A 57671-nucleotide genomic window follows, 5' to 3' on the forward strand; every position below is an offset into this window, starting at 1 on the left:
TTTGGGGAGGGCTGGTGCCTCACCGCGGCCCCGCGACAGCCCATCACCATGCTTACCCAGATGGGCGCCGATCGGCCCCGCCCACTGGCCAACGCCCTCGACCAGCTCACGCAACGTCTGATCGAAGAACTCGACTACACCACCCCCACGGTCCTGCTCCTGGCACGGGCCGCCACCGCCCAGTGGAGCATCGCGCTGGAACTGGAGGGCACCGCAGGATGGATCGGTGCGCGAGCCCACGTGATGAGCCGACTCTCAGCCGCAGGCGGGACCGTGTGCACCATCTGCCGCGACCCCAACCAGTTCCAGGTCCTCTTCGCCCACGACGGACAGCCTGACGGCACCATCGACCCGCTCACCGCCGAGCGGTGAGGGACCCTCACCTCACACGTCAGCGCCGCACTAGACGACATCGGCTTCCCCCACGACGGCGACAACCCGGACAGCATCGACGCCAAACTCGATCACTACAGCCCCTGCCAGTGGTCCGTCCGGATCCTCTACGCCATAACCGGCATCCAACTGGACAACAGCCTCCTCAACGGCCCGTGGCACGGCGCACTCGTCACAGATGCCCCCCACTCCTCATCCTGATGGTTTGGTAGGTGCGAGCTGGCAACGTTTCTCCCACGCTGTCGATGGTGAAGATGACGCGGCCACCGCCGGCCGGGACGGTGCCGGTCGCCTCCTGCTTGGAGGAGTGCCGGGGAAGGCCGAAGCTCACCAGCAGCAGGATCGTGGTCAACATCGCCACGCCGAGCCACACGAAGTACACCGACAACGGAGAGTTCACCGGCCAGCGCATACGCAAGAATCGCGCGCTCCGATCAGCGCCCCGGGGCCTTCACGCGGGTCGGGGTGTCCTCGGTTGCCCCAGCAGGAGTCCTCCCGCTCATCAGGTACGACCATGTCCGGCCCTTCTCGAGGGTCTGGCCGGCCACGGCGGCGTGCGGGACCTGGCCGTCGTGGAGGCGGGCAGCGGCCGGCGGCCCGGCGCTTGGCTGCGGCCTGCGTGTCCGCGGCGCAGGGGGCCGCACTCGTGCGCGCCGCACAGGATCAGAGCCGGACGAAGGCGTCCGGTGGTTCCGGGACCCGTCCCGGACCGGTGGCGGTATACCTCGGCTACCGACGCACCATCCGAGTGAAAGGGAGTCTAATGAGCAGACTATTCGGTGCTCTGGCGCTTTCCGGCGTGACGCTGGCCGCTTTGGCGGTGGCCCCGTCTGCCTCCGCGCAGGACGACGGTCAGGCCAAGCGGTCCGCGGCCACCTGCTACGCGCAATCCTGCCACGGGCAGGACCCGCAAACGACCGGGTGTGCTGCCGATGCCTTCTCCCCTCACACCACGTACATCGACGGCAGGAAGCTCGAACTGCGGTACAGCCCGACCTGCCGGGCGGCGTGGGGGCGTATCAGCGGCGGCGGCCGAGACTACGTGTCCATCCACAGCAGCTCGGGGGCGGAGTTCTGGAACAGCCCCGTCTATCACTCGTACACGGCCATGGTCAACGACGCAGGCCTGTTCGCCTACGCCTGCACGACGGTCGGAAACGACACGTGCACGCGCACCTATTAGCGGAAGGCAGCGGCGTGATCGGGCGGCGCGCTGGGGTCCTGGCACTCCTGGCCGCAGCGTGACCGCCTGATCTGCGCTGACCGGCCCGCCCACGACGCTGGAGCAGCAGTGAGCGGGCCGGGACGACCCGGTACAGGGTGCGGCGCCCGCCCGTGGGTCAGCGGCGGGGGGCGGTGTACCGGCCGGTCGCGGCCGCGGCGCCCGGCCAGGAGGTGTCGACAGGACGGGTGTCTCCGTCGGCGCTGGACAGCGTCCCCTGCTGCCGCCCGGGCGATCGGGCACTGGGTCGTATGGGGTTTCCCGTTGGCCTGTCTGACGCAGATAGCAGCGGTGCGCGACCTTGCGCAGCCACGCCCGCGGTTCCCGAATACTGTCCCATTTCTCGATGGCCACGGTGAAGTACCCCTGCCTGGGTTCGCGTCCTCGATCGCTCAGTAATCGCGAACTCAGGCGCTTTCCCCGGCGGGTATGTCGGCGAGTCCACGAGCAGGGAGATCGCGTATGCCCACGCCACCGGAAAGCCGATCTCGTTCACCGATCCCGTCTAACCAGTGATCTGCTGCGCGGTGAACCGATTGGGTCGGTTCTCGGCGGCCGAAGGCCGCCGAGAACCGCCGTGGTGGTGACCTGAGTGCCCTGAGGGTGTCAGCCTCGGGGCTGAGCTGGGAACGCGACGATGGTGCCCGCTGCCTCTTGCTCAGCGCGGAGCATCTGATTGTCGTGGTGGAGCGAGGCGATGACCGTGGTGGCGGCGGTCAGCCTCCGGTTGAGTTCGGTGATCTCCCGCTTGGCCGCGGCGAGTTGTCGGCGGAGGTCGTCGATGTCGGCGTCCCGGCGGGCCTCGCCGGGGGTGAGGCTGCCGTGGTTGTCGATGTGGGCGTCCCAGTCGGCCAGGACGGCCTTCGCGCGGAACATCGTGGCGGGGCTGACGCCCGCTTCCAGGGCGAGGTTGTTCTTCGTGAGCCGGCCGTCGCTGTGCTGCGGCTTGCCCACCAGAAGCCGGTCCATGGCCGCGCGGAGCTTGTGCTCGGTCTTGGCCGAGACGCTCGTGTCGGTCATCGTCCGACCTTCCGCAGAACGGCCTGCGCCTCGGATCGCTGCTGTTCCAGGGCCGCGCGATGGCCGGGGGCCAGGCGGCGGATTTCCAGGAGCCTGGTGAGGGACCGTTCCTCGCTGTCCCAGATCTCGACGTGCTGGGGGCCGATCATGCTGTTGCCGCAGCGGTCCGGGCGGCAGCGGTCTTGCAGGGGGCCGGTATGGCCGGGTGGGATCACGGTGTTCTCCAGGCAGACGGCGCCGGCCGGGTTGGCGGCGTCGAACAGGCAGTGGTTCAGGGTTCCGAAGCGGATGGAGACGCGGGCCTGCTTCAGCAGGGCGTGTTCGACCGTCACGTCACCGCGCTGGGCGGCGACGGTGTCGCGGATCTTGTCGAAGGTCCTGGTCAGCTGCTCGACGCCGGGGCCGAAGCCGATCGGCTGGCTCGCCTTGTGGGCGTCGAACAGGTCCCGCAGGCCGCGGAACCGGGCAACTTCGATTGCCGCGTCCAGGTGCTGGGCCCAGGACGTCGCAGAGGCGGCATAGCCCTGGGTGGTGCGGTTAGCCAAGGCCCGCGAGGCGACGTGCTTCAGCTGGATGCCCAGGGCGATCTCGGAGCCGGGGAACTGGTCGGTCAGCATGGCCATGGTCCGGCGGAACATGTGCGGGGCGACCCGCTCGGACGGGATGGGCTCCAGCCCGTTGACGTCGGTCCTGGCGTTCACGTGCTCGACGAACGCCTTGATCCCTTCGTTCGCCGTGAACCGTTCCGCGTTCCGGGCCTCTCCGGCGACGCCGGTGAATAGCCGCTCAGGGTGCGGGGTGATCTCCTCGGCCAGGGCGAGGGCTCGGGCGACCGGTTCGATGATCCACCAGTGCTTGCGGGGGAAGTCCTCCTCGCCCTTGACCTCCGTCGAGACCACGGCCGGCGCCCCGAAGTACTCGACCACCGAGCCCTTGACGATCTCCTGGACCTCGGAGTCGCGCATCATGCTCAACGCGGTGACGAAGATGTAGCAGGCGATCCGGAGGATCTCGATCTCCCGGTTCAGACTGCGGGGTGCCAGTCCCCGGTTCCAGCCGCCGGTGGAGCCATCCATGCGCCTGACTTGCGCATACTCTGGAAGGACGCTGGCGCTCGCGCACTGGCCCCGGTCGACCGCCTCGCTCACGATCTCCCGCAAGCCGCGGTGCTCGTTGAAGATGCGGGCCCGCTTGTCGATGCCGATCAGGAACGGCAGCAGGCCCCAGTGGACCTGTCCCGCGTCCGTGATCCGCGGCGGCAGGTGCTCGTCGTGCAGCGGGACGAGGTTGTTCGGGTCGGCCAGCCAAACCCGCAGCAGAGCCTCCGCGCCCGCTGACGACCGCTTCGCCTCCGCCTGGAGCTGTCGCCAGCGCTCCTGGGCTCGCAGAATGTCCGGAGCGAAGGTGTCGATGTAGGTCCAGGCGGCCCGGACCAGCGGGAACCACACCTGCGGAGGGATCACCGGGGTCGACAGCGTCCGGCTGCCGCTCGGCGACATCCCCAAGGCCACCCGCGAGGACATGCCGAGCCAGGGGTCTCGGGGCAGGCCGCCGCCGGTCAGCAGCAGCCCGTAGCGGTGGAGCTCACGGATGACCGTGATGTGGCCGACCACGGTGGAAGCGGCCCTGCCCTCTTTCAGCCCAGCGACGCGGACGTGCAGCTGATGCTCGGGCCAGGCCCCCAGATCCTGCGGCAGGCCCCGTTCCTCAGCCCATGCGGCCAGCGCCCGCAAGGGCCCGAGCCTCTGGATGACCGTCTTCGGCTGAACCGGACGGCGCCGAGTGGTGGTCCCGGCCAGCACCTTGGGGTGCCGTGGGTTCAGCAGGATCATGGCCAGCTCGCGGGCCCGGAGGTTCCAGACGTCGGTGAAGGCGTCGAACTTCAGCTTCCACTCGGCCGGATGGAGATTCGCCGGACGCCGCAGCACTCCGTTCAGGTTCCACTCATCGCACTGCCCGAACAAGGGGCTGACCCCGTCCGGCAGCAGGGTGCGCGAGGTCAGGACCGGTTCGTCGGCGGCGAAGGTCGCGTGTGCCGGCAGGTTGGGGGCGATGCTGTTCATGCGTCGAACTCCGCTCGTGCGGTGAGGGGAAGCTGCAAGGTGGCAGCGCCTTCGGCGATGTGACGGCGGGCGGCGGCGGTCTCCGCCTCGGTCCGTTCCGCGAGGACCGCCGCGAGGTTGGCCGCGGTCTGGCCCCAGCGGGTGTGGAAGTGGGCCGGGCTCAGCCGGGTGCGCAACCTGTCCAGGTGATCCGCGAAGAGCAAGAGCTGAGGCAGGTGGGAGGGCAGAATCCAGGCATTGCGGCATTCCAGGCAGCGCAATGGTGCGACCGCGCAGAGATCACCAGGGCGGGAGAACGGCGAGTCGAACGGATCGCGGCAGCTGGTGACGCCCATCTCCAAGGCCCCGCTTCGCAGGTCCTCGACCTGCTCGGCACTAAGCCCCAGCCCGGCCAGAGCCGGTGCGGCCTCCTCCAGCGCCGTCTCGGCCGCTGCGTCCAGGACGACCGGGCCGGTGGTGGCTTTGTCGAACCAGGACTGCTGGGCGGTGGTGATCACCCGCCCGGAGACCATCCGCAGGGTGGTGCCCTGCGCGTAGTGGCCGCGGAACGTCTCCTGGTGGTGGTCGTCGGCGATGTCCGTGATCCGGCCGCCGAAGGCGACGGCCTTCTCGACCTTCACCGACTTCCGCAGCCGCCGGATGTCGATCCGGCCCTCCAGGTCGAGCTCCATCTCCTTGACCCACTGTCCGAACAGCCGCAACCGGCCCCGGCCGACGGTGAACTCGAAGGACGGCGGCAGCGTTCCTTGCAGGAACAGCGGCGCTGGACGCTCGCTGTGGAGGGCGCGCAACGATGCGGTCACGTCCATCAGCTGCCGGACGATCGCCGAGACTTCCAGGCGGGGCCGGTCCGCGTACTCGTGAACGTGCTCAACCGTGTTCACCGCGTCGATGCGGGTGAAGGCCCGGCGGTGGATTCTGCGGGCCCGGTTCTTGATCATGGTCAGCCGGACCCCGCCCTCGGTGAACTCCACCGCCTCCTCCATCAGCCCGGTGACCTCCTCGGGGGAATGGCCGGTCGCGGCGACCAGCAGCACCCGAAAGGCGTGCATGTCACGCTGGTTGGGATAGAGCTGGTTGAGCAGGCCGCAGACCAGGAAGTAGCCGCGCAACCCGCAGCTTTGTCCCTCGGTCCGGACGTTGTCCGGGATCAGCGCCGCCAGCTCCGGCGCCAGCGGGAACGGGACGGTCTTGGCCATCTCCCGAGGTGACACCGCCCTGTGAGCCAGGGCCCAGAGCAGATCCGGCATCCTCGACCAGCCGTGCTCGGCCGGATGCCCGCCGGCCTCGACCATCTCCCACCCGGCCTTGAGCCGCTTGCGGAGCCGGGCGACGTCGTCCCAGGCCGCCTTAACCAGTGCGGCCTTGTCCTTGCGGGAGAACTCGTCCAGCTCCTTCGTGACGCCCCAGGCCAGGCTGTGGTCCTGGCCCGCGATCTGCGTCAGCCGCGGAGCGAGGTCCCGGTCGGGGTGCCGCTGACGCCGGTTGACCAGGATGCGGATGTTCGCCGCGAGGGCCCCAGGCCGTGTCGACCCGCGCGGCCACCGGGCCGGCAGAGACTGTTCCCAGGCCAGCAGCACCATGGACAGGTCCGGGTCCGCCCTGGCCAGGGACGCCTCCGGTGCCCTGCCGGCCAGTTGCTCGTCCACGAACGCGCAGAACAGACGCAGCCCCTGGCGGTGGCTGCTGGCCGTGCCCGTCCTGCGGCTCGTCACCTCGATGTACTCGACCCACTCGTCCGCGAGCTCGGCCGCCAGCGTCCGGCAGGCGAACTGCGACGGGTCGAACTGCAGGACCCGCTTCTTGCCCCGGGAGTCCGGCGTGACGACCTGCCGGACGCCGATCCTCACCGGCCTCAGGTCAGGGTCCTCGTGCCGGAAGTCCCGGCGGCGTTCACCGCGTCGCGGCATGACCGGCCTCCTCGACCCGCAAAGCCCGAAGCGCGATGTCCGCATAGGTGTCCCCGTCCCCGGCCGCCCACTGAGCGAACGCGGCGTCGACGTAGGACATCGGGTCCTCCAGGTAGCGCAGGTACTCGTAGGTCACGGCCGGACTCGCGTGCCCGAGCCGGCGGCTGACGATCAGCAGCGGGTTGAAGGCGATGTGCTCGGCAAGCGCCGCCGTGCCGACTCTCGACGCCGTGTGCTCGCGCTCGGCGGCCCGCCGCATCAAGAAGTCCAACAGCCGCAGGGCGAACGTGTGCCGCAGATCGTGGAACCGCCAGCGCTTCTGGGGAAGTTGAGGGGCCCGCTCGTCGCCGCGGACCGCCGTCATGCGGTCCCATGCCTGGTAACGGACGCGGTCCCAGGACGACGAGGTGAGCATCAGGCTGCCGTGGCCGATGAACACCGCCAGCGGCTCCAGCCCGGCCGGCCCCTCATGGACGGTGATCCGCCGCAGCTTCGGCCCCATCGCCGACCAGGCGAACTCGCGGTCCCGGCCCTGCCAGCGTCCCCGCAGCCGACGGCGTGCATAGTCGATCTCGGCGACGACAAACAGCTCGCGGTGGCGACGCTCCAGCGCGCGGGCCATGGACCCGGCCATCTCCGGCCGCTCGATCAGCACGAACCGGTCCACCGACGTCAGCGCGTCCGGCGGAACGTAGGCGATCCGGTGCTTCTTGTATTTCGCGCACTCCTGGAGGTCGAACTCCGTCCCCTCGCCGGGCCGCCGCATCCCGACTGCGAGTTCCGGCAGCAGCACCGTGGACCACTCCTGCGGTCGCATCCCCGACGTCAGGGCCAGGTCGGCCGCCGCCCGGCTCCGGTTCGGCGCCTGGCCCCGGAAGGCCCGGTCCACCTCGCCGTCGAGACTCTGCCCGCCCAGCCCGACGTCCCGGAAAAACACGTACTGCCTCAGCGTCAGGTGCCGGATGTCTATGTCCCGGCTCATCCCGGTGGACAGCAGGTTCGTCGCGCCGACCGCCCGCAGCGGCGACGCCCGGCGCAGGCCCTGCCCGACCATCCAGTCCAGCAGCGTGTTGATCACCGACGCCTCGCGGTCCCAGACCGTCCCGCCCACCGGCGAGTCCTGCAACTCGGTCCGCGACCGCCGGTAGGCCACCAGATCGGACTCCGCCGCCGTGCCCAGGTCACGGCCCCGCTCCGCCAGGAACTCCATCAGCCGCAGCACGATGTAGGCGTAGTGCCGCAGCGTGTCCTCCGGGTCCCGCCCCAGATAGGCCAGGTGACGGAACCACGAACAGGCCGGCTCGACCGGCCGCATCTGATCGTCCACGAGCACCGGCAGACGATCCGGCAAGGCCCGGAAGTCCAGCCGCCATACGGCTTCCTCCCCGACCCTGCCGAACAGTGCAGGCCGTTCCTGTACACGGGCCCGGCTGATGAAGAACAGATCCACTTACCCCTCCGGTTGAGAGATCCCACAACCGTCGGAGGTAACGAGGAACCCAGCACACAGTGCCGGGCGGCCCCTGCGGGGCCGCCCTTCGATGAGAGTGCCTGGAACTATCGGGAGAACAGCTGCTGGCGCAGATGCAGCGGCACCGCCTCCCAGATCGGGTCGGCCGCCCCCGGCAGCAGTCGGCCCTGGGCGGCCCCCGACGCTGCGGCGGGGGACTGATCGCCAGCCGGGGCGCCGGCGGTGCAGGTGCCGGCGTGGGCGCCCGACGGCCCGACGTACGCGCACCCGGGGCAGCGCACCCAGCCTGCCTCCTGGATAGCCGCCTCGACCACCGAGCGCTCCGGGCCGAAACCTGCCTCCATCAGCCGGTGCGGCAGCCACAGTGTCTCCACAGCGCGCAGGGCTGCGAGCGCGGTGACGGCATGGTCCTGCGCGAACCACCCGTCGACCTCCGCCTCCTTGCCACACCCGCAGAAACAGCCTCTCGTCGACTGATTTGTCCTCGTCTCCGTCACGATCCGGGACCCTAGCGGCTCCAGCAGCCCCAGATCGGCCAGGCCACGCCAACTCGCCCCTATGAGGGGGGTGCCCAACCAGCACACCGGTGTGTAACCAACGTTCCGAGAGCTAGTTTGTGAGCGGATCAAGCGCTCTTGGGCCACGGTCCGTTGCTGACGCTGCGGACGCGTTCCGGCAGGCCCTCGTTGCAGGGCGTGTGAGGCTGGCGCTTGATGACCTGGGAACCTATGGCGCCAGCCCCACGTGAGTCATTGGTTCGAGCGCGGGTGGGCGAGGGTGAGGAGGCCGCATCCGTATGCCTTGGCGGAGCCGATGCCAGTGATGAGGGCGCGGGCGAGTTCGACAGGGTCGGTGACGCGGAGGGTGCCGGCGAAGCTGGCGGTGGTGACGGTGACCTTGGTGGTGCCGGTCTTTGCTCCGCCGGGGCCGGTGAGGGTCTTGTTGAAGACGAGTCGGTCGCGGGCCATCACGCGGACGTCCAGGAGCGGATCAGCTCCTGAGGTGTCGGTGTTGGGCAGGGGCAGGATTCCGGGGGCGGGGTCTTGAGTGTTGGGCAGGGTGAGGAGTTCGAAGCCGTGTTTGTGGACTCGGCTGGTGAACCAGGCGAGTTGGTGGTGTGTGGTGCGGTGGCCGAGCCGATGTGAGGGTGCCCGTTCCTTCGTTGATGCGGCGGTGCGGGCAGCCTGGTCCGGGGTTGGCTTTTGTGGGGTTCGGGTGTTCTGGACCGGGGAGGCGGTGAGCCGGAAGGCGTAGGTCTGTCCGGCTTCGAGGTTGGCGAGGAGGGGTTTGTAATCGGCGACGGTGGGTTTGGCGTGTGGGTTGTCGACGGCCCATCCGGCTTGTTCGACTAGGGCTGTGAAGTCGGGTTCGACTTGGGTGACCGTGTACAGGTGTGGGCGGTGGGGGTTGTCGGCATCGAGCCGCCAGAGGGTGCGGCCGGGGTCGGGGTGGTAGGCGACGCCGCCGAGGATGGCGGCGTGCATGGCCTGGGGAGAGTTGAGGAGTTTGCGGGTGCCGGTGCGCAGCGGGGCGAGGGGGATGCGGGAGAGGTAGGGCATGGGGGTCACCATCCGAGGAGGGCGAGGGGGTCGTGGTCCTCGCCGGCGGGGGTGTCGGGGCTCTGGGGGAAGCCGGTGGCCAGGGTGATCAGGTGGTGGCTCACCTGGCGTGTGGTGTGCCGCGGTCCGGTCAGGGCGTAGCTGATGGGTTGGTCGTGCAGGGTGGTGCCACCGTCCGGGTCGTCGATGGTGGCGGGGACGTCGATGGTGGCGGGGGTGGCTCCGTTGTGCTGGCGCCGCCATACGTCCCGGGCCTGCTGGGTGGCGAGCCATTCCTGCGAGCTCAGCGCGTCGAGGAGGGGCTGGCTGGTGAGGCCGAGCACCAGGGGGAACGTCGGGGGGCAGGAACTGCGGCCCAGGCCCAGCAGCCCGACGGGTGCCTTCACGGCGGTGTGCAGGCGTTCCACCACTTCGGTGGGACCGTGGACGACGACGAGGAAGGCGGCGTCCTGGAGGTAGAACCGCTCGGTGGTCACGGTGTGCCGGGGAGGACTGGTGCGTTTTTGCCGGCCCGCGGGGTTGGTGTTGGCCGACGGGAGCGGGGTGCCGCGGTAGTCGCTGACGGTGTGGTAGTCGCGCAGCAGGGTGCCGGGGAGGTCGGTGCGTACGCCGATGGTGAGGTCGGCGAGGGGGCCGAGGGGCTGGTCGCGTTCGTGGCCGAGGGCGGCGGCGAGCAGGCCGATGACGCCGGATTTGGTGGGCTGGGCGCTGGTGTGCCGAGTGTCGATCACGGCCCTGTGGTCGCCCCATGCCTGCAGTGGCGCGGCCAGGCGCAGCAGGAGGGTGCGGTTCTCGGTCATCGGGTCAGCTCCGCGGTGAGGGCGTCGAGGAGCGCGGGGAAGGTGCGGGCGGGGCCGAAGGCGTCGTCCAGGGCCTTGCCGGTGGTGTCGGTGAAGGCGTGGGTGGCGCCGGTCCAGGCGGCGGGGGCGCCCCACTGCTGGGCGAGGGTGGTCTGCTCGGCGGCCAGGACGGTCGCGGAGGGGGCGGCGTAGCCGGTGGCGCCGTAGGCGGTGACCGGCTTTTCGAAGGCGGTGACGAGGTTGACCGGCTGGTCGTCGCGGACGGCGAGAGCGACGAGCTGGGGCATGGTGCGGTGGGCGAAGCTGTTGCCATACCCGGTGGGCATGGACCGTACGAAGGCGGAGACGAACGCCACGGCGGCGTCGACGGCGGCGGCCGGGTCGGACAGGTTGGCTTCCAGCTGGTGCAGGGAGACAGCGCCGTAGCGGTAGAAGGTGGCCGAGTTGAAGCCGATCCGGCCGATCATGCCGGCACCCTTGCTGTCCGGGCCCTGACGGTCGTCGACGGCGGTGTAGTAGTCGAATTCGAGCTCGGCGCCATGGGTGGCGATGGCGTGCGCGACCTGGCAGGCGGCGTGGACGTTGATACCGGCGACGTTGGCGACCATCCGGCCGAACAGGGCGACATCGATGGGGTGCCCGGTCGTCAGCGCCGTACGCACCTCGTCGCCGGCGATCTCCTCGCCGAGCTGCTTGTCGCTCAGGCCGTTGAGTTCGGTGGCACGGGCGGCGACCAGGTCGACGAGCTGCTCGATCTGCCGGTGTCCGTAGAAGAGGAGGTAGGCGGTCTCCTCTCCCTTGTTCTTACTGGCCTTGATACCGAGCGGGGCGATGACGGCGGCGGCCAGGCGGGCGGCCGGCTCCGGCTCCAGGCCGGTGCGCACGGCGATGCGCTCTGCGAGGTGGTCGGCGATCTGCTTAGTGCGGGTGCCGAGCTGGTCCTCGCCGATCCCCAGGGCCGCGAACGCGAGCCGGGTGGCGCGCTTCCACGCCTGGGACGAGGCACGCGGCCGGCGTACCCCGCCGTAGGTGCACTCCTTCGGAGCACCGGCGTCGTCGCGGTTGAGGTTGGACGGGGGCACGGTCTGCAGGATGTGGATGTCGATGAACCGGCGGCGGGTGGCGGAGGCGGACATGCGAGAAATCCTTGCTGAGATAAGGGCGTTGATCGAAATGAACTGGTGAGAGGACTCAGTTGTCGGCCGTGGGGCCGTTCCACGGCTGGTAGGAGGCGCCCCAGCTGCGGATGGTGCGGGTCCGGGATTCCGGGAACGGCCAGGACCGCAAGTCGGCCAGAAGCCGGCTGTAGTCCAGCGGCTGCCCGATCGCGGAGAGCTGGGAGACCAGCCCGCGCAGGTGGAAGAAGACCGCGCCCATACTGCGCGCCTGAGTGGCGGCCTGCATGGAGCCGTCCACGCCGTCCTTGCTGTAGCGCTCGTGCAGCGCCCGCACAGCAGCGCCGAACCGCACGCCGGGCGCGTGCATCAGACGGCCCTGGCTCTGCTGGTGCATGGCGAACAGCGCGAGCGCCATGTGCTCGGCAACCAGCCGGTCGGGCACCAGACCACGGGCGGCAAGCTCGTCGTCGACCCTGGAACGGTAGAAACGCCACATCGGCTGCGCCCTGCCCGCCTCCACGGTCAGCCCGAGCACAAGCGCGGCCAGATCAGCCCCGGACGGCATCTGGCCGGCCCTCTCCCTACCCGGCTCGTACTGGGCCCAGTACCACGGGTCCTTGGACGCAGTCTCGGAGGAGTTCGTGCGGGGGGTGGTCATGCGGTGCTCTCCTCCACCACCGTGGCCACGGCCACGGGCTCGGTCGGGTACAGGTACGTGAGGGTCTTGCGGACGGTCCCGTGGAAGATCCGCTCGGCGTCGGCCTGCCGGTAGATGCGGGTCGTCTTCGTCGCCCCGTTCTTCTCCTCCACCGTTCGCCCGGTGAACGCCGAGCCCGGCAGCCGCTGCAGCAGCTCATCAGCCGCAGCCCGTGTCGCCCGCTCGGCCATCTGCTCAAAAGCCCGGTGAGCGCGGTCGAGTTCGCCAGGATCAGGGTTGCGTTGACAGCCGGCCAGGAACCGGCGCACCAACGGGTCCAGCACGTACAGGAGTTTGGTCCCCGGCGGCTGGCCCTTCCCGGGCGGAACAGGCTCCCCGCCCACCGCGCGGGCCAGGTGCGCCACCAGACGGTCGAGCGCACGGGCGAGCGTCTCGGCCTGCTCACACACCCTCACCACCGATTCCCGCACAGTGAGATCGGCGCGCAACGCGGCCACAGGCAGGGGGAGTTCGTCGGCCAGGACATCCGCAACGATGGAGTCCTTATTGCCGTAGACCGTGCCGCAGGTGGCTACGCGCAGCGGGTAGTCGGGCGGCAGGTCCCCCATCAGTGAAGCCGTGGCTGTCTGCATCAGCAGCCGCGACGTTTCGAAGCCCGCCGTGTTCCGCTCGATCGTCAGCAGCGCCTCAAGTCCACGCCAGCCAGCCCGTCCCGGCAGATGCCGGCGCGGGTAGCGCAGGCTGCCCTTGGCCTTGTCCTCCTTCAGCGTCCAGCAGGTATGCGGCTCGTCCTCCGGGAGCGCCGCGAGACGATCCCCGGCAGACAGGACCACCCACTTCACCCGCACCCCGTCCGGCGTCTCCTCCGGAATCAGCCGGATCCGACGCCCCTGCCAGGTGAACAGATCCAGCACCCCGTCGGCCGCCCGCACCGTCCACGCCGGCTGCTGCGGGACACGGTCCCACTGCGGAACATCGCCTGAAGCCCGCTCGCCCTGCGGCAGGTTCAAAACGATCGTCTCGAACAGCGTGCGGCCCAGCAGCGTGACCACGCCCAGCCGCCCCAGCAGCCCGGTGTGGTTCCCGCTGGTCTTCCCGGCCTTGACCGCCGGATCACCCACCGCCCCGGTCTTGATGGCGGCGGTGTCCCAGCACTGGGTGTGCAGCATCCACCGCACCGCCGCCCCCACCGGCAGCGGCACCGGATCCGCCGTACTCCGGCCATCCCGCAACGGCGTGTTGTTCCCCGTCGCCACGTGCGGCATCAGCACCGACACCGGCTTCACCGCCCCGCCCGGATGAGCCAGCCCCGCGACCTGACCGAACGGCGCCTCCTCGTCGAAGACCCGGAAACGATCCCGGCGCTTGTCCAGGTACCGGCCGATCGCCTCCCGCTGCCCAGGCGTGAAGGCGCCCGCAGCCATCAACTCCGCCCACTGCCCAGCATCCAGCGGCCCCAACGCATCGAGCACCACCGGCAACAACACCTGCCGCAACACGGCCGGCGCCATCGTCGGCAACTCCACCGACAGCGCCTCGAAGGCATGCGCCTCCAACAACGCCTCCCGCAACGGCACTTCCCGCACCGTGCCTCCCACGACCACCGGAACCCAGCCGAGGTCATCAAGCAGGCATAACCCCTCTCCCAACAAAGCCTCTCCTCCTCGCATCCGCGCCAGAACAGCCTTCAGCAGAGGTCACTCCCGACCGGAGAACCCCACACGCCATACATACAAGACGGCACTGACAATTCGGACTCACGATCGAATTCAATGCCTGGCGCAGCCTTGAATCCCGGACTCACCATTCCGGCCGCACCAGCGGAACCTCGCCCCAACGCCCAAGCAAACGGCGCATCTGCGGCAGGACTCAGCCGAACACGATCATTCCCCGTGGGCGTTCGGGTCGACCGCTCCTACGCAGCGTCGGTGGTGAACGACCTGGAGCTATCCCACGAGTGCGGGGCCGACGACGACGTGCTGATCGACTGCCCGCCGTCGCTGGAGCTATCCCCATGGGCGTGGGGCCGACGCGGCTCGGGTGAGGCCGCGCTCCATGGCCAGGGGGCTATCCCCACGTGCGCGGGGCCGACTTGACGATCATCTTCCACTGGTTAGCGTTGAAGGAGCTATCCCCGCGCGCACAGGGCATACGCCGGGCGAGCCGGAGGTGCCCCTGGCCACGGGCCGACAGCGGCTTCTCCCGGGCGTCGAGGAGCTCGTCGGAGCTATCCCCGCTGGGCGGGGCCGACTACGCCCTCAGCCATCAGGTGAGCGACAGCCTTGGAGTTATCCCCGCGTGCGCGGGGCCGACTCCCGCAGACAGTGCAGAAGTCCGCCGAGAGCGGAGTTATCCCCGCGTGCGCGGGGCCGACGGGATTGACGACAAGATCACCCGGCAGGCCCTGGAGTTATCCCGGCATGCGCGGGGCCGACCAGTCGAGCCCGCAGGCCACGAACTCGGTGTGGGAGCGATCCCCACGGGCGTGGGGCCGACGTCGTCCAGGGGAGCGAAGCCGAAGTCGAGCTGGAGCTATCCCCGTGTGCACGGGGCCGACGCCGGGTTCGGCGCGATCCGGGACCCCGCCAAGGAGTTATCCCCGCGTGCGCGGGGCCGACATCGACGCGCTTCCCGCCACCGCCGCGGCGATGGAGCTATCCCCGCGTGCGCAGGGCCGACGCCCAGCAGTCGGCCAGCACGATCGTCTTGCCGGAGCTATCCCTGCGTGAGCGGGGCCGACGACTCGCCGTAGTACCAGCGGTTGCCGTGCTTGGAGCTATCCCTGCTTGCGCGGGACCGACGACGGATTCGCATCGGTGTTCACCAACGGCGGGGAGCTATCCCTGCGTGCGCGGGGCCGACACCTTCCTACCCGCCGCGCTCGCGCTGGGCATGGAGCCATCCTCGTGAACGCGGGCGCAATTCCTCCCATACTCAATTCGCAAGCATGGCCCGGGAGTTATCCCCTGCACGGGGCCGAATTCGCGGGGTCTACCACGAAGTGGTCCTCGATGGAGCTATCCCGCGGGTGCGGGGCCGACGCCTTGCCGTACACGGCCCAGGTGGGGCACGTGAAGCTATCCCTGCAGGTGCGGGACCGACCTCCACTCTCCCTCAGCCGCGGTCATCGGCATGGAGCTACCCCCGCTTGTATGGGGCCTACTCTGCACCACCAGCGATGTTAGTGCCTTGGCGGTTGGGTGCGGAGCTGTTTGTCAGTGTGGTGCTCTACGTTTCCTCGCATGCTGCGCATCTGTACACAACTGGGTTTGTCCGCTGACGAGGTCGGCCGGCTGGGTGCTCTGTGGGGGAAGTCTGCGGAGATTGGCGGCGGGCGTACGAACCTGCTGATCTCCCACATGATCGACACGGCGGCCGTTGCCGAGTACATGTGGGATCACTTTCTCGCGCCGGCGACGCAGTCGATGCTGGATCGTGTCTCTGGCGGCAGTGGTCGGCTTTTCTTCGCCTGGCTGTGTGGGATTCACGACTGCGGAAAAGCCTGTCCCGCGTTCCAACGCAAGTCCCGTGCGGAGGCGGCAATGCTGGCCGGTGTAGGGCTGGGATGGCGTGAGGCCCTGGTGACCGGGGAGACCTCCAGGCAGTGGCCTCACGACAAAGCGGGCGGGTTCCTTCTGCGCCAGGTCCTCCGGCGTGCCGGCGGCTGGGAGCGGCGGCAGGTGGACTGGGTGTGCCCGATGGTGTCCGGGCATCACGGCACGCTGCGTGGTGCGACGGCCAAAGATGTCGCGCACGCCCATGGTGAGGCGCACGGACGAAGTCCGGAGTGGCAGGGGGCCCAGGAGCACGTGGTGGAGGTGTTCACCCGGGCCATGGGGTACGGGACGCTGGCGGAGGCGCAGCCGGTCGAGGCGCCAACGCGTTCGGAGCAGCTCGCGCTGCTGGGCTTGGTCATCATGGCCGACTGGATCGCCTCCGATTCCACCCACTTCCCCGGGATTCCCGATCTCGCCCGGGTCAGTGTCGCCGGAGCGCGCCGCAGGGCCGCCGCTGCGTGGAAGGACCGGCGCCTCGGCGGAGGGCTGAGGAATCTTCAGCCGACGAACGGCACCGACTTGATCAAGGACCGCTTCGGGCACGACGCGCGCGCTTCGCAGAGCCTGGCGCTGGATGTCGTACGGGCGATGACCGCGCCCGGGCTGGTGTTCATCGAGGCGCCGATGGGCGAGGGCAAGACGAAGACGGCGCTTGCCGCGGCGGAGGTGCTGGCCGAACGATTTGGCCTGTCGGGGGTGTTCGTCGGTATGCCGACCCAGGCCACGTCCGATCCCATGTTCACCACGGTCCGCTCCTGGGCGTCCTCGGCCGAGCCCGGAGCCGAGGACGATGTGGTGCTCCTGCACGGCAAGCGCGCCTTCAACCCCGAGTGGAAGGCGATGCTGGCCGGCGACTGGGCGACCGCCGATGCCCGCTTCCGCTCCGTCCAGGAAGACGCCCCCGACTGCTGCATGGCCAACCGACAAGGCCCGGCCGACTGGTACCTGGGACCGAAACGCGGCCTGCTCGCTCACCTCACCGTCGGCACCATCGACCAGCTGCTGTACGCGGCCACCCGGACTCGGCACGTCATGCTGCGCACCGCCGGCCTGGCCGGCAAGGTCGTGATCCTCGACGAGGTCCACGCCTGCGACGTCTACATGTCCCAGTTCCTCAAGGAGGCCCTGTTCTGGCTCGGCCAGGCCCGCGTCCCGGTCCTGCTGCTGTCCGCCACTCTGCCGCCGGCGCAGCGCGCGGAGCTCGCCAACACATACATGGCCGGCGCCGCCAGCGCCCCCGGCCACACCGTCGACCTGCCCGCCCCGGGCGGCTACCCCAACGTCACCGCCGTCTGGCCCGGCATGCCCGCCCCTGTCTGCAGTCACGCCCCCACATGGCGTGACGATCTCCCCGTCCGGGTGCGGGTGCTGCCCGAGCCGCGCCCCGGCAAACACACCGACCGTGACCTCGAACAGCCCCTCATCGACCTGTTGAAGGAGAAACTCGCCGCCGGCGGGTGCGCCCTGATCATCCGCAACACCGTCCGCCGCGCCCAGCGCACCTACCGCGAACTCGCCGATGCCTTCGGCGGCGACCGGGTCATCCTGCACGGCCAGCTCACCACCACCAACCGCGCGGACCGCACCGAAGAACTCCTCGATCAACTCGGTCCCAGCGACACCCCCCGCCCCGACCGGCTCATCCTCGTCGCCACCCAGGTCGCCGAGCAGTCCTTCGACATCGACGCCGACCTCCTCATCACCGACCTCGCCCCCATCGACCTGCTGCTGCAGCGCATCGGCCGCCTCCACCGCCACCAAAAAACCCACCGGCCAGCAGACTTGCAGGAGCCGACCGTGTACGTCACCGCCCTCGACCCCAGCCAGGACAATGCCGTCGCACCCTTCGTCGACGGCGGCACCGAATACATCTACGGCCGCCACCTGCTGCTGCGCACTGCCGCACAAGTCCTCGCCGCGGGCGCCACTGACGGCTGGAACATCCCTGCCCAGGTACCGGAACTCGTTGCCTCCGCCTACGGGACCGCCCCGCTGACGCCCACGGCCTGGGCTGGCGATGCAGAACAGGCCCTAATCGACTGGGAAACTGCCCAACAGGCCCGCCGCACAGCTGCCGCGCCATTCCTACTCACGCGCCCCGGTGAACACACGGCCGAAGTCCTCGAAGGTCTCCACTACGCGGCGACTGAAGCAACAACCGAGGACCACCTCGCCGCCACCGTACGGGACGGCACGATGTCCATCGAGGTCATCCTTGTCATCCGGGACGACGCCGGATACCAAACCCTCGACGGCCAGCGTCTCGCCGCCGACGGGAGCGTTCCCGACGGCCTCCTCGATGATGTGGTCGGTGACATGATGCGCCTCCCTCAACGCCTCACCCCCGAGGCGGTCGAGCACCTTGCACCACTGCCCGGATGGAAGGCGAATCCGTGGCTCCGCAACACCCGCGCCCTGCAACTGGACGCCGCCCGAACGGCCACGCTCGGGGACTACACCCTTACCTACAACGAGCACACCGGTCTGGCCTACACTCGCGGCAAGTGAAGGAAAACCAGCACACACGGCCACATCACCGCAGGTGACGCAGGGTCGGCCCCACGCCCGTGGGGATAGCTCCGACCTCACCCTCACCGTGACCGGATCCACGTCGTCGGCCCCACGCCCGTGGGGATAGCTCCCAGCCGGTGTAGTGCGCCCACCGGGGGCCGCGGTCGGCCCCACGCCCGTGGGGATAGCTCCGACGCGACGCTTGAGGACCGCATCGCCGCCCTGTCGGCCCCACGCCCGTGGGGATAGCTCCAAGATGATGTCGGACGAGAAGGAAGACGGCCGGTCGGCCCCATGCGCGTGGGGACAACTCCGGTGGCGCCACATGTCCCGAGGGTTCGTTGTCCTGTCGAGGTGGAGTTGGCAGGTCGCGGTTCGCTGACCTGCGGAGGCGTCAACTGGATTGAGAACACCGGCGGCCCTCGTTCTCAAACAACGTGGCCTTCGCGGAAGGCTCGTTCACGGTGGGCAGAAGCGCCAGGGCCATGAGCAACGACACGCCCCCAGGAGGAAGCAAACGCTGCCCCTCAACACGTGACGCCATGAGAATCCGCCAGTACGAACGAGAACGGGTGAGAATCCGACAGCCTGAATGCGTCAGGACACCAGGTGATCTCAGATTCGTGGCCGATCGGCCATCGATTGGCCATCGGCCGTGAGATTTGGCCATGGGATTTGAGATCCCACAATGTCGGCGGACAGCAGTTGTCCTTCGACAACGAACCCAGGCGACACCGGTCCTTGCCATCCAACCCAGTCGCTCCAGGTCAGCGGCTCCCACCTGCCGCACCTCGGCGCTGCGGGCCTTGACAGTCAACCCAGTCGTCGCAGGTCAGGAACTTTCAGCCGGACTGAGTTGGCTGTTGTAGGTTCTCGTCGCTCATGTCCCACGGCGAGGCTGTGACCTGTGGCTTCTCGCAGTATCTCACGCTATGTCCAGCCGCTCATTCTCACGGCTGTGTCCAAATCCTCGGCCTTTGCTGCCGAGGGCACGTCTGTCCTGTCGCAGCGCATCTGTCAGATGATGAGCTTCCGGCCTGCGGAGTCGCCATGTCGTTTGAGAAATTTGATGACTCGCGTTCTCAAACGACATGGCTTGCGCGGGAGTCGCGTTCGCGGTGTCGGCAGAAGCGCCGGTACAGAGGGTTCTGGGGTCGTCACGTATCCAGATCCGACCCGACGAAGAACGTGCGTCGCGCGGTGTGGTCTCTGATGCCCTTACGCCAGTCGAGTTCGAGTTTCTTGGACGGACGCGCGAAGAGCTGAATAAGGAGGTTGGTTGGTTTGCCCAGGTCAATCCTGTAGTCGAACAAACCCAGGATGTCGACGATCTGCACAGCAGCCGGCAGAGCGACAGGCACGCCGTACCGCTGGGCCACGGCGGGCTGAACGAAGGTACGTTCCTCCACCAGGACGATGGCATCGCCGGGAGCGAGGCTATGAGCGAAGCGGGGTTGAGCCCCCTCCCCGGGATATCGATCCTCCGGGTCCCCCGCAAGCCGGTAGCGGCAGCGGATCCGGACGTTCTCCACCACGGCCATGTTCGGACCGACGTTGCGCACGACGCAAGCGACCTCGCCGACCGCCTGCGACGGACCCCGGTGGAGCAACGCGAACTCGACGTCGAACTCGACACATGGGAGCAGCGACCGCTTGAGCACGAACTGGACGTAGCCGCCGCAAACGGCGAACAGCGCCACAACCGCGGCGATGACCGTCGCGACCTCGCCCACAAACACTCACCGCACCGTCAGGAGAAACGCCTGGTAGGTCACGCTACTCGAAATCGCCCCTTGTCTGCCTAGGTTCGCGCGCACCGCCCACGTCATTGATCCTGTCCCGTCTCCCATCCATGGAACGACCATCAGGGGCCTGGTCCGACAAGCCTTATCATGTGATCATTAACCAGGTGTAACGGTTAAAACCGGGCACGTCGCGCAATGAGAATCCGACAGCACGAACGAGAACGAGTGAGAATCCGACAGCTTCAATGCGACAGGAGACTCTGATTGACTGTCCGTCAGTCGGGTAGGGAGGGGCGGCACATGGACCGGTTCCGGCGCGGGAAACGGTACGAACGGGCCCAAGCTGCCGCAGCGGCCGCCCGGGCGGCGGAGTGGGGCGGCGGCCCGGAGGGGGAGGCGCTGGCCGACCTCCACACCTTCCGGGACGAGGTCCTGGCGCTCACCGCCCTCCCCCCGGACGTCGAAATCCTGCTGTCGGACCTGGCCGTCGGCTGGGAGGACGTCACGCCGGAGCGCCCCGCCCTGACCGTCCTGCCGATGATGGAACGCCGGGGACTCGTCGCCCTGCCCCGGGGCGGCGACGGACTGCGGCGGATCACGTTCCCCGGACGGCTGCACGCCCTCATCTCCTCCCACCGCCCCCCGGAGGAAATCCGCGCCGGGCACCGCCGCGTCCTCGCCCGGGCCGTCACCCTGCCGCCGGAGGGCGGCCACTGGTGGCAGCTGCCGGTCGCCGAGACCTACCTCTGGCACCACCTGCCCTGGCACATCGCCGCCCACGACCACGCCGCCGCCGGACGACTGGTCCAAAACCCCCGCTGGCAGGCCGCGAAGGTCAGGGTCTGCGGCGTGGCCGCACTCCGCGCGGACCTGGCGATGTTCGACACCCCCGAGATCGACGCGGCCCGCCGGGCCGTGGACCGCGTCGCCCACCGCCTGGAGCGCCGCGCCTGCCCGGACCCGGTTCTCCGGGCCGAGCTGCTGCTCGACGCCCTGGCCGGCGAGGCCGTCCTGCGGGCGGAGGCCGACCACCTCCGGCAGGAGCTGCGGGAGGAGGCCCCGGGTCGCGTCGCCACCGACCTGACGTCAGCCCTGGTGGGCGTGCTGCCGTCCCCGTCGTACGTCAAGGACGTCGCCCTGGCGACGGACGGCAGCTGGCTGGTGACGGCCTCGGGCCACAAGGCCAGCCGGATCCACGACGTCGCCGACCGGAGCGTGCGCCACGTCCTGGGCCCGACCGAGGGGATCCACGAGGTGTGCGCGATCACGCCGGACGGCAGCCGGGTCATCACCGGGGACTACGACGCCGCCCGCTGGTGGGACGCCGCCACAGGCCGGCACCTGCGGTCGGTCGACGGCTGGACCACCCAACTCGCCCTCGACCCAGGCGGTACCTGGGTCGCCACCGACACCTCGCCCCGCCCCGCGGTCATCGACAGCACGACCTACGCGATCAGACGGCTCGGGAAGAAGTCGGACCCCCGCGCCCCCGTCAGCGCCATGGCCTGCTCCCCGGACGGCCGGACCGTCGCCGTCAGCGACCTGAACGGGCGGATCCGGCTGTGGGACCCCGTCTCCGGCAAACTGCAGGCCGAACTCCCCACGTCACCGGGGACCGTCTACCGCCTGGCCTTCGCCCCCGACGGCAGCTGGCTGGCCACCGTCACCCTGGACGGGGTCCGGATCCTGGGTCTGCCCGGCGGCCGGGAGCGCCTGCACATCCCGGGCTCGCACCGGTTCGCCGTCGGCGACGGCGGCCGCTGGCTCGCCGTCCCGGAGGACACCGTCCGCATCCACCGGACCGACACCGGCGAACTGCTCGGCGAGTTCACCCCGGACCACCGCGGCAGGGCCCACCACGTGCGGACCTCGCCCGACGGCCGGTACCTGGCCACCTGGCACCTGAGCAGCGCCTCCATCCTTGTCTGGGACGCCCGACGGCTCGTCCGCTGACACACACCGTTGAGATCCGCATCCTGCAGCTCTTCCAGAATCTTGGAGCTGAACAGCCAATCCCTGCGGTAGCCCGCCAGGAACCGAATGTTCTCCAGCTCCGTGGCCGGAGGCTCACTCCAGACCTCGTAATTCCATCCCCGCGATTCCACCACCCTCCGGGTCCAGCTGAAGGTGAACGCCACCTCCGGTTTGGACATTCGGTGCAACGGCTTGGCGTCGACAACCACCGGCACCTGCCCGGTGAGCAGGAGATAGTCCGGGATGTGCCGACGCACCTTCCCCTCCAGCACGGTCTGCAGCAGGAAGGGCTGAGCCACGATGGCGCGTACGGACGGATTAAAATCGGCGAAGAGAAGGCGCGACAGCTCAAGCCGTGACTCGTAGATCACGTGGTCGCGCATCGTCGCCGACCAGTAGGTGCCCGAGTAGTGCGTCTGGTCCCTGTACCAGCGGAACGTCCGCCACGGATGAGCCGTCTGCAGCAACGCTGGTGCCACTGACGCCCAGGAAAACTCTTCAACCCCGCCACCGTGCCCACGAAAGCTGACCGTCGCTTCCATCCCCACTCCCGGGTTGGAGTTGCCCTCGGCACCACGATGCTCCCGTCCAACACGCCGACGGGAGCACACCAGCAACGCTTTCACCCGAACGAGGTACGGCAGCGACCTGCGAATCTCAGCTCGGTGTCGGATCCGACTTCAACCCGACATCGACCGTGAGATTCCGACACGAAATTTGAGACCCTAGTGCGACGCGAGGTGGCAACCAACTAGTGGCCGGCCACGAAGGAGAGGAGAAGCCGGCCCTGGCCAGTGACCGAAGGCCAGTCCCCACCTCTGGGTGCGCTGTCGGTAACGGCGGGGTGCTAAGCCAGGGGGGTCAAGCCCAAGAGCGAGCGGAGCCATCGCAAGCAACAGGCGAAGGGGAATCCCTGAAGGACGAACGGAAGTGAACCCTCGTAATTAAGACTCGTTACAGATACACCGCGTCTATGGCCAGGAAATCGGCGGTGGAAATCCCTGACGTTGGAATCGCGTCACACGGCACTGTCTCACTTGGGTGGGGACACGAGCGAACCAGCTCGCGTGTAGGTCACCGTGGGGATCGGGTCAGAGAGGGCGTCCTCCCAGGGAGCAACTAGTAGTTGCGGAACGCGGAAACCCCGTGTGGGTCCGGCCTTGTCGTCGGTAAGCCAGAGGTAACGATGGCCCAAATCCCCCACGGGAACAGGAAAGTCCAAGAAGCGAAAGCCGCTGGGGCGAAAGCCCAGGGGAAAGGCCGGACACAGGGAACTCTCTCCCTCCGGCTATAACCCGGCGGATACCGGGCAATGCTCGGCACGGAAACGTGTGCAGACGTGGACTTGGTAGGCCATGTAGTGAACACGGGCAAAATCCCGCACCCTTGATGCAAGTTAGACGGAAGGGCAAGGCAATGGTCATGGTGGACAGCGCTACGGCCCTGACGAACGGAGTCGGGGACAGCGACTTCTGGCACAGCATCGACTGGGGCCAAGAAGAGGGCGCTGTAAGGAAATTGCGCCAGAGGATCTACAAGGCATCGCGAGACGGAAACCTGAAGCAGGTACGTAACCTGCAAAAGCTCATGCTGCGGTCACGGGCTAACACGCTCACGAGCGTCCGGCGCGTAACGCAGCGGAGCACCGGAAAGAAGACAGCAGGAATCGACGGACAGACGGCACTTACCCCGGAACGTCGGGGCAAGTTAGCCAGGACGCTACTGGCCGAGCCTGCGTCCGCAGCCAAGCCTGTCAAACGTGTATACATCCCTAAAGCCAACGGAAAGAAGCGGCCTCTTGGTATCCCGGTCATCGCTGACCGGGTGCAGCAGGCCAGGGCGAAAAATGCCCTGGAGCCGGAGTGGGAAGCACGATTCGAGGCCCGAAGCTACGGCTTCCGTCCCGGTCGTGGCTGCCACGACGCCATCGACAGCATCTTCAAGATTGCCTCCCTGAAGCGGGCGAAAAGATTGTGGGTGTTGGACGCGGACCTGTCGGCCGCCTTCGACCGCATCAACCACGACGCACTGATGGGCAGGTTGGGAAACTTCCCGGCCAGACAGCAGGTGCGCGAGTGGTTGAAGGCAGGTGTTATGGAGCGAGGGACATACTCCCGCACGGAGGAAGGCACCCCACAAGGGGGAGTCATCAGCCCGTTGCTCCTAAATATTGCTCTGCATGGGATGGGAGACGCCATCGGAGCCAACTTACCCCGGAGCATGCGGGTAAAGATGGCAGGCGCTCCAGCCTTAGTTCGGTACGCCGACGACTTGGTGATCTTCTGTCGCACGGAGGACGAAGCATGGCAGCTCAAGGAAAAACTATCGGTATGGCTCTCCCCGAGAGGTCTGTCCTTTAACGATGAGAAGACCCGCGTGGTCCATGTCGACGAAGGATTCGACTTCTTGGGTTGCACCGTCCGGAAGTTCAACGGAAAGCTGATCATCACGCCGAGCAAGGAAGCCGTACAACGACTGAAGGCAAAGTTGCGCACCATCGTCAAGGAATCACAGGGAGGATCAGCAGAAATGCTGATCACTCGCCTCAACCCCTTGATCCGAGGATGGGCAACGTACTACCAACCAGTCGTTTCCAAGAAGACCTTTGCCGACCTGGACAACTACATGTTCACGATCCTGCGGCGATGGGCCCTCAAGAGCCATCGCCGTAAATCCTGGGCATGGGTTGCTTACCACTACTGGGGGAAGCGCCAAACAGGTCGGAACGACAGATGGGTGTTCGGAACCTCAGAACGCCATCTGACCAAGTTCTCTTGGACGAAGATTGTTCGCCACACCATCGTCAAGGGGGACTCCTCCAAAGACGATGCGACACTGGCAAGCTACTGGGCCGCCAGATCCCGAAAGCGGCTGCCGCAGACAGAATCCAAAAGGATTCTCAACCTGGCAGCCCGCCAAAAGGGACTATGCCCGGGGTGTGGCCTCGACTTGATCGAAGGCGCGGGGTACGACCCAGACGATGTTAACGACTGGGCGAAGTGGTTTACGGCGAACCTTCGGGGGATCCATATTCACCACAAGACGTACCGACGTGACGGAGGTACAGACGAAACCACCAATCTGGAGGTGCGGCACACGTTGTGTCATCAGCAACTCCATGCTGAGGACCACCGAAAAGGAATCTAGATCGCGAGCCGCGGCCCGCCTGAGCCGGATGCGCTGTGAGGTGCACGTCCGGTTCTGAGGGGGGTGCGGCGCAGTAATGCGCCGCACCTACCCGACCAGCTGTCTGTAGGGTCTCGCAGCTGGTGTCCCCCAGTGGGGCTGGGACCTGCGGCTTCTCACGGTGTCTCACACAGGGTCAGGCCCGTCAGTCTCACGCTCGTGTCCGAATCCTCGGGATCGTCGCCAGGCTGCTGGGCTTGTTGTCCCCGGATGCCGTCGGGGTGCGGCGTGGCGCGTGCCGAGAGGCACGGGCGCGCCTGTGGTGATCAGCGAGTTGGCCGAGGCGGTAACCGTCCAAGAGCACGACACTGTCTGCCATCGCGAAGGCAAGGCCGATCGTCTGGGGTTGGAGGCCATCGGGCTGTCGTGCGCTGCGTCCGGTAGTTGGGTCACCGGTCCATGTCAGATCCTCGGTCTCCAACACGCTGTCTACGGCACGCCAGCAGCGGCACGTGGTTCTGGCCACGGCCACGGTTGGGCCAGAGTGCCGTCTGGTTCAAGACCATAGCGCTGATACGTGTCCTTCGGTTCTTTCCGTATATGTGCCAGCCCCCACAGGGCGTCGCGGTATCCGGCGTCGGCGGCGGTGCGGCAAAGCCGTTCAGCAGCTTCCGGGTGCCCAGCCTCTTCCCACTCTTCCGCCAGAGCTCCCACGCTGTCAGGGATAGGGTGGGGGAGAGCGCGGCACAGGTGCTCGATAGTTTCCTGGTCCCCGGCCTCCTCTCGCATCCACACCAGATTCCACCAGGCGCCTGCGTATCCGGCGCCAGCAGCGGCACGGTACAGCAGTTCGGCGTCTTCTCGGTTTCCGGCCGTTTCGCGCATCTGCGCCAACGCTACTAGGGCGGTGGGGTGTCCGGCGTGGGCGGCCTGATGGGCGAGCCGTTCGGCGTCTTCTCGGTTCCCGGCCGTTTCGCGCATCTGCGCCAACACTTCTAGGGCGGTGGGGTGTCCGGCGTGGGCGGCCTGATGGGCGAGCCGTTCGGCGTCTTCTCGGTTCCCGGCCGTTTCGTGCATCTGCGCCAGCCATCCCACGGAGTCGGCGTCTCCGGCGTGGGCGGCGGCATGGTAGAGCCGTTCGGCGTCCTCTTGGTCTCCCGCCCTTTCTCGCATCTGGGCCAGATTCCCCAGGGTGTGGATGTATCCGGCGTGGGCGGCCTGATGGGCGAGCCGTTCGGCCTCCTCCCGGTCACCCGCAGTCTCCCGCCGCAGCGCGAGATTCCGCAGGGCGGAAGCATCTCCTGCGTCAGCGGCGGCATGGTAGAGCCGTTCGGCGTCCTCTTGGTCTCCCGCCCATTCTCGCATCTGGGCCAGATTCCCCAGGGCGCGGTCGTGTCCGGCCTGGGCCGCCTGATAGGTGAGCCGTTCGGCATCTTCCCGGCGTCCTGCCTCTTCCCTCATCCTCGCGAGAGCCCACAGAACGTTGGGTTCCCCAGAAAGGGCGGCTCGATGGGCAAGCCGTTCGGCGTGCTCCCGGTCCCCAGCGTTCTCCCGCATCTGCGCTAGACGGTGGAGGGCCTCGGCGTGTCCGGCGTGGGCGGCTCGATGGACGAGTCGTTCGGCGTGCTCCCGGTCCCCAGCGTTCTCCCGCATCTGCGCTAGACGGTGGAGGGCCTCGGCGTGTCCGGCGTGGGCGGCTCCATGGATGAGCCGTTCGGCGTGCTCCCGGTCTCCCGCTCTCTCCCGCATCTGAGCCAGCCCCCATAGGGCGTCGGGGAATCCAGCGTCGGCGGCGGCACAGTACAGCGATGCGGCGTGGCGGTACCGGTGTCGCGCGCGAGCGGCGCCAGCGAGGTGGTTGAGGTCGGACGCCATGGTGAGGTGTTCGGCCGCGGCGTTCCAGAAAGAGGCGGGCGGGCACAGGACCTGGCGAGTGCGACGGCCGTATTGCCGGAGGTAGTCGGCGAGGCGGACCACGCCGGGCTGCGCGCCCATCCCCGAGGCCCGCGGGACATCCTGCATGGGCCTGGTGGTGCGTTTGATGAGGGTACGGGTGTAGGCGAGCGCGCCGGTGAACCAGTCGGTGTCGGCTTCGGCGCGCTCGTTGTCAGTGAGGTAGCCGGGGGCGGCGGCTTCGAGAAAGGCGAGGGGCAACGTGCCAGCGGCCCCCAGCCGGTGGGCGTCCATAGCCACTGCCATCAGGGCTCTGCCGTAGACACCATGGAGGCCCGTGGGGCTCTCGTAGTGGCTGACCAGGTCCGGTCCAGCAGCCAGCGCCTGCGTCAGGTCGGCGCCGCCGGCTTCCATGGCTGCGGCCAGCGACCGGTCATGGTCGGCCGCGTCACGAACTGCATCGATGTTGTTGGCGAAGGTACGCGGGAGATCAATGAAGTGGGCCTGTGCTAGGAGTTTGCGGGCGTGCCGGTGCGGATCGTCCTCGTCCGGATCAGGCTTGTGGGTCAGGGTCTTGTGATGGTCGGGCCACAGGGTCGCAATGACGATGAGAGGGCCGTCGGTGTCGAGGCGGCGCAGCAGAGCGGCGGCGACGTCCTCACCCGCAGGATTGGTCAGGTAGTCCTGAACCTCGTCCAGCCACAGCACGGTGCGCGGGCCCAGCGCGCTGGCGGCGAGAGCAGCTAGAAGACCGTCGGCATCGGCGGGAAAGAGCAGGTGAAAATCGTCCGGCACCGCCCCAAGGGCCTCGAAGGCGCTGCGGGTCTTGCCGGTGCAGGACTCTCCTCGCACCACGACCAGCAGCGGTGGCGCTGCGTCGGCGACGGCAGCCTTCACGCACGTACGCAATTCGGCATCGTGGGGGCGGGGCACGTAGCGGGGCAGGAGGAACCGGGCTCCGCCGTGACCCGCATGGTGCCCGGGAATGGCAGGGTGCACTCCGAGCCGTCGCGGGGGCCAGGTCCGGATGGGGCGGACACGGTCCGCCAGCGCGGCCCTCCGCGCCTGCTGCTCTTCTTGTTCCAGCGCCGCCTGGGCCTGCTGCCGTATCACCGCCTCCCGATCCGCTTTGATGCGGCGCCTTTGTTCGGCCTCCCATGTACTGCGCCAGCGGCCGTCATCCAACAGATCGGCCACGGTCTCACGCACGGCATCATCGAATCGGTCGGCCAGGACGCCCGCTGCTTTAGCCTCGATCCGGATCCGCCGGACGATGGCCAGTAGCGCATCCAGCCGCCGCGGGAAGTGCTTCCCGCGCAGCCACTCGCCGACCTGGTTCCGGGACACGGGCGGGTCAGGGACCTGGGACAGGGCACGGTCGGATGGCTGCCCACCCAGTCGGCCCCGCTTGAGCACGCCCACACGGCGCAGATCCTCGAAGATGTCCGGCATTCTCCCCAGCCTCGTTCCGTGTGACGCCCGGACCGGACACTGCCGGACACCGGAAGCGTAGGCCCGCCACCAGCAGTCCTGCAGCGGATCTGTCCAACTACGCGGCAGACGGCAGCAGGACACGCCCTCGGACAGCCAAGGTCCATCCCAACCGGTCCATGCCCGAGGGGCCATTCATCAAAGGGGAGACACCGTCATGTCCACGCTCCAGGTGCTGATGCTGCTGCTGGCACTATCCGTGGCCCTGCACATTGGTTGTGCCGCCGCCTTTACCGCCTGGTGCGGCGGCACCCGCCCTGCCCTGGCTCTGCTCGTCGGCGCTAGCGCAACCGGCACCGCCTGCGCCCTGTATCTCACAGCCCTCGGTGCCTACCGCGGATAGTTCCTGGTACGTCGCCGTGCTGTCGGCCCTACAGCCGCTCAGCACGCGACCATCATGTGTAGGATCTCGCCGCTCGTGGTACAGGCCGTCCCTGCTGACCAGCAGCTCTTACGCTGTCTCAAGTTGATGGCACAGCCGGTCCGTCTCACGGCCGGGGCATTTCCTCAGGGTGTAGTCGGCCCGCCGGGACCGGTGGGCGGGAGGTCCAAGTTGGCGAGCTGAAGTCACGCCTGCGGGGTGGCGCGATCTGCTCCACCCCGAAACCTAGCCCTCTTCGCGAAGTGATCAGACCTTGGTCTTGCGCCACGGCGCGGCGGGGTCCGAGAGCGTGTCGAGGATCAACTCGCACCAGGTCACGGAAGCATTGACCGTCAGGCGGGCATGACGCACTCCAAGCCCAGACGGTGCGCTCGCCTGACCGTGACCGCTGCCGAAGCCCTGGTTGCGCAGTTCGGCGACGCCGACTGCGATGTTCACCGAGCCCGAAAGGATTCTCTTCACGGCCTTGCTGCCGTCGGGCCCATCGGGAGCCGAGCCAGCGTCGAGCTTCAGCGCCTTCTGGACCGTGCTGATCAAGGCTGGGAGCGCCGCGTTCCGGTCGACCTCGATGTTCAGCTCCCCAAGAGCGGTCTTCGCCGTTGCCTCGATGAGTTGCTTGGCCGCGCCGATGGCCCCATGGGGATCGGTGGTGAGGTCCCTCCGAATGCGCTCCAACTCGATCGTGATGCCGGAGGCGTCGCTCAGGGTGCTGAGGTCGCGGACCAGCACTGGCGGGTTGGACCAGGAGATCCTCCCCTCCTTATCGAGAGTGAAGCCGTCCCGCTCCAAGCGGACCCTGATGTCGTCAAGCCACTTCGGAGTTCCCTGATCCTCCGGGTTCCGGTATGCGCGGATGAAGTCCTCGAAGACCAGGAGTACACGTCGAACCTGGTTCGGATCCGACCAGTCCACGCCCTCCGCGTAGAGCATGAATTCAGTCCGCCGCTGGCCTGCGTCCTGGTACTTCAGCTCATCTGGCGGGATGGGCGCGAACCCGTGGTCCTCCCACAGTTCGGCGACAATCCGGACGGTCAGGTCCGTGGCCAGAGAGCGGAAGGCGTTGCGGGTGGCCGGGCTCACCAGCTCCCGCCGTGCGGTGACGGTCATGGTCTGAAGATAGGAGCAGACCCTGACACCGTCACTGTCTTTTCCCAAGGTGACGTCTGATCCATGCCGCGCCCGTCTAACCAAGCCAGTCTCTGGTTGCGGCTGATCGGCCACTGGGTGGCCGTTGGTCGTGAGATTCGGCCACGGAATCTGAGATCCCAGTGCGACGCGAGGTGGCAACCAACTAGTGGCCGGCCACGAAGGAGAGGAGAAGCCGGCCCTGGCCAGTGACCGAAGGCCAGTCCCCACCTCTGGGTGCGCTGTCGGTAACGGCGGGGTGCTAAGCCAGGGGGGTCAAGCCCAAGAGCGAGCGGAGCCATCGCAAGCAACAGGCGAAGGGGAATCCCTGAAGGACGAACGGAAGTGAACCCTCGTAATTAAGACTCGTTACAGATACACCGCGTCTATGGCCAGGAAATCGGCGGTGGAAATCCCTGACGTTGGAATCGCGTCACACGGCACTGTCTCACTTGGGTGGGGACACGAGCGAACCAGCTCGCGTGTAGGTCACCGTGGGGATCGGGTCAGAGAGGGCGTCCTCCCAGGGAGCAACTAGTAGTTGCGGAACGCGGAAACCCCGTGTGGGTCCGGCCTTGTCGTCGGTAAGCCAGAGGTAACGATGGCCCAAATCCCCCACGGGAACAGGAAAGTCCAAGAAGCGAAAGCCGCTGGGGCGAAAGCCCAGGGGAAAGGCCGGACACAGGGAACTCTCTCCCTCCGGCTATAACCCGGCGGATACCGGGCAATGCTCGGCACGGAAACGTGTGCAGACGTGGACTTGGTAGGCCATGTAGTGAACACGGGCAAAATCCCGCACCCTTGATGCAAGTTAGACGGAAGGGCAAGGCAATGGTCATGGTGGACAGCGCTACGGCCCTGACGAACGGAGTCGGGGACAGCGACTTCTGGCACAGCATCGACTGGGGCCAAGAAGAGGGCGCTGTAAGGAAATTGCGCCAGAGGATCTACAAGGCATCGCGAGACGGAAACCTGAAGCAGGTACGTAACCTGCAAAAGCTCATGCTGCGGTCACGGGCTAACACGCTCACGAGCGTCCGGCGCGTAACGCAGCGGAGCACCGGAAAGAAGACAGCAGGAATCGACGGACAGACGGCACTTACCCCGGAACGTCGGGGCAAGTTAGCCAGGACGCTACTGGCCGAGCCTGCGTCCGCAGCCAAGCCTGTCAAACGTGTATACATCCCTAAAGCCAACGGAAAGAAGCGGCCTCTTGGTATCCCGGTCATCGCTGACCGGGTGCAGCAGGCCAGGGCGAAAAATGCCCTGGAGCCGGAGTGGGAAGCACGATTCGAGGCCCGAAGCTACGGCTTCCGTCCCGGTCGTGGCTGCCACGACGCCATCGACAGCATCTTCAAGATTGCCTCCCTGAAGCGGGCGAAAAGATTGTGGGTGTTGGACGCGGACCTGTCGGCCGCCTTCGACCGCATCAACCACGACGCACTGATGGGCAGGTTGGGAAACTTCCCGGCCAGACAGCAGGTGCGCGAGTGGTTGAAGGCAGGTGTTATGGAGCGAGGGACATACTCCCGCACGGAGGAAGGCACCCCACAAGGGGGAGTCATCAGCCCGTTGCTCCTAAATATTGCTCTGCATGGGATGGGAGACGCCATCGGAGCCAACTTACCCCGGAGCATGCGGGTAAAGATGGCAGGCGCTCCAGCCTTAGTTCGGTACGCCGACGACTTGGTGATCTTCTGTCGCACGGAGGACGAAGCATGGCAGCTCAAGGAAAAACTATCGGTATGGCTCTCCCCGAGAGGTCTGTCCTTTAACGATGAGAAGACCCGCGTGGTCCATGTCGACGAAGGATTCGACTTCTTGGGTTGCACCGTCCGGAAGTTCAACGGAAAGCTGATCATCACGCCGAGCAAGGAAGCCGTACAACGACTGAAGGCAAAGTTGCGCACCATCGTCAAGGAATCACAGGGAGGATCAGCAGAAATGCTGATCACTCGCCTCAACCCCTTGATCCGAGGATGGGCAACGTACTACCAACCAGTCGTTTCCAAGAAGACCTTTGCCGACCTGGACAACTACATGTTCACGATCCTGCGGCGATGGGCCCTCAAGAGCCATCGCCGTAAATCCTGGGCATGGGTTGCTTACCACTACTGGGGGAAGCGCCAAACAGGTCGGAACGACAGATGGGTGTTCGGAACCTCAGAACGCCATCTGACCAAGTTCTCTTGGACGAAGATTGTTCGCCACACCATCGTCAAGGGGGACTCCTCCAAAGACGATGCGACACTGGCAAGCTACTGGGCCGCCAGATCCCGAAAGCGGCTGCCGCAGACAGAATCCAAAAGGATTCTCAACCTGGCAGCCCGCCAAAAGGGACTATGCCCGGGGTGTGGCCTCGACTTGATCGAAGGCGCGGGGTACGACCCAGACGATGTTAACGACTGGGCGAAGTGGTTTACGGCGAACCTTCGGGGGATCCATATTCACCACAAGACGTACCGACGTGACGGAGGTACAGACGAAACCACCAATCTGGAGGTGCGGCACACGTTGTGTCATCAGCAACTCCATGCTGAGGACCACCGAAAAGGAATCTAGATCGCGAGCCGCGGCCCGCCTGAGCCGGATGCGCTGTGAGGTGCACGTCCGGTTCTGAGGGGGGTGCGGCGCAGTAATGCGCCGCACCTACCCGACCACGAGGTGTAGAATCTCGCGGCGCGTTTCAGAGGCCAGCGCTGTGACCTGGCGCTCTCAACCCTGTTCCAACTGTCCGTTGGGGTTGATCACTCTCACGACAGTGGCGGATCCCCATGGCTGGCCGCATCAGTCGTATTCGGCGTCGATGCCGAAGCGCCCGATACGCTCTCGCCGAACTGCGCGTGTGTCGTCCTTCTACCGGCGCCCGCGTGGCGCGCGGTCGGCGGGCTGCGGCGTCCAGGCCGTGGGGGCGAGAAACTGGTGCGCGCCGCGCAGCGTGGTGCGCAACTTGCGCTGTGTCGAGCGGCTGTCGAGGCGGATGTCGAGGGGCCCGGGAAGGGCGCTGTCGGCCCGTAGGCCGGTGGGCAGTCGCGATGCGTCGAGTCCGTCGCGTCGGGCGATGAGCACGCCCAGCTCGTGCCGGCTGAGAGCCTGGTTCCCGCCGAGGTGGTGGACGCCGGTCGTGTCGCCCGACGCGAGTTCGAGGAGCGCTGCGGCCAGATCGCTCGCGTGGACCGGGCATCGGAAGTCGTCTGTGAAGAGGACGCCTTCGCGGGTGCCGGTGGCCAGTTCGTGGACGGTGCGTTCGTGCTCGGACTGTCCGTCGCCGATGATCAGCGAGGTGCGGGCCACGGCGGCGTCCGGATGGAGCAGAAGCACCGTTTCCGCGGCGGCCTTCGCCGCTCCGTACGGGGTGATGGGGTCGGGCCTGCAGTGTTCGTCGTAGGGAACGTGGCTCTTGCCGGAGAAGACGGCGTCGGTGGAGACCTGGATCATTCTGCTTCCGGCCTTCGCCGCGGCGATCGCGAGGCGGACGGGTCCCTCGGCTGTGACTGCCCAGTCGGCCCCGCCGCTCGATGCATTGACGATGACGCGAGGGTTCACCTCGGCCACGACCGCATCCACGCTCCCTGGATCCCGCAGGTCGAGGCTGCGCCAAGTAACCCCCGGAGCACTGCCGGGCCTGGTCGTATAGGTCGCGGCCGTCAGGCGCCCAGCCGATACAGCTTGCCGGACCAGCTCGGTGCCCAGGAACCCGGACCCACCCACGATCAGCAGCGTCATGAGGCGACACCCTAGACCGGTCAGGGCCCGGTGATGGCGAGAATGTGGGCGGAGGCGTCGGTGAGGGCCGCGTGCGGTTCCGCGATGCGCGCCGCGGCAAGGGCCGCTTCGTACATGTCCGTGTCCATGAGGTTGGCGCTGGTGTACTTCTCGATGGCTTTGACCGCCACCCAGCCGGGTCCTTCGATTCCGTAGAGGCGGGGATCGGTAAGACCGGCCTCCGTGAGCTCCGCGCGCAGTACTGTCGACTACTCAGACCCTAAAACGCCGAAATCAGTAAGCTGCTCGGCTTGTGCCTCGGTCCCGCGGTGACGGGGTGCCGCCGCAGCCCCGGTCTCACCTTGCGTTGACGCAGGCCGCTGGCGGAACGTCGGGGTTGATCCCGCCGCTCTGCATGACTATGCCGCGCCATCGTCGCCACAACACGCTTTGTCAAGGAGGTACTCCCTGATGAGCCGCCCCAGAACATCCCCCTCGTGGACGCGCTCGTTGAAGACGGCTCGTCGGAAGGCGTCGCGCTCCTCACGCTCCAGAAAGGCCACCATGTGCTCAGCCTTCGGGTGCTGGTAGCCGCAGCACATCAAGCGCGTACAGACATTCCGTGACGTGCCGAGCCTCGGTGTGCGCCAGGGATAGTGCGGGTACCCCCGCAACTCCGCCTTGCAGCGCGCAAGGATCTCGGACAACTCAGTTCTGTTCCGATGCCGCTCACTCCCATAGTGCAGGCGGAACCACTCCCGGCGATCCATGTCCGCTATCTCCCGCTGGACACGCTCCACGCGCCTCGAGATGCCGGCGTAGACCGCGGGCGGCATAGCCCGCGTTGCAAAGCCCACCTTCGGGTACCTGTGGTGCAGGTCCATGTCCGCTACCCAGCGCCTGGCGCTACGGCCCCTCTTCCAGCGATTGCAGTCATCGCAGGCCGGAACGAAATTCCACCAGATGTCCGCTCCCCCATCAGTGATGGGCTCCTCGTGGTCGATCGTCGTAGCAGGAGACCGGCCACAGTAGGTGCATAGTCCTCGCTGCGCGGTCAGAACCATGACCCATTGCCACGTCTTCTGCTTGCCCCGTTCTCCGCGACGGATTACATCCACCACGCGCCCTCCTCCTGATCAATCGCGAGGATCGTAAGAGGAGGTGCTGACATTCGGTGCAAGGGCGAACGTTCTCCCTCCGCTTGTGAAGATTCCCGGCATGGAAGATTGCCGCGACTCTCCATCGCGCGCTGTACGCGCGTTGTGGCGCATCGAGCGCGCAATCCAAGGGGCCTAATGGCTGTATATAGGAGAAGGGGTGAAATTCAGGACTTCCCGGGAAGGTGAGCCTCCGGCTCGACCGCAAGGCATATCGTCATCTCTGCGATGTCGGCCCGTCCGGCGCGTGCAACTCCAAGCATCAGCACATGAGTTCGTGGTCATGCCACTCCCACTGGTGCATTGGAGGCACACATGAACGACGGGGAGTCTCGCGACAAGGGGAAGGGACCAGCAAAGGTCTTGATCACCTTCCTGTCAGCGTTGGCCGGTCGGGCTGTTGCCGACTGGTTCAGCGACTGGAGGAGGCGCCATGGCCTGTAGCCGGTCCCTGGTCACCCTTCGCTGACCGCATACGCGGCCAGTTGGCCGGGTCTCGCGAACCCGTCCTCGCGGGGTCACGCCTTGCCGGGCGTGATCCCGCTCTTTCGTTGGCGGCAAACTATGTACCCGACGTCGCTCATTCAATCGTGAGACATGCGTCAAGTTATTAGGGTCGCCACCCCAAGCACTGTAGCGCGCTCCCCGCACGCACGGGGGTGGTCCGCACTTCTTGCTGTTATTTCGAACCTTGGCACGTCGCGGCCTGGGCTACCCGCACACGCGGGGGTGGGCCGAACCTCGCCCAGGGACCTCAACGCGCAGTCGTAAACCCAATTAAGCAATGGAGGTGGCCTCGGCGTCCCCATCCGGATCGTCTGCGTCGCCGACTCAACTTCGCCGAGGTAGCGGTACCTGGACCGGACAGAGCAGCCAAGACTCTCTGCCCGCCTCGGGACCGCTGACCTCCTCGCCCTCGGATTGCATTGCGGCGACAGCCGTCCATGACCACGGTCAGCGGAACGGCCTTCCTTGCAGTCGCATGCCGCCGGGGTTCGTGCTCCGCTACCTCCGTCGTTGCAAGGTCGCCGATCAGCGCGTCCGTCACTGCGGCGGTGTCAATCTCAGATCCGTGGCCGATCGGCCGGCGAGTGGCCATTGACGGTGAGACTCGGCCACAGGGCTTGAGATCCCACACTGTCCAAGGACAGCAGTTCGCCAGGGGCAGACAGGAAAGATCGCGGAAAGACTGGCCAACGCGGTCGGCGGCATGTCAACGTAAACGACCTTGCAAGAAACACCAGGTCAGATAGGTGATTGCCCGTGACCGTAGCGCCCGTGGGCCCCGGTTTCTCTACCACCGTTGAAGCCCTGCGGCTGCGCGAGTGGCAACTCGGCCCCGGCCAGCCCACGCTCGTCCGGACCAGTTCTCCGCAGAGGACTTCCACCTGATTGTGGACAACCGCGCGGACGTGCACGTCAGCTCGAAGGACGGTCGCTTCTGCCTCGGCTGGTTCCCGCTCGGCCGCCCCGGCACAGACGGCGAGGGATGGAAGATCGCCGTCACCGGCACGGCCAAGGTGCGTGGTACCACCTGTCGTTCGACACCGAGACGCCGGCCGACATCGTCGCCGCCGCCGTGGGGCGCGTGCTGGAGACCTCACGTCGCGTACGACAGCCAGGCGCCCACGAGTAGTCCTCGCTCTGGCGGCCAGCCGGCTGGCCGGCTGTCGGGCTTCCGCCCCTTTCATCGCTCACCGTTTCCCCTCACCCCAGGAGGCTGTTCGTGACGTCCTCGGAGATGACCGTCGGTGATCTCATCGACTTGCTGTCCGCCTGCGACCGGGATGCTCCGGTCCGCCAGGCCATGAACCCGTTCTTTCCGATGGCGCACCGCCTGGCGCAGGTCGTGCAGTCCGTGGACGAGACCGGCCGCACCGTCGTCTACCTCGCCGAGGGGCGGGACGAGGACGCACAGCTCGGCCATCTGCCGCCCGAGGTCGCCGTCGCCCTGACCTGGCAGGGCCCCGTCCAGCCGCCCCCGCGCCGCCCCCGCCGCCGTGTCGGCGGCAACTAGATCCGCACCGAGCCCTTGGAGGCGCCCCTGTACCCCGACTTCCCGCTCGCCCCGTCCACTCCGCCCGGAGGCCAGCCCGCGTTCTGGGTCGGTCCCCGGCATCTGGCCGGTGACGATGGGCGCCTCTGCGACACCGTCGCCGACACGCTCGCCGGCCTGGGCTGGACGAGCCTGACGATCGTCCGGGGACGGCAGGAGCCCGACGAGGCGCCGGAGGACCGCCAGGTCCTGCGCAGTACCGTCCTGCACATCAGCCCCGACACCCTCCGATGGGCCCAGTGGAGCCTGGCGGACGAGCCGTTCCACCTGGGAGATTTGCCGATCGCCTGGCAGATCTCCGCCCGCGCCGAGACGAGCACCCCGCTCGCTCAATGGTCGGCCTACTTCACCCTCGATGTCCCCGGCGAGGCCGTGGCCGACTTCCTCGTTGCGCTCGACGCCCGAGACCAGCCCGCCGTGCCGCTCGCTGGCCCCGAGCTGGTCCTCGACGCCGTCGCCGCACACGGCTGGATCCGCGACATCGACCAGCCCCACGCGGCAGCGACGGACCCGACGTTCACCTCGCACATCAGCCTCGGTGAGGTACCGCCCCTCATCCAGGACGTCGACCCGCGCGCCCTGACGACCGAGGCCGACGAGGCAGGACCGGCCGGATGGCAGGCATGGGCCGAGCCCGCGCTCGGCGCACCCTGCCTGTGGGCGGCCTCCTTCGGTTCCAGCGTTCCGCACGACCTCGCGGCAGCCTTCGCCGCCTCCCTCAGCTCGACCGCACCGGTCCTGCGCAGGGTGCTGCCCGAGGCCACCCGGGAGCGACTGCTGCGGGCGCCGGACTAGCGATCGACGGCGTCCCTCAGCCAGACGGAAGAAGCCCGGCCCTCCCGAATGGGGGCCGGGCTTCTGCATTTCCCTTCGGGGCTCGGGCGAGCCGTCGAGTCGGAGGAGGGCGACCCGGGCGACGAGTACAAGGTGTCAGGTCTGCCCGTCATCGGTGATCGCCTCCGGTCCCAAGGCGGGGAAGTGGGGTGAAGTGGGGTCTGCTCGGTGTAGCGGTGGTGATTTCTCACGTGGTAGCGCCAGCGTCTCAGGCGGGGCAAGGTGGCCACGCTTTGGCGTAGTGGTGCCGCTCAACATGTGGTAATCGGTGGCCCGTTGAAGTGGGGCAAGGTGGCTACGTTTTGGCGTAGTGGTGCCACATTCCTGTGCGGCTGAATAGCGATATGCCTCGGACCGAAGAGAAGCAGCAACCAGCCCTTGAACTCCGTTGCGGTGGAGTGCACGTCATCGTTCAACGCATCCCGCCCTGGCTAGTGGCGGCCGTCGTCACGGCCTTCGTCACGACGATGGGGAGTGGACTCGCAGCATGGTTAACGTCCCGTTGAGAACCTGCTGGACCGTGCAGCGGGGCGAGCCGCACAGCACTGCTGCCCCCGACCATCTTGGTCGGAGGGCAGCAGTGCGTCGGCGGCCGGTCAACCGGCTGCCGTGGCCTTGGCGAGGGCCTTGCCGAGGTGGCGGTCGACGAGGGCCGGGGAGCCGGAGATCACCAGCAGCAGGCTGCCGTCGCGGATCGCGGTCTGCTTGACCACGGTGCTCCGTCCTCCGGTGGAGAACGTCAGGAGCTGGCTCCACCGCTCGTCCCCGAGGCCGTGAGGTGCGGGCAGCTTCTGCGAGGCGATGTCGATCGGGGTGCCGCCCGCGACGACCTGGTAGGTAGGGCATCCGGTCATGGCGTCGAAGATCCGGCCGATGCCCTCGGACAGCTTGTTCGCGCTGTCGCTGTACAGCTCCTCCGAGATCTCCGAGGAGCTGCCGCCGTAGGCGAAGGCCGTCTTCGCCTTGCGGGGGAAGGTGAGCGTGGCGCCGGTGGCCGTGTCGCCGCCCAGTTCGCTCAGGGCTGGGCAGCCGATGACGGTGACGTCGTCGTGCTGGGTGGGGCGCTCCGGCTTGCGCAGGTAGCCGCTGCCGAGGTCGCTCTGGTCGAGCAGGCGCGTCTCCAGCGCGGCCGACGTGAGCGGAGCAGCCTGGGTTGTGTCGGCCGGCGACCCGGTACGGGCGGTGGCGTGCTTGGCGCCGGTGGTGTCGGTGGAGCAGGCGGACACGGTGAGGAGGGCGGCGGTGATGCCGAGGGCGATGGTGGCGACGCGAACGCGCATGACGGAACTGACCCCTTGGTGCTAGGCGACGGGTGGTCAGTGCGGGCCCGCGGGCCCGGTGGGGTCGTAGGAGTGGGGGTCAGTGCCCGAGGTGGCGCAGGCATTCCTCGAACGTGGCGTGCGTCGCGTCTGCCGGTCCGCGGTTCCGGCTGAACCAGGCGGTGTCGAGGCGGGTTTCCTGCTGCTGGTGGCCGACCCGGCAACGCAGCCAGATCTGGTCGCGGGTGGAGAGGATGAGCCAGTCCCGGTACGCGCCGCACTCGGAGCAGGCGACCATCTCGCCGTCGAGAACGAGCGGCTGCTTCCACGGCATCATGGTGCCGTCGACCTGGTCGTGGCTGGGTACCCGCAGCTCCGGCGGAAGGAAGTCGTCCACCACCGCGGTCGGCTCGATGTGTTCCGGCTCGGCCGGCGGCACCCCGATCCCGGGCGGGACCTGGTTCTGCAGCCGCGCCGACAGCTCGAAGAATCGGCGCTGTTCCTCGCTGGGCTCCTTGGCCCGGCGGCGTATTCGGTGAAACACCCTGGCGTCCTCCTGTGCCTCGTCCTGCTCGCTTCATGATCGTGCCTTACGCCCCTGGCGGTTTCAATTCACAAAGTCCACAGTCGCCTTCGGGCAGGTCGTCAGGCGTTTTCCGCCTCCTGGGGGCGGGGATGACGAGTGGGCACGGCGCGTGTCTCCGAGCGGATGAGTGATGTCCCCTCGGCGTGCCCGAACACGCCACGTCGGCTTCGACCCGCCCAACTTCGCGTCGCCTACTGGCTCGAGTCGCCGCACCTGCGCCCTTGCGTTCCTCCTGAGTGTGCGCAGCGCCCGTGACCCACAACGCGGGCCTGAACGCCGCCGGGGTCCGCTGTGGCGTACGGCCATGCTGTGGGTCGCGAGTGGGGAGGTGGCGGTGCGCCTGCTCCTGGTCGTGCGCTGAGGCTGCACCCCGGCTGGCAGGGCTCACCGGGTCTTGCCCGGTGTCTCCTCCCCGCTGCGGCGGCGGCCGGGCGCGGAAGTCTGGGGGGCCGTCCTGCGCGTTGCGGGCTGGACCCCAGCGGTGCCGCTCTCGGACAGGGGCGAGGCGTCGGCGGGCAGATCGGCCGTCCGCCGCATCCGCCACACCAGCACGTCGCTCACCGACTCCGCGGTGTCGAGTTCACGACGCCCGACCGCGGCGGACAGAAGAGCGGCCGGATCGTGGCCGGCGGCTTCGGCTTCCGCGATGGTCGCGGCCAGGGCGTACCAGCCGGGCTCGGCGAGGATCTGCTCGGCGAGCCCCGGCAGCGTTTCGCGCAGCAGCACGGTCTGCCGCTGGAGCACCGGCCGGCTCAGACGTCGGCCTCGCTGGTAGAGCACGCTGAGCGGCTGGGCGGCGGCGGCTTGGTAGGCGGTGCGCAGGTGCCCGGCGGCCTGGGCGGCGGCTTCGGCCTGCTGGGCATGGCCCTTTCTCGCGTGCCAGTGGGCGGCGGCGGTGATGAGGAAGAACAGCATGTCGATCGCCATCGCGGTGGTGGCACCGTCCTCACCGCGGCCGAGGGCGGGCCCTCCATGGACGAGGTCGCGGGCGGCCTGCCGCAGCGCGCGGTCATGCCCGCGTACGGCGCGTACGTGGGAGCGAGAGGCCCGCTCGAACGCTGTTGCGGCGTCTCGCAGTTCGCGGCGGATGTGTGCGGCGGAGGTCTTCGCGAGCGCGTCCAGGACTTCGCCGGCGGCGGCGATGTGGGCGGCGGCGACCGCGTCGTCGCCGTGCTCGACGATGAGCACGGCCTGCCACGCGGCCGATGCCGTCCCGCGGCGGGCGGAGGCCGGGGCGCCGGGCCCCGTACGGACCGTGTCCTTCTGCCGTGGAGTCGGATCGGTCCCGGTGTCGCCGGACCAGCGCTCCCGGATGCGGGGCAGCGACAGGTCGGGGGCCAGGCGCGCGCCGGGGTAGAACACCGGCTCGCCGTCCTTGTTCAGGTCGTCGGGCAGAGCGACCTTGTATCCGAGGAGGTCTCCGGAGGGCGCGGCGCGCTTACGGATCAGGACGCCGGCAGCGGCGAGCCGGTCGAAGAACTCCTCGTCACTCCTCGCACCGGACACCGCGCGCCGTACAGTCTCGCGCAGCTCCTCGCGGGCGGTGCGCTCGCGACCCTGGCGTTCGGCCTTGTGGCGTTCGGCGCTGGTGGGCCGCTGGGCGGCGGTGCCGTCGCCGGGGGCGACCTGGTGGAGGCCGAGTTCCTTCTCGATGAGACGGCACTCGGCCTGGGCGCGTTTGCCGGAGCGGAAGTCGTCGGGGCGGCTGCCGTCCTCGCACACCACGGTGGCGACGATGTGGATGTGGTCGTCTGCGTGTCGTACGGCTGCCCAGCGGCAGCCGGGCTGCCCGTCGCCGGGGTCGATGCCGGTGGCGGCCACGATCCGCCGGGCGATCTCACCCCATTCCTCGTCGGACAGGATCCGGTCGTCCGCCGTCGCGCGCACGGAGGTGTGCCAGACGTGCTTGGCCGGGCGGGCATGCTCGGCGAGGGCCATCACGGGCTGGTCCAGGAGCTGCTGCAGGTCTTCGAGGGTGGCGTTCGGGTCGCGGCCGGGGTCGGGGGCCATGCCGTCGAAGGAGGCCACGAGGTGGGGGTCGGTGTGGTCCTCGTACTTGCCCGTGTCGTAGAGGTACTTGAGGAGGCCGAAGGTCCGTGATCCGGCGTTGTTGACGCTGGGGATCATGCGCCGTGGCGTTCGATCAGGCGTGTGGCGGCTGCATGCGCGGTGTCGGCGGCCCGCCGTACCGCGGCGACGGCCGCATCGAGCTGGGGAGCGTCCGCGCCGGAGTTGAGTGCCTTGACCGCCTGGTTGAGGTTGCTGCCGGCCCAGCCGAGCCGACGCCGACTGTCGAACAGGGCTGTGATCACTTCGCGTTCGTCGGCTATCTCGGCGCTGGTTCGGTCGAGGTCGCGGGCTGCGGCGAGCGCGGCGCGGGCGAGGAAGCCGGCGACGGACAGGTTGCATCGGGCGGCGGCGGACTTGATCAGCGCGAACTCTTCTTCGTTGAAACGGGTGTTGGGCTGGTGCAGGCGCTTCGTGGCGCGCGGTTGACGCGGACGCTGACGGGCGTGGGCAGCGCGCTCGCGGTGGCTGCGGCGCTCGGTCGGCTTCTCCTCCGGTCCCGGCTTCGATCCGCCCTCGGTCGAAGCCTCCTGGACCTGCGCCCCCTGGTGCAGGTCCTCCCCGTCCCCCTTGGGGGCGGGGTTGGCGGAAGCTACGCTTCCGCCCCAACTTGCTCGCCCCGAGACCGAGTTGGAGTCGGGATCAGGTTCCGGGGTGGTGCCGTTCTGGGTGGGGTTCGTCATCGGGATTCGGGCCTCATGGTGCGGGTGTGGTGCTGGATGGTCGCGGCCAGTGCGACGACGTCGGCCGGTCCCATGAGGACGCGGACGGGTCCGTCGGGCCGGTCCTGGACGAGCCACTGGCCGTTCGGTGTGAGGACGGCGGCGTGCAGGAGTCGCCGGCGGACCAGGACGTCCGCCCAGGCGCTGGCCTCGGCGGCGTTGGGCTCGGAAGAGCGAGGGAGACGCGGAATCACGGCTTGCCTCCTTAAGCGGGGCGGTGGCCCGGCACGGAGCCGGGCCACCCGTTGCGGATAGGGGCGTTGAGCTGGGGTTTTGACGATTCAGCCGCACTCGGGGCAGCGCCCGACGTGGCTGTTGAGCGCCCGGGCCATCCGCTGCTTCGTCGAGGCAGCCTGCTTTGCGCTGGACTTCGCCGCCGGCCTGCCCTCGTGCCGCTTGGAGTGGGCGAGCATGAAGCCGATCTCCCGCTCGTACTCCGCACGGACGGTGTCGAACTGGTGGCAGGTCTTCATCGGGCGGTGCTCCTTGTCTTGGTGGTGTCGTCGCTCCGCAGTTCCTGGAGGACGAGGCTCAGCCGGTCGTTCCGGCCGCCTACCAGGCCCTCGCGGCGGAGGATCTCCCGCAGCTGGACCCGGGTGACGGACTCGTTGCCGTCCCGTTCGAGCAGGGCGGGGATGTGGGGGCGGACCTGCTGGACGAGCTGGTCCACCGACTGCTCCGGCTCGCGCGGCGGGCGCTGTGTCTGCGGGGTGCGGGACCGGCCGCGCTTCCCCTTGTTCTTCGTCCTGGTCTTCGCGGTCGTCTTCCGCCGGAGGGGGACCTTGTGTCCCCGGTCCCCGGTGGGCTCGGTCCCCGACTCGGCGGCGCTCGGTCCCTGACGTGAATCAGGGTCCTGAGAAGTTACTTCTCGTGTCAGGCGCTCAGTCCCTCCGCCTCGGGCGTCCCCCTCCGAGGCTTCCGGGTTGGCGGGACCGGTCCCCGGGACCGTGCCTGCTTCTGGGGCCTCGGTCCCCACTGCGGTCCCCGCGTTCTCGCCTTCGGTCCCCGACCCTGCCGACGCCTTCGAGTCCGCAAGCTCGGGGACCGGTCCCCTCGGGGCGCTCGGTCCCGTGCCCCCGTCCGACTCGTCGGGACCGTGGGGACCGGCTGCGGGGACCGGCGCCTTCGAGGCTGACTGCGAGGGGACCGTGGCTGCCGTTGCGGTGCTCTGTACCGGGGACCAAGGCGAGGGCAGCGGGACCGTAGCGAGCGCGAGTGCGTGCCGGCGGGCGGCGAGCTGGTCGAGCAGGTTCGCGCGCTGGAGGGGGTCGGTGCCGACCGAGGCCCTGCCGACCGCCTTCGACAGGCTCCGCGTGAGCCGCCGGCCGCGCCAGCTCCGCTGCTGCTCGGGTGTGCGCTCGGCGAGGCGGGCGGCGAGGGCGACCGCGCGGGTGGTGGCCCGGTCCCGGGTGATCTGTGCGGCGTCGCGGTCTCGCGCGGCGATGCCGAGGCGGGACAGGAGACGCTCGCGTGCCTCCCGGCCCAGGATGGCGATCAGTCCGTGGGAGGCGGCGCCCGGGGTGCGCAGGCGCAGCTCGATCCCCATCGCGAGGTGCCACAGCATCGCCGCCATGACCGGTCCGACGAAGGCCCGGACTGTGCCGCCGATGGGGCCGCTCTCGGCGTAGGCGGGGATCACCTGCACTCCGGTGATCACCCAGACCAGGGTGCCCGGCAGACCGGGGGCACCCTGAGTGGCCAGGTTCTGGCGTGCCATCAGCGCGGTCGCGAAGAGTGCCAGCTCGGCCGCGGCGAACATGCCGGCCCGCTCGGCGGTGCCAGCCATGTCGAGGTAGTCGGCCGCGAAGCGCCACGAGGTGTCGGCGCTGTAGGCGGTGCAGCCGAGGGCAGCAAGGGCAGCGACCTTGACCGCCGGACCGCCGAGACGTTTCTGCGGGCGCGTACCCCGGCGCCGGATCGTCCAGGCGACCAGCACCAGCACGAGGGCGGCGGGCACGCCGGTGGCGAGGAGAAGAGGGAGGTCCGGAACGGCGCTGAGGGCCAGGACGGGGTTGGTCATGCGGCCTTTCCGAGAGAGGCGTGCGCCGGAGTCGACGCTGCCGGGCGGGCTACCGGCTGCTGTGTGCCGGGTGCAGCGGGCGCGGGGCTGCCTGCTGCCGGGGTGGTCTTCTTCCGCTTCTTCTTGGGCCGCGGCACACCGTAGGTGCGGTCGCGGTCGAAGACCTTGTTGGCGGACTGCCGGAGCAGGTCTCGAGCGTGCTTGTGGCTGATCTGCAGGGCGGCGGCGAGCCGTTCGGGCCGCCACCCGCGCACGTAGGCGTGGTCGATGACGACCTGCCGCTCGGCCTCGGTCAGATGCACGTCACGTCCCTGGAAGAAGGCCGTTACGCGCCGGTAGTCGAGACGCTGAGGCAGCCCGTCGTGCAAGGGACGCCGCTCAGCTTCGGTCAGCCCGCCCCAGACGCCCTCCTTGAGGACGTTCTCCAGGGCGAAGTCGAGGCAGTCGCGGCGTACCGGGCACCAGCCGCACAGCTCCTTCGCCTCGGCGATGTCCTCGTGGTCCCGGGGCCCGGGGAAGAAGACGGCGTTGGCGTCCTCGACATCCATGCCGTGGCACGCTCCGCGGGTGTGCCAACTGGTGTCTCCAATGCCGCGCAGGCCGGTGGCCGGCGCGTCGTGGGTGGTGATGTGGCGCAAGGCGATCTCCGATGTGCTGCCGCGTCGGCCGGCTGGGGCGGTGCTCGGCGGGCGGCGTCGGGTGCCGGCTGCGGCGCGCGGGCGTGCGCCGCAGCCGGGGCGGGACGGTGATGTTGGGAGGCGGTGTATCGGACGGGATGCACGCGCCGGATGCGCCGGTCAGGCCATGGCGGGCTGTTGAGCCTGCTCGTTCTGCTGGGCCTGCTGGGCCTGCTGGGCGGCGGCGAGGTCGAGGCGGCCGGGGTGTGGGGTGGCGCGCGGGGCGGTGGTACGTACCCCGTCGTCGGGGCCGATCCGGCGGCGGCGACACGGCTCGCCGGGCTGGGCCTTGCACCACTCGCAGCGAGCGCTCAGGGCGTCGGGCAGCCCCAGGGCGACGGCCATTTCGCGTGCTGCTCGGGCGGGCCGGTAGGGCGCGAGGGCGGCTCGGGCGGCGGGCGGTATGCAGGAGCCGATCTCCCGCAGCCGCGCCTCCAGCCTCGGGTCGATCCCGTCGCGACCGCTGGTGATCGCCCGGGCCTGCGCGGGTTGCGCGGTGCCGGCGGCGACGGCGCGGCGGGTGCCGACCAGCTCGGCGGTCCAGGCGGCCTGGTTGTCCGGGTCGACGGACGGGGTGGGATCGGCGTGCCGGGCCAGGCGGTCACGCCGGTACCTCTCCCAGGGACGGGCGACGTCCGAGGGCAGTATCTGGTACGGCGAGGTGCGGATGTGCTGGCGGGCGGCGACGCGGGCGTCCCAGCCGTGCGGGGTGGCCATCGGGACGTCGCCGAGGAGCTCGTGCCACTGGGCGAGCTGGTCGCGGGCCTCGCCCTGGTCGGTGCGGATGGTGCGGGGGTCGAGTCGGCCGATGTAGGCCAGCAGGGCGGCGGTTTCGCGGCGGTCCACGGTCAGCCCTCCGTTCCGGTCGGCTCGTCGAGGGCGGCGAGGAGGGCGGCGGTGTGGGCCTCGGCCCGCGTCATGCCGCTCGGCGCGGCGGGGCCTTTGCCGGGCACGGCGTAGAGGTTCGGGCGGCTGGGGGCGTGCTCTCGGGCGATCCAGGAGCGCCAGTCGGCAGCCCAGGCGTCCGCCGGTCTCGGCTTGAAGGCGGCGCGGTGGGCACGCCACTTCGCGTCGGCTGCCTGCAGACCTTGCTCGCCGAGGCGGTCGAGGTGTCCCTGCTGGCGGGTCCAGGTGTGGGTGGCTGGGTCGACCTGCCACTCGGCAGCCGAGAGGACGGCAGCACCACCACTGCTGTACCTACGGTTCAAATCCGGTTCACTACGGTTCTGTGTGCCGGTTTCCGGTACATCGCTGTGCCGGTTTCCGGTACGTCGAGGTGCCGGTTTCCGTCGGGACCTGCCGGATTCCGGTACTACCGGTTTCCGGACCCTCGTGGGGGATTCCGGCACCTCACGGGGGCGGATTCCGCACCGTCGCAGGGCCGAGATCCGGAGCGGCAGGGTGGCCTCGGGCGCATGGTCGGCGTCCTCGTCCTCCGCGGTCTCTGCCGCGGCCTTGGCGGCGAAGGGGAGGCGATAGACGGTGCTGCGCTGCGGGCCGGTGAGGTCGTCGAGCTGCTCCAGTTCACCGGCGTGGACCAGGCGGTCGATGGCCTCGCGCACTGTGGAGACGGAAGCGCGCGTGCGCTTGGCCAGGCTGGACAGCGAGGCCCAGGAGACGCACTGCTCGTCGGCGACCCGGTCGGCGATCGACAGCAGGACCAGGCGAGCAGTACCCCGGCTGGAACTGTGCTCCCACACCCACTCGCGGGCGTCGCTGCTCATCGGCCACTCCCAGCCGACAGGCGGGACGTGCGCACCGGCACGGTGGCCGCAGCGTGCTCACGCCCGAGGCGGGCGGACGCGGGAAAGAGGGCGGCTGCCGCGCAGGCCAGGCTGTCGGGCCTTTTGCGCAGGGCAGAGCGCATGTAACACTCTCCTTTGGTGTTGCCACGCTGAGACGCCCCCTGGAAGGGATCAGCGTGGTGATGGTGGCGATATCCGCCCTTGCCGGGGCGGTTTGTGCCGTGAAGCGTTCGGCGTCCGGGAGTTGCACCTCTCGGGCGCCGTCGCTGTATGCGGGCCTACGATGCCCGGAGTGCGCGCATGCCGCTCGCTGCTCCTCGGTTTCGTCGTGCCGGGCGGGCTGCCCGGGGGACGACGAACATACGCACGACCCTGCGTCAAGATCCAGACTTGGTTCTTAAACCCTGTAGAAGTCGCGCGGCCGGGCGCGAAGCGGGTCGGATCGCTGTCCGCAGGAGACAGCGCGAGTTCTTCTCAGTCGTCACCGCGCCAGGACCCCTGGTGGCCATCTCGATGATCTGAGCGCACGCCCGTGTGGCACGGCGACGGGCGCGCTCAGGGCATCCTGCCGACCGTCGGGCGGCGTGGCCTGGCCCTCGGCTCGTTGCGGCGTCACGGGTCCTCATTGGCGGTGTCCGCACGGCGTCCCCCTCCCTGGCCGTCTGAGCTGCGAAAGCGCTCTCTGTGCATTCGCAGCAGTCGATGTCGACGCGATGACAATAGACCAGGGAAGATGGATCACGTCAACTGGCAAAAATGGAGCGGTTGCGCCTGACGGTGTATCGTTCACGTCAGTCGAAGCTGTAGACCCTTGAAGTCAGTGAAGGATGGGCCCGCATGAGCGAAGGAGTGCCCGCGAAGCAGCGCACCCTCGCGGAGAAGCTCGATCACCTCTTCGTCACGGTCCACCCCAGGGGCCGCGGTCCGTACAGCTACGAAGATGTGGCGTCGGGCATCGTGCGGTCGGGAGGGCCCACCATCTCGGCGAGTTACATCTGGAGCCTGCGGACGGGCAAGAAGGACAACCCGACGATGAAGCACCTGGAGGCCCTCGCCAGCTTCTTCGGTGTCGCCCCCGCCTACTTCTTCAGTGACGAGTCCTCCGAGCGGATCGCCGCCGAGCTGTCACTGCTCGCCTCCATGCGCGACAACCGCGTGCGAGATGTCGCCCTCAGGGCCTCCGGTCTGTCGACGGAGACCCTTGCGACGATCCAGGGGTTCATTGAGCGGGCCCGCACCCTGGAAGGGCTCGCCGACGACGAGGCGTCCAGTCAGTAAACGCGACGCGACCGGGAGGTGTACGGCCACTGTCCGGTCGAAGATGTGACGCACGCCACTCTGCGGCTTCCGCGCATGGGTGACGACGGTGCCGGAGTTTATTGCCGCTCTATTCGGCCTTGATCAAGTGATACCGAATCAGGTGCATTCCTTGATCATGACGCTGTTGAGCAGAATTTGAGCATGCCATCGGCATATTTCCTTTATCGTTCCCGTGCCGGAATACAAGATTCCGGTGCCGCCTCTGCCGCGGTCACGTACAGCGCCCCCTGCGGAGTCGAGTTGTCCTTGCGAAGTCGAAAAGAGCAGCCGGGCGGCAGACGTCAAGACCGCCCGGACTTCGGGGACATGCTCGCCTCAATCGATATCCCGAACCCGTTCGACGTCCAGGTCTTCTGTGACCGGATCGCAGCGCAGCGCGGCCGTGCGCTCCACTTGCACAGCGTCCCCGGTATCTCCGGCACCGACGCCCCGTGCGGTGTCTGGATCGCCACTGAGAAGGCCGACCATGTGTTCCACGAGGCAGCGACCAGCCCCCTGCACCAAGACCACATCATCCTGCACGAGATAGGCCACATGCTCCTGGGCCACACGTCGATCATCGACGGTGTCCAGTCGGCAGGCGGCTTGTTCGCGGACATCGACCCCGCCACCGTGGTCAGTCTCCTCACCAGGGCCAGCTATGGCACCGGGGACGAGCGGGACGCCGAGCGACTCGCAGGGCTGATCGCCAACAGGGCAGCCGCCTCCCGCACCGGCAAGACCGCACGCAGCAGTGTCCTCAAGCGCCTGGGCGACGCGCTCAGCGACTCGTAAGAGGGCCCTGGAATGATCGACACACTTCCTGCGGTCCTGCTGTGGCTGGTCACTGGATGGCGTACCCCGGCCGCATGGCGCGATTCACGTAAGCGAGTCCTGTGGACCGCCTTTCTCGCCCTCGCCGTTGCCATGACGCTCAGGTTGTCCTTCGTCGCCGTACCGGTGGATGCCGCCCTCCGGGTCAACAACCTGAGTTCTCTGGGCAAGCACCTCGGCGGCATCGTCGCCGCGCATGCGGTACTGACCTTCGTGCACAACATGGCCGAGGAGACGGCGCCCGGGCTTAAGTCCTCCCGCCTGCACTTCCTCGTCCCCGTCGGCGCGGCAGTCATCATCACGGTGCTGTTCCTGGCCACTCCTCAGCCGCACGAAGTGGTGGACCTGCTCACCGAGTACGCCACCGACTGGCGTATCGCCGCCTACGCAGTGGTGTGGGCGGGCTATCTCGGGGCGGCACTGTTCAGCGCCTCTCGGCTGTGCTGGCGCTGGGGCCGGCAGCCCGGCACCGGCATGCTCGGCCGTGGCCTGCGTCTCACGGGCATGGGCACCACCATCGGCATCGTCTATGCCGTGCACCGCGTGGCCTCCGTGGTCCTGGGATTTCTGGGACACCGCCCTGTTCCTGCCAGCACGAGTGAGGCAATCAGCGGTCTGCTGCTCTTCAGCGCGTTGGTCTTCATCGTGAGCGGCAGCACGCTGCCCGCGGCCGGACGGCTGCACCGCTGGATCCGCGAATACCGCGACCTGCTGCAGCTGTACCCGCTCTGGCTCAGCCTCACGGAGGCGGTACCCTCCGTCCGCCTAGACCCACCCCGGCGCAGGGCATCCGACATTCTCCACCTCCGTCACGTTCACGACCGGCTGTATCGCCGCACCATCGAGATCCGAGACGCCGTCCTGGCCCTCAGCGACCACGCCCCCAACAGCCTGCGCGACCAGGCCCGCGCCCACGTCGCGGCCTCCGGCCTCATCGGCGCCCAGGCCGACATCGCCGCCGAAGCCTGCTGGATCACCGGCGCCAAACAAGCCCGGCAGGCCAGCGAGCCCTCGTCCGGTGCGCCCCTTCCGCCCGCCAGCGGCGGCCGGGATCTGCCCAGCGAGATCCACGCGCTCAAACAACTCGCCCGGGCTCACGACTCCGACCTCATCCGCACCTTCGCCGCCAAGCTCGACCACGCCCGACTGGAGACGACACAGTGACCGAGTCCCGCACGGCTCGCCTCATCACCGACACCCTCGCGCCGGCCAACCTCGTCATCGCGATACTGCTGATCATCGGCTGGCACAGCACGAGCAGCGTCACAGGGATCGGCTGGGGCATGCTGGCCGCCCTGTTCTGCGGCGGTATCCCGTTCGCCGTCATCATGCTCGGCGTGAAACGCGGCCACTGGACCGACAAGCACGTACGTGTCCGCGAGCAGCGCGCCGTCCCTCTCCTCGCAACGATGGCGTCGGTACTGATCGGCATCTCACTGCTCGTTGCTCTCCAGGCGCCCCGCGAGGTCTTCGCCCTGGTCGTCGCGATGCTCGTCGGCCTCGTCATCACCATGATCGTGACCATCTGGTGGAAGGTCTCGGTCCACACCGCCGTGGCCGGCGGAGTGGTCGTGATCCTGCTCCTCGCGTACGGCAGGGACGTGGCACCGCTGGTCCTGGGCGTCGCGGCCGTGGGCTGGTCCCGCGTCGTTCTCCGTGACCACACTCCCGCCCAGACGACGGTCGGTGCCCTGCTCGGAGGGCTGGCCGCCGCAGTTGTATTCAGCGCGATGCGCTGACGAACTGAGCTTGTTTTTATGGTTTGCGAGCTTTGAGTTGGTTACGTTCGGCGATGCTCTCGGGTCGTTTGTTCGTTTTTCCCACGTCGTAGCGGGTGGCGGGCCGCCGGTTCTTCGAGCCAAGTGGCCTGCCTGGTCCGGGGGTTGAGGGTTTGGGTGTACGGGCCGGGCAGTGCAGGCGCCCGCGGAGGTTCCTGACCCCGCGGCGGACGCGGGCTGGGGAAAGCCGGGCGGGTTCGGCCGGCTTCTCCCACGGGCGGCGGAGATCGGATGCGGCGTCGCGGGTGAGCCGGAGTTGAGTGTGGGCGGCGATCACGAGCCATGTCCACCGGTCCGCGGCCTCAGGGGTGCGGAGCTTGGGGCGGGTCCAGCCGAGCGTCTGCTTGGCGAACCGGAAGGTGTGCTCCAGATCGAATCTGCGGAGGAATGCCTGCCAGCGTAGGTCGACGTCCTCGCCGGTCATGTCGGTCCTGGAGGGCCACAGCCACACGGGCAGCGGCTCCTGGCCGCCGGGCAGGTGATCAACCTGGAGACGGATCAACGTGCCCTCGATGATGGGGAGTTCGTCCTCGTGGTCGATCCACGCGGAGCGGGTGGTCAGCCTCGGGTGGATGCGGTCCCACGCCATGGCCTGCGCGGTGCCGTAGCGGTCGGTGACCTGCACGGTCGCCGCGTCGGGCCCGCCCCAGGTGTCCGGCTTGGCGAAGCGGAACTCCTTGCCGTGCTTGGGCGGCCGTCCGCCCTGCGGCGGCGAGATCCAGGGCGTGGGGACGGGCTTGCGCATCACCCGGTCCGAGCGCATCCGTCCCAGTACCTCCACCGGCAGGCCGTCGAGGAGGTAGGCCATGCACGGGGCGTCGTAGCCGGCGTCGAAGACGACGAGGATGTCGGGGGCACCGTCTTCCCACTGGCCGCCGGCGATCAGGTCGGTGACGACGCGGCGGACCTGGGCGGCGGTGGCCTCGGCGACGTCGTCGTCGGGGCCGAGCCGGACCGCGTCGAGGAGTTGGCACCAGGAGGTGCGGCCGGTCTCCAGGGCGGCGACGAACGAGTAGGGCCAGCCGGGGATGAACTGGTCGTTGGAGCGTCCGTTGCGCCCGTAGACGTGGCAGAACAAGCGGTCCGGGCTGCACGGGGCGTCGGGGCGCAGCCAATGGCTCACATCGACCGCCAGGACGAGCCGGTTGTCGGCGGCCTTGGGCTGCGGCAGCACGGCCAGTGCCTTGCGCAGCCCGTCCGCGTCGATGCGGCCGCAGTTCAGCGCGTCGTACAACGCGCCGTGCCCACGCCGGTGTTCGGCCAGCAGTGTCAGGTCGACCGGCGAGGTCACCGGCCCGTTCTCGCAGAGCATCGCGTCCGTGAGCTCGAACAGCGTGTCACCGCGCCGGGTCAGACACGCGTAGAAGTCCTCCCGGAAGTGTGACGCGAAGTCGAACGCTTCCCGCCGGGCATCGTGATGCAGCAGACTCATTCTCCCACGGCCTTCGTGCTGGTCAAGTGCCTCTTTGGTCGGAGCACAGGATCAGGCGAAGACCATGTTCACGTCCCGGAAATCCCCGTTCGAGTGATCACGTTCGGGGATCGTTCGAGGGCAGACCGTGCGGTCTCGTCGTGGTCGGAGCAATCATCGAGAGCCCGAGCCCAGGCGCCTTACCCGCCGATTCCAAAGTTCAGCCCTTTTTGATCATTGTTCAGTGTCCTTCGTATGGTGTTGACCAGCCTGACCTGCGCCTCGGCAGGCGCCTGCCTGGCCTGCTCGAACTCCTCCGGACTCACCGGGTCACGCAGTGGGTCGCGTCCCCGCGCTACCAAGTCCAGGAAGGAGTCAATGGCGCGGCCGAAATCATCGATCTCGGTCGCGACTTCCCGAGGGGCGACCATGCTTACGCGCATCAAAGCCGCGTTCCACTCGCCCCAGTCGTAGTCCCAGCCGCGCCCGTCACCGTGCGCTCGCCTGAGTTCCATTGTGAACTTGGCGTAGTGACTGAACAGCTCTTGATAGGCGACAAGCTGCTGGTCACGTAGCCACTGACGATCCTGAGCGCGACGCGTGACGATACCGCCGACCAAAACGCCCACAGTGGCGGACAGAGCCCCAGCCGCCGTCGTCACCAGCGTGTCCAGCACCAGACCCCCAGACGTCTCAACCTTTGGCGACACGAACGTACTGGTCCTCAGACGCCGGCGACAACGATCACCCTTCGCTGAGATCGGGCAAAAACCTTAAAGAACTTCCCAATGACGATGTCAAGTTGCGGTCGTGACGGTTGGTAGGACCTCGTAGCACTCTCCGTCGCGGATCATGGCCCACAAGACGTTGGCTCGTCGACGGGCCAGGGCGAGCAGGGCCTGCTTGTGCCCCTTGCCCTCGTTCCGCTTGCGCCCGTAGTAAGCCTGGGAGGCGGCGCAGGTTCTCAGGCTGGCCATCGCGGAGAGGTAGAAGGCCCGGAGCAGGCCGCGGTGGTAGCGGCGCGGGCGGCGCATGTTGCCGCTGACGCGGCCGGAGTCCCGCGGCACTGGTGAGAGGCCGGCGAAGGACGCCAAGCGGTCGGCCGTGCCGAAAGCCTCCAGATCGCCACCGGTGGCAGCGATGTACTCGGCGCCGAGGAGGGTGCCCATGCCGGGCAGGCTGCGGATCACCGTCGCGTGTCGGTGCTCGTTGAACCGGGCTTCGATGAGCGCGTCGAGTTCGGCGATCTCCTGGTCGAGGGCCAGCACGCCCTTGGCGATGCGGGCGACCATGGCGGCCGCGAGGGTCTCTCCCGGCAGGGCGGTGTGCTGGGACCTGGCCGCCTCGACAGCTGTTTCGGCGAGCATGGCGGCGTTTTTCACCTTGCGGTTCTTCAGCCAGGTTCCGATGCGCCTGACCCCGCTGCGGCGGATCGCGGCCGGCGTCTGGCAGCCGGTCAGCAGCATGACCGGACCCTTCTTGCTCAGGTTCAGTGGCCGCTCCAACGCAGTGAAGAACTCCAGCAGTTGGGCTCGCAGCCGGTTGGTCTGACGGGTGCGGTCGTTGACCAGGTCGAGGCGGCGGGCGGTGAGGGTGCGCAGGTCGACGGCTATCTCGTCGCCGGGCCGCAGGAGACCGAGGTCCTTACGCATGCGCGCCTGGTCGGCGATGACGAACGCGTCCTTCTCATCCGTCTTGCCCTGGCCGCGGTAGGCGGCCGACGCCTGGTGGACGGCCAAGCCGGTGATGTAGACCATCGGCTGGTCGTGGCTGAGCAGGAGACCGATGAGCAGCGCCGCGCCGCCGTGGTTGATGTCCACCGCCCACAGGGCGTCCTCGGAGAGCGCGAGTACGTCTGCGATCAGCTCCAGCAAGGCCGGTTCGTCGTTGAAGACTCGGCGTGAAAGGAGGCGTTCGCCGCGCTCGTCGACCACCACGCAGTGGTGGAATTCTTGCCGATGTCCACTCCGGCCCAGATCTGGGGCACGGTCACCTCCGCCAGCTCGTCGTCACACATCGATCCCGCAGACGTTGTCCTACACAGCGATCGAGTTGCGTATCCCAATTAGCGGTCGAGTCGTCGCGGGGCTCCGGGCGGCCAAGTTCTTTGAGTCATCGAACGGCGACAAGCTCACAGCCATACCCAGAACCCCTGGGTCCGCCGATCTTACGAATGACCAGCTCTGACCCACGCTTGGAAGGTAGGACAAGCTGAGTGCCTGACGCTGTCGGGGATCTTGAGTGCGTGTTTTTCTGATCTTGGTTAGAGGGCCGCGAAAACGAGCGGGCCGGAAGCCATGGTGGCTTCCGGCCCGCCGGGTGAGGTTGTGATGCTGGGTCAGGCGCCGGTTGCTGCGGTATAGCGGGCGGCGACGTCTTCCCAGTTGACCAGGCCCCAGAGCTTGGTGACGTAGTCGGGGCGGACGTTCTTGTACTGCAGGTAGTAGGCGTGCTCCCAGGCGTCGAAGACCAGCAGCGGGGTAGTGCCCTGGCCGACGTTGCCGTGGTGGTCGTAGACCTGCTCGACGATCAGGCGCTTGCTGAGGGGCTCCCAGGCGAGCACGCCCCAGCCGGAGCCCTGGACGGACGCGGTCGCGACGGTGAGCTGCTTCTTGAACGCCTCGAAGCCGCCGAGGTGTTCGTCGATGGCGTCGGCGAGGGCGCCGTCGGGTCGGTCGCCGCCGTCGGGCGAGAGGTTCTGCCAGAAGATCGAATGCAGGACGTGGCCGGAGAGGTTGAAGGCGAAGGTCTTCTCCAGCCCGACCAGCGAGGTGGGCGTGATCTGGTCCTTGTCGCGGACCTCGGCGATCTGTTCGAGGGTGTCGTTGGCGCCCTTGACATAGGCGGCATGGTGCTTGGCGTGGTGCAGTTCCAGGATCTGCCCGGTGATGGCCGGCTCCAGCGCGGCGTAGTCGTAGGGCAGGTCGGGAAGCGCGTAGGTGCCCATCAGGCACGTCCCCTTTCCGGGTGAGTGATCGTCCTGAGACAGCCTATGCCTCTATTGCGAAGAGGTTGCAACAACGATTGATATGCATCAGCATGGTCTGCGGCGGGGTCGGCCCGTCAGTCTTCGGTGTGTGAGCGCCTTCCGTCCGTCGGCGTGCCCTTCCCGGAGAGTGATCGTCTTCTCACCCGGCGCCCGCCGGTCCCGGCCGGCCCCGCTCCGGTATGCGACGACCTCGCGCCCTCTGCGGTGCGCCGCGGTCGGCCTTGGGATGTGCCCAAACGGAACCGGAGGTCCTTGGGAGGCGCCGTGCCAGAGTTGACTCGGCGGTCAGTCTCCCGGGTCGGTCTGGGGCAAGGTGGTGGTCACCACCTTGAGAACGATCACCTCAGCCTGCGGGGTGGGTAGCGATGCGCCAGGACCGAGGCCGGGGGATGTGCTGCCAGTCGAGGAAACCCTGGAGGGCGGTCGGGTTCGGGGGCTGCCGGGCGGGTGCCGGCGGCAGATGGACGCCGATGCGTTCCAGACTCCGTGGAGTTCATCGGCTGCGACCTGTCTTCCCTGCACTGGTCTGCCAGCAAGCTCACCCGCGTTGTCTTCCGGGACTGCAAACTTCTCGGTGCCACGCTGGAGGACGTCACGCTCGACGACGTCCTGTTCGACAATTGCAAGCTCGACTACAGCACCCTCGTCCGCGTCCGCGCCGCCGGGCCCGTGATCTTCTCCGGATGCTCCCTGCGGGAGGCGACGTTCACCGCGACTGACCTTGCTGATTCCCTGCTCGACAACTGTGATCTGCGCCAGGCCGAATTCGAGGGCGGTACCTATCGCGGCCTGGACCTGCGGGGCAATGACCTGTCCCGGCTGACCGGTGTCGCCTCGCTCAAGCACGTGATCATCGATCGGACACAGACGCCGCAGCTGGCCGAGGCGCTCGCCACGCAGCTGGAGGTCACCTACGGCGAAGACCTCAGCGACCAGTAGCCGCACATCCGTCCTTCCGGAAGGCACGGCCATGGGACCACGACTGTTATTCGGGACCGTCAGCGACCTCCGCCGGCGATGCGATGTCGCCTCCGTCCGGCTCACCCACAGCGAGCCGGGCTACGACACCGGCGCCCTCGTCCCCCGGGACGCCTGGGAGCCCCTCACCTCCGCCGAGGCCGAGAGCCTTCGCCCCGACGGTAGGACCCCGGACCAGACGCTGATCGAACTCGTCCACCGGCCGCTCCCGGCCCTCGATCCCGGAGACCTGACCGGGCGCCTCGCCACCGCCGCCAGCCTTGTTCCTCTCAACGGCGGTTGGCCCACCACGCTTCTGGGATGCACGGCGAGCCCCGGCAACTGGACCACGACTACCGAAGACTCCACCACCGGTCGCCGCATCGGCCTCCACGTCGACAACTTCGACCGGCTCCCGTACGCCACGCGCCACCACCGCCGCCGACGGCTGTGTCTCAACCTCGGTCCCGGCACCCGCTACCTGCTCATTGGCGACCGCGACGTACAGCACATCTGCCGCACCCTCTTCAGCGACCTTGACCACCACTACCCCCACACCGAGGATGTGCGCCGCTACGTCGCTGCTGGCCACCGGCTGCGCTGCCTTCGCGTGCGCCTTGAACCGGGCGACGGCTACATAGCCCCCACGGAACTTCTGCCACACGATGGATCCACCATCAACTCGGCCGAACCGTCCGTCGCCGCCTTCTGGCTAGTGCCGTGGCCGGATTGGTTCACCGGGTTGGCGGTACTGTCCGCGCATGAATCAGCTCCCCCGCACTTTGGAAGCCCTCGTTGTGCGCACCGACTTCTCCGCAGACGGTGCTTGGGACACTCTGCGGGCGGCGCTGTACTCGCCCAGCAAGGACGGCTTCTTGGCCAGCGTCGCACTCGTCGATGACCAGAGGTACGAGGGCTTGACGCCCGACCAGGCTCTCGACCTGGTCCCTGCGGAATACCAGCATCCACTTCTTGTCCTGGCGGACTCTGTAGCTGTCGCCTCGACTGAACTGCCGCTCCTCGTGGTGGACCTGCGGGGCGAGCGTGGGCGGTGTGTCCGCGTTGTGGCAGCCGAGCTGTGGGGCATCGAGAACAACCTCTCGGGGGCGAACATGGACTTCGAGGAGTTCGCCGGCGCCGTCGACGATGACGGCGTTTTCCGAGGCTTCTGAGTCACTGGCCACCAGGCGGTGTCAGGCTGCGGGTGCGAGGGGGTCCGCCCCAGCGGACACCCTTTTCGCTGCGGATGCGGGCGCGTTCTCTGCGCTGGGCTGCGAGTACGTCGGGGTGGCGGGCGTTGGCGTTGCGCCAGCGCAGGTAGCGGTGCAGGGCTCTGGTCTGCGCGGGATGGCTGCGGTGGTTCGAATTCGCCAGGGTGAACTGCCGCAGCGGGCCGAAGTGCGCCTCGATCGGGTTGGCCCAGGAGGCATAGGTCGGGGTGAAGCACAGCTCGACCTTGTTCTTCTTTGCCCAGCGGCGGATGTCCGCGCCGGTGTGGGCGGAGAGGTTGTCCAGAACGATGTAGATCGGGGCGCCGTCGGGCCGGGCGGCGCGGAT

General features: G+C 68.1%; 47 protein-coding genes, 5 pseudogenes and 1 CRISPR repeat array (1 of these 53 cut by a window edge). Of the genes and pseudogenes, 16 read left to right on the forward strand and 36 right to left on the reverse strand.

Translation table 11 applies throughout. From position 1 onward, the window contains the following. Positions 1-60 precede the first annotated feature (60 nt). A complete protein-coding gene (locus tag AB0I77_RS15440; RefSeq protein ID WP_363283050.1) occupies positions 61-372 on the forward strand; it encodes a hypothetical protein in 312 nt (103 codons plus the stop codon). Positions 373-565: 193 nt separating this feature from the next. Here AB0I77_RS15440 and AB0I77_RS15445 read toward each other — a convergent pair whose 3' ends face one another. Beyond that, the gene (locus AB0I77_RS15445; protein WP_363283051.1) at positions 566-805 is read right to left on the reverse strand and encodes a hypothetical protein; all 240 of its coding nucleotides are present in this window, start codon (positions 803-805) and stop codon (positions 566-568) included. 351 nt (positions 806-1156) lie between these two features. Here AB0I77_RS15445 and AB0I77_RS15450 point away from each other — a divergent pair, with 351 nt between their 5' ends. Then, on the forward strand, positions 1157-1576 hold the full coding sequence (locus AB0I77_RS15450; protein ID WP_363283052.1) for a DUF2690 domain-containing protein: 420 nt from the start codon (positions 1157-1159) through the stop codon (positions 1574-1576). A 645-nt stretch (positions 1577-2221) separates the two neighbouring features. Here AB0I77_RS15450 and AB0I77_RS15455 read toward each other — a convergent pair. The 10 genes from AB0I77_RS15455 to casA form a co-directional block, all read right to left on the reverse strand. Continuing rightward, positions 2222-2635 carry a hypothetical protein gene (locus tag AB0I77_RS15455; RefSeq protein ID WP_363283053.1) on the reverse strand — a complete coding sequence of 138 codons (414 nt, stop codon included), beginning with the start codon at positions 2633-2635 and terminating at the stop codon, positions 2222-2224. Then, a complete protein-coding gene (locus AB0I77_RS15460; RefSeq protein ID WP_363283054.1) occupies positions 2632-4698 on the reverse strand; it encodes an integrase in 2067 nt (688 codons plus the stop codon). The genes AB0I77_RS15455 and AB0I77_RS15460 overlap by 4 nt, the downstream gene beginning before the upstream one ends. After that, positions 4695-6608, reverse strand: a complete 1914-nt coding sequence (locus tag AB0I77_RS15465) for a hypothetical protein (RefSeq protein WP_363283055.1) — start codon at positions 6606-6608, stop codon at positions 4695-4697. Before AB0I77_RS15465 ends, AB0I77_RS15460 begins: the two co-directional genes overlap by 4 nt. After that, positions 6592-8058 (reverse strand): hypothetical protein, encoded by a 1467-nt coding sequence (locus AB0I77_RS15470; protein ID WP_363283056.1) that lies wholly within the window; start codon positions 8056-8058, stop codon positions 6592-6594. The genes AB0I77_RS15465 and AB0I77_RS15470 overlap by 17 nt, the downstream gene beginning before the upstream one ends. Positions 8059-8165: 107 nt before the next feature. Then, positions 8166-8576: a hypothetical protein gene (locus AB0I77_RS15475; RefSeq protein WP_363283057.1), complete on the reverse strand. Its 411-nt coding sequence runs from the start codon at positions 8574-8576 to the stop codon at positions 8166-8168. Positions 8577-8828: 252 nt separating this feature from the next. Next, positions 8829-9638: a type I-E CRISPR-associated protein Cas6/Cse3/CasE gene (gene cas6e, locus AB0I77_RS15480; RefSeq protein ID WP_363283058.1), complete on the reverse strand. Its 810-nt coding sequence runs from the start codon at positions 9636-9638 to the stop codon at positions 8829-8831. A 5-nt stretch (positions 9639-9643) separates the two neighbouring features. Next, positions 9644-10438, reverse strand: coding sequence for a type I-E CRISPR-associated protein Cas5/CasD (gene cas5e / locus AB0I77_RS15485; RefSeq protein ID WP_363283059.1), 795 nt, complete (start codon positions 10436-10438; stop codon positions 9644-9646). Next, entirely contained in the window at positions 10435-11574 is a 1140-nt protein-coding gene (gene cas7e, locus AB0I77_RS15490) for a type I-E CRISPR-associated protein Cas7/Cse4/CasC (RefSeq protein ID WP_363283060.1), read from the reverse strand. Before cas7e ends, cas5e begins: the two co-directional genes overlap by 4 nt. 55 nt (positions 11575-11629) lie before the next feature. Continuing rightward, a complete protein-coding gene (casB, locus tag AB0I77_RS15495; RefSeq protein ID WP_363283061.1) occupies positions 11630-12214 on the reverse strand; it encodes a type I-E CRISPR-associated protein Cse2/CasB in 585 nt (194 codons plus the stop codon). Further along, complete coding sequence (casA, locus tag AB0I77_RS15500) at positions 12211-13866, reverse strand: type I-E CRISPR-associated protein Cse1/CasA (protein ID WP_363283062.1); 1656 nt, start codon at positions 13864-13866, stop codon at positions 12211-12213. Before casA ends, casB begins: the two co-directional genes overlap by 4 nt. A 1590-nt stretch (positions 13867-15456) precedes the next feature. Here casA and cas3 point away from each other — a divergent pair. Continuing rightward, a complete protein-coding gene (gene cas3 / locus AB0I77_RS15505; RefSeq protein ID WP_363283063.1) occupies positions 15457-18279 on the forward strand; it encodes a CRISPR-associated helicase Cas3' in 2823 nt (940 codons plus the stop codon). Positions 18280-18323: 44 nt separating this feature from the next. Beyond that, positions 18324-18596: direct repeats of the CRISPR family, unit length 29 nt; unit sequence GTCGGCCCCACGCCCGTGGGGATAGCTCC. 843 nt (positions 18597-19439) lie between these two features. Here the strand turns inward: cas3 and AB0I77_RS15510 are convergent. Further along, complete coding sequence (locus AB0I77_RS15510) at positions 19440-20015, reverse strand: hypothetical protein (protein WP_363283064.1); 576 nt, start codon at positions 20013-20015, stop codon at positions 19440-19442. A gap of 312 nt (positions 20016-20327) precedes the next feature. Here AB0I77_RS15510 and AB0I77_RS15515 point away from each other — a divergent pair, with 312 nt between their 5' ends. Then, on the forward strand, positions 20328-21980 hold the full coding sequence (locus AB0I77_RS15515) for a hypothetical protein (protein ID WP_363283065.1): 1653 nt from the start codon (positions 20328-20330) through the stop codon (positions 21978-21980). Positions 21981-22003: 23 nt separating this feature from the next. Here the strand turns inward: AB0I77_RS15515 and AB0I77_RS15520 are convergent. Continuing rightward, positions 22004-22543: pseudogene (locus tag AB0I77_RS15520) on the reverse strand (TnsA-like heteromeric transposase endonuclease subunit); the annotation flags it as partial. An 880-nt stretch (positions 22544-23423) separates the two neighbouring features. On the opposite strand from AB0I77_RS15520, the gene ltrA (AB0I77_RS15525) reads away from it, so the two are divergent. Then, positions 23424-25148, forward strand: a complete 1725-nt coding sequence (gene ltrA / locus AB0I77_RS15525; RefSeq protein ID WP_363283066.1) for a group II intron reverse transcriptase/maturase — start codon at positions 23424-23426, stop codon at positions 25146-25148. A 468-nt stretch (positions 25149-25616) separates the two neighbouring features. On the opposite strand, the gene AB0I77_RS15530 is transcribed toward ltrA (AB0I77_RS15525), so the two are convergent. After that, positions 25617-28472: a sel1 repeat family protein gene (locus AB0I77_RS15530; protein ID WP_363283067.1), complete on the reverse strand. Its 2856-nt coding sequence runs from the start codon at positions 28470-28472 to the stop codon at positions 25617-25619. Between the two features lie 196 nt (positions 28473-28668). Here AB0I77_RS15530 and AB0I77_RS15535 point away from each other — a divergent pair, with 196 nt between their 5' ends. Continuing rightward, positions 28669-28854, forward strand: a complete 186-nt coding sequence (locus tag AB0I77_RS15535) for a hypothetical protein (RefSeq protein ID WP_363283068.1) — start codon at positions 28669-28671, stop codon at positions 28852-28854. 285 nt (positions 28855-29139) lie between these two features. Here the strand turns inward: AB0I77_RS15535 and AB0I77_RS15540 are convergent, their stop codons facing one another. Next, the gene (locus AB0I77_RS15540) at positions 29140-30114 is read right to left on the reverse strand and encodes an abortive infection family protein (protein ID WP_363283069.1); all 975 of its coding nucleotides are present in this window, start codon (positions 30112-30114) and stop codon (positions 29140-29142) included. A 741-nt stretch (positions 30115-30855) separates the two neighbouring features. Between AB0I77_RS15540 and ltrA (AB0I77_RS15545) the strand changes: the two genes are divergently transcribed. After that, complete coding sequence (gene ltrA / locus AB0I77_RS15545; RefSeq protein ID WP_363283066.1) at positions 30856-32580, forward strand: group II intron reverse transcriptase/maturase; 1725 nt, start codon at positions 30856-30858, stop codon at positions 32578-32580. Positions 32581-32874: 294 nt separating this feature from the next. Here ltrA (AB0I77_RS15545) and AB0I77_RS15550 read toward each other — a convergent pair whose 3' ends face one another. The 4 genes and pseudogenes from AB0I77_RS15550 to AB0I77_RS15565 all read right to left on the reverse strand — a co-directional run. Continuing rightward, complete coding sequence (locus tag AB0I77_RS15550; protein ID WP_363283070.1) at positions 32875-33744, reverse strand: sugar nucleotide-binding protein; 870 nt, start codon at positions 33742-33744, stop codon at positions 32875-32877. A 20-nt stretch (positions 33745-33764) separates the two neighbouring features. Then, complete coding sequence (locus tag AB0I77_RS15555) at positions 33765-33914, reverse strand: hypothetical protein (protein WP_363283071.1); 150 nt, start codon at positions 33912-33914, stop codon at positions 33765-33767. A gap of 228 nt (positions 33915-34142) precedes the next feature. Then, complete coding sequence (locus AB0I77_RS15560; RefSeq protein WP_363283264.1) at positions 34143-34607, reverse strand: hypothetical protein; 465 nt, start codon at positions 34605-34607, stop codon at positions 34143-34145. Between the two features lie 45 nt (positions 34608-34652). Beyond that, a pseudogene (locus AB0I77_RS15565) lies at positions 34653-34787 on the reverse strand (HNH endonuclease); the annotation flags it as partial. A gap of 1356 nt (positions 34788-36143) precedes the next feature. Here AB0I77_RS15565 and AB0I77_RS15570 point away from each other — a divergent pair. The 3 genes and pseudogenes from AB0I77_RS15570 (at position 36144) to AB0I77_RS15580 (ending at position 37731) form a co-directional block, all read left to right on the forward strand. Further along, a pseudogene (locus AB0I77_RS15570) lies at positions 36144-36516 on the forward strand (DUF317 domain-containing protein). 90 nt (positions 36517-36606) lie between these two features. Beyond that, a complete protein-coding gene (locus tag AB0I77_RS15575; RefSeq protein ID WP_363283072.1) occupies positions 36607-36897 on the forward strand; it encodes a hypothetical protein in 291 nt (96 codons plus the stop codon). A 15-nt stretch (positions 36898-36912) separates the two neighbouring features. Next, complete coding sequence (locus AB0I77_RS15580) at positions 36913-37731, forward strand: DUF317 domain-containing protein (protein WP_363283073.1); 819 nt, start codon at positions 36913-36915, stop codon at positions 37729-37731. Positions 37732-38366: 635 nt separating this feature from the next. On the opposite strand, the gene AB0I77_RS15585 is transcribed toward AB0I77_RS15580, so the two are convergent. The 11 genes from AB0I77_RS15585 to AB0I77_RS15635 form a co-directional block, all read right to left on the reverse strand. Beyond that, positions 38367-39050 (reverse strand): hypothetical protein, encoded by a 684-nt coding sequence (locus tag AB0I77_RS15585; RefSeq protein WP_363283074.1) that lies wholly within the window; start codon positions 39048-39050, stop codon positions 38367-38369. Positions 39051-39129: 79 nt separating this feature from the next. Further along, positions 39130-39573, reverse strand: coding sequence for a hypothetical protein (locus AB0I77_RS15590; RefSeq protein ID WP_363283075.1), 444 nt, complete (start codon positions 39571-39573; stop codon positions 39130-39132). A gap of 426 nt (positions 39574-39999) precedes the next feature. Further along, complete coding sequence (locus AB0I77_RS15595; RefSeq protein WP_363283076.1) at positions 40000-41742, reverse strand: relaxase/mobilization nuclease domain-containing protein; 1743 nt, start codon at positions 41740-41742, stop codon at positions 40000-40002. Next, on the reverse strand, positions 41739-42365 hold the full coding sequence (locus tag AB0I77_RS15600) for a hypothetical protein (protein ID WP_363283077.1): 627 nt from the start codon (positions 42363-42365) through the stop codon (positions 41739-41741). The genes AB0I77_RS15595 and AB0I77_RS15600 overlap by 4 nt, the downstream gene beginning before the upstream one ends. Then, positions 42362-42598: a hypothetical protein gene (locus AB0I77_RS15605; protein ID WP_363283078.1), complete on the reverse strand. Its 237-nt coding sequence runs from the start codon at positions 42596-42598 to the stop codon at positions 42362-42364. Before AB0I77_RS15605 ends, AB0I77_RS15600 begins: the two co-directional genes overlap by 4 nt. Before the next feature lie 87 nt (positions 42599-42685). Continuing rightward, positions 42686-42877 carry a hypothetical protein gene (locus AB0I77_RS15610; protein ID WP_055493674.1) on the reverse strand — a complete coding sequence of 64 codons (192 nt, stop codon included), beginning with the start codon at positions 42875-42877 and terminating at the stop codon, positions 42686-42688. Beyond that, a complete protein-coding gene (locus AB0I77_RS15615; protein WP_363283079.1) occupies positions 42874-44424 on the reverse strand; it encodes a hypothetical protein in 1551 nt (516 codons plus the stop codon). Before AB0I77_RS15615 ends, AB0I77_RS15610 begins: the two co-directional genes overlap by 4 nt. Further along, on the reverse strand, positions 44421-45062 hold the full coding sequence (locus AB0I77_RS15620) for a WhiB family transcriptional regulator (RefSeq protein WP_363283080.1): 642 nt from the start codon (positions 45060-45062) through the stop codon (positions 44421-44423). The genes AB0I77_RS15615 and AB0I77_RS15620 overlap by 4 nt, the downstream gene beginning before the upstream one ends. Before the next feature lie 159 nt (positions 45063-45221). Next, positions 45222-45947 carry a hypothetical protein gene (locus AB0I77_RS15625; protein WP_363283081.1) on the reverse strand — a complete coding sequence of 242 codons (726 nt, stop codon included), beginning with the start codon at positions 45945-45947 and terminating at the stop codon, positions 45222-45224. Positions 45948-45949: 2 nt separating this feature from the next. Continuing rightward, positions 45950-46825: a helix-turn-helix domain-containing protein gene (locus AB0I77_RS15630; protein ID WP_363283082.1), complete on the reverse strand. Its 876-nt coding sequence runs from the start codon at positions 46823-46825 to the stop codon at positions 45950-45952. Then, positions 46822-46968 (reverse strand): hypothetical protein, encoded by a 147-nt coding sequence (locus AB0I77_RS15635; RefSeq protein ID WP_363283083.1) that lies wholly within the window; start codon positions 46966-46968, stop codon positions 46822-46824. The genes AB0I77_RS15630 and AB0I77_RS15635 overlap by 4 nt, the downstream gene beginning before the upstream one ends. 715 nt (positions 46969-47683) lie before the next feature. Between AB0I77_RS15635 and AB0I77_RS15640 the strand changes: the two genes are divergently transcribed. The 4 genes from AB0I77_RS15640 (at position 47684) to AB0I77_RS15655 (ending at position 50718) form a co-directional block, all read left to right on the forward strand. Beyond that, a complete protein-coding gene (locus tag AB0I77_RS15640; RefSeq protein WP_363283084.1) occupies positions 47684-48124 on the forward strand; it encodes a helix-turn-helix domain-containing protein in 441 nt (146 codons plus the stop codon). A 348-nt stretch (positions 48125-48472) separates the two neighbouring features. Next, positions 48473-48940 carry a hypothetical protein gene (locus tag AB0I77_RS15645; protein WP_363283085.1) on the forward strand — a complete coding sequence of 156 codons (468 nt, stop codon included), beginning with the start codon at positions 48473-48475 and terminating at the stop codon, positions 48938-48940. 12 nt (positions 48941-48952) lie between these two features. Continuing rightward, on the forward strand, positions 48953-50143 hold the full coding sequence (locus AB0I77_RS15650) for an MAB_1171c family putative transporter (protein ID WP_363283086.1): 1191 nt from the start codon (positions 48953-48955) through the stop codon (positions 50141-50143). Beyond that, positions 50140-50718: a phosphatase PAP2 family protein gene (locus AB0I77_RS15655; protein ID WP_363283087.1), complete on the forward strand. Its 579-nt coding sequence runs from the start codon at positions 50140-50142 to the stop codon at positions 50716-50718. The genes AB0I77_RS15650 and AB0I77_RS15655 overlap by 4 nt, the downstream gene beginning before the upstream one ends. A gap of 16 nt (positions 50719-50734) precedes the next feature. Here the strand turns inward: AB0I77_RS15655 and AB0I77_RS15660 are convergent, their stop codons facing one another. The 4 genes and pseudogenes from AB0I77_RS15660 to AB0I77_RS15675 form a co-directional block, all read right to left on the reverse strand. After that, a complete protein-coding gene (locus AB0I77_RS15660) occupies positions 50735-52189 on the reverse strand; it encodes an NF041680 family putative transposase (RefSeq protein WP_363283088.1) in 1455 nt (484 codons plus the stop codon). A 179-nt stretch (positions 52190-52368) separates the two neighbouring features. After that, positions 52369-52845, reverse strand: coding sequence for a hypothetical protein (locus AB0I77_RS15665; RefSeq protein WP_363283089.1), 477 nt, complete (start codon positions 52843-52845; stop codon positions 52369-52371). Between the two features lie 120 nt (positions 52846-52965). After that, positions 52966-54185, reverse strand: a pseudogene (locus tag AB0I77_RS15670) (IS110 family transposase). 321 nt (positions 54186-54506) lie between these two features. Continuing rightward, positions 54507-55115: a superoxide dismutase gene (locus AB0I77_RS15675; protein ID WP_363283090.1), complete on the reverse strand. Its 609-nt coding sequence runs from the start codon at positions 55113-55115 to the stop codon at positions 54507-54509. 528 nt (positions 55116-55643) lie between these two features. Between AB0I77_RS15675 and AB0I77_RS15680 the strand changes: the two genes are divergently transcribed. Further along, the gene (locus tag AB0I77_RS15680) at positions 55644-56096 is read left to right on the forward strand and encodes a pentapeptide repeat-containing protein (protein WP_363283091.1); all 453 of its coding nucleotides are present in this window, start codon (positions 55644-55646) and stop codon (positions 56094-56096) included. Between the two features lie 46 nt (positions 56097-56142). On the opposite strand, the gene AB0I77_RS15685 is transcribed toward AB0I77_RS15680, so the two are convergent. Further along, a complete protein-coding gene (locus tag AB0I77_RS15685; RefSeq protein WP_363283092.1) occupies positions 56143-56778 on the reverse strand; it encodes a hypothetical protein in 636 nt (211 codons plus the stop codon). Between the two features lie 97 nt (positions 56779-56875). On the opposite strand from AB0I77_RS15685, the gene AB0I77_RS15690 reads away from it, so the two are divergent. Further along, entirely contained in the window at positions 56876-57286 is a 411-nt protein-coding gene (locus AB0I77_RS15690) for a hypothetical protein (RefSeq protein WP_363283093.1), read from the forward strand. A 1-nt stretch (position 57287) separates the two neighbouring features. Here AB0I77_RS15690 and AB0I77_RS15695 read toward each other — a convergent pair. Next, a pseudogene (locus AB0I77_RS15695) lies at positions 57288-57671 on the reverse strand (IS630 family transposase); its annotated part runs 435 nt beyond the window's last position; the annotation flags it as partial.

The sequence above is a fragment of the Streptomyces sp. NPDC050619 genome (assembly GCF_040654815.1).
Taxonomy (GTDB): domain Bacteria; phylum Actinomycetota; class Actinomycetes; order Streptomycetales; family Streptomycetaceae; genus Streptomyces.

Excerpts from the sequence above, each read along its gene's own strand:
- AB0I77_RS15535 (WP_363283068.1), top strand. The coding sequence starts at position 28,669 with ATGTCCACGCTCCAGGTGCTGATGCTGCTGCTGGCACTATCCGTGGCC.
- AB0I77_RS15615 (WP_363283079.1), bottom strand. The coding sequence starts at position 44,424 with ATGACCAACCCCGTCCTGGCCCTCAGCGCCGTTCCGGACCTCCCTCTT.
- AB0I77_RS15455 (WP_363283053.1), bottom strand. The coding sequence starts at position 2,635 with ATGACCGACACGAGCGTCTCGGCCAAGACCGAGCACAAGCTCCGCGCG.
- AB0I77_RS15640 (WP_363283084.1), top strand. The coding sequence starts at position 47,684 with ATGAGCGAAGGAGTGCCCGCGAAGCAGCGCACCCTCGCGGAGAAGCTC.
- AB0I77_RS15675 (WP_363283090.1), bottom strand. The coding sequence starts at position 55,115 with ATGGGCACCTACGCGCTTCCCGACCTGCCCTACGACTACGCCGCGCTG.
- AB0I77_RS15635 (WP_363283083.1), bottom strand. The coding sequence starts at position 46,968 with ATGCGCTCTGCCCTGCGCAAAAGGCCCGACAGCCTGGCCTGCGCGGCA.
- AB0I77_RS15645 (WP_363283085.1), top strand. The coding sequence starts at position 48,473 with ATGCTCGCCTCAATCGATATCCCGAACCCGTTCGACGTCCAGGTCTTC.
- AB0I77_RS15650 (WP_363283086.1), top strand. The coding sequence starts at position 48,953 with ATGATCGACACACTTCCTGCGGTCCTGCTGTGGCTGGTCACTGGATGG.
- AB0I77_RS15585 (WP_363283074.1), bottom strand. The coding sequence starts at position 39,050 with ATGCGCGTTCGCGTCGCCACCATCGCCCTCGGCATCACCGCCGCCCTC.
- ltrA (WP_363283066.1), top strand. The coding sequence starts at position 23,424 with ATGGTGGACAGCGCTACGGCCCTGACGAACGGAGTCGGGGACAGCGAC.
- AB0I77_RS15630 (WP_363283082.1), bottom strand. The coding sequence starts at position 46,825 with ATGAGCAGCGACGCCCGCGAGTGGGTGTGGGAGCACAGTTCCAGCCGG.
- cas6e (WP_363283058.1), bottom strand. The coding sequence starts at position 9,638 with ATGCCCTACCTCTCCCGCATCCCCCTCGCCCCGCTGCGCACCGGCACC.
- AB0I77_RS15515 (WP_363283065.1), top strand. The coding sequence starts at position 20,328 with ATGGACCGGTTCCGGCGCGGGAAACGGTACGAACGGGCCCAAGCTGCC.
- AB0I77_RS15690 (WP_363283093.1), top strand. The coding sequence starts at position 56,876 with ATGAATCAGCTCCCCCGCACTTTGGAAGCCCTCGTTGTGCGCACCGAC.
- AB0I77_RS15440 (WP_363283050.1), top strand. The coding sequence starts at position 61 with ATGGGCGCCGATCGGCCCCGCCCACTGGCCAACGCCCTCGACCAGCTC.
- AB0I77_RS15450 (WP_363283052.1), top strand. The coding sequence starts at position 1,157 with ATGAGCAGACTATTCGGTGCTCTGGCGCTTTCCGGCGTGACGCTGGCC.
- AB0I77_RS15610 (WP_055493674.1), bottom strand. The coding sequence starts at position 42,877 with ATGAAGACCTGCCACCAGTTCGACACCGTCCGTGCGGAGTACGAGCGG.
- AB0I77_RS15660 (WP_363283088.1), bottom strand. The coding sequence starts at position 52,189 with ATGAGTCTGCTGCATCACGATGCCCGGCGGGAAGCGTTCGACTTCGCG.
- casB (WP_363283061.1), bottom strand. The coding sequence starts at position 12,214 with ATGACCACCCCCCGCACGAACTCCTCCGAGACTGCGTCCAAGGACCCG.
- AB0I77_RS15595 (WP_363283076.1), bottom strand. The coding sequence starts at position 41,742 with ATGATCCCCAGCGTCAACAACGCCGGATCACGGACCTTCGGCCTCCTC.
- ltrA (WP_363283066.1), top strand. The coding sequence starts at position 30,856 with ATGGTGGACAGCGCTACGGCCCTGACGAACGGAGTCGGGGACAGCGAC.
- AB0I77_RS15465 (WP_363283055.1), bottom strand. The coding sequence starts at position 6,608 with ATGCCGCGACGCGGTGAACGCCGCCGGGACTTCCGGCACGAGGACCCT.
- AB0I77_RS15530 (WP_363283067.1), bottom strand. The coding sequence starts at position 28,472 with ATGCCGGACATCTTCGAGGATCTGCGCCGTGTGGGCGTGCTCAAGCGG.
- cas5e (WP_363283059.1), bottom strand. The coding sequence starts at position 10,438 with ATGACCGAGAACCGCACCCTCCTGCTGCGCCTGGCCGCGCCACTGCAG.
- AB0I77_RS15600 (WP_363283077.1), bottom strand. The coding sequence starts at position 42,365 with ATGACGAACCCCACCCAGAACGGCACCACCCCGGAACCTGATCCCGAC.
- AB0I77_RS15460 (WP_363283054.1), bottom strand. The coding sequence starts at position 4,698 with ATGAACAGCATCGCCCCCAACCTGCCGGCACACGCGACCTTCGCCGCC.
- AB0I77_RS15550 (WP_363283070.1), bottom strand. The coding sequence starts at position 33,744 with ATGACGCTGCTGATCGTGGGTGGGTCCGGGTTCCTGGGCACCGAGCTG.
- cas7e (WP_363283060.1), bottom strand. The coding sequence starts at position 11,574 with ATGTCCGCCTCCGCCACCCGCCGCCGGTTCATCGACATCCACATCCTG.
- AB0I77_RS15560 (WP_363283264.1), bottom strand. The coding sequence starts at position 34,607 with ATGGACCTGCACCACAGGTACCCGAAGGTGGGCTTTGCAACGCGGGCT.
- AB0I77_RS15445 (WP_363283051.1), bottom strand. The coding sequence starts at position 805 with ATGCGCTGGCCGGTGAACTCTCCGTTGTCGGTGTACTTCGTGTGGCTC.
- cas3 (WP_363283063.1), top strand. The coding sequence starts at position 15,457 with ATGCTGCGCATCTGTACACAACTGGGTTTGTCCGCTGACGAGGTCGGC.